At 67.5% G+C, this 56,684-nt stretch carries 57 protein-coding genes (1 of these 57 cut by a window edge); 27 read left to right on the top strand and 30 right to left on the bottom strand.

Going from position 1 to position 56,684, the window contains the following annotated elements:
* The first annotated feature begins 113 nt into the window (after positions 1-113).
* Together ACFWO8_RS30130 and ACFWO8_RS30135 are read left to right on the top strand one after the other, a co-directional pair.
* Positions 114-1,277: a steroid 3-ketoacyl-CoA thiolase gene (locus tag ACFWO8_RS30130; protein WP_378970517.1), complete on the top strand. Its 1,164-nt coding sequence runs from the start codon at positions 114-116 to the stop codon at positions 1,275-1,277.
* 365 nt (positions 1,278-1,642) lie between these two features.
* Positions 1,643-2,059 carry a helix-turn-helix domain-containing protein gene (locus ACFWO8_RS30135; protein ID WP_019044759.1) on the top strand — a complete coding sequence of 139 codons (417 nt, stop codon included), beginning with the start codon at positions 1,643-1,645 and terminating at the stop codon, positions 2,057-2,059.
* Positions 2,060-2,196: 137 nt separating this feature from the next.
* Here ACFWO8_RS30135 and ACFWO8_RS30140 read toward each other — a convergent pair whose 3' ends face one another.
* The 5 genes from ACFWO8_RS30140 to ACFWO8_RS30160 form a co-directional block, all read right to left on the bottom strand.
* Positions 2,197-3,231, bottom strand: a complete 1,035-nt coding sequence (locus ACFWO8_RS30140; RefSeq protein WP_378970524.1) for a hypothetical protein — start codon at positions 3,229-3,231, stop codon at positions 2,197-2,199.
* Positions 3,228-3,743 (bottom strand): ImmA/IrrE family metallo-endopeptidase, encoded by a 516-nt coding sequence (locus ACFWO8_RS30145; RefSeq protein ID WP_378970537.1) that lies wholly within the window; start codon positions 3,741-3,743, stop codon positions 3,228-3,230. Before ACFWO8_RS30145 ends, ACFWO8_RS30140 begins: the two co-directional genes overlap by 4 nt.
* 11 nt (positions 3,744-3,754) lie before the next feature.
* The gene (locus ACFWO8_RS30150) at positions 3,755-4,972 is read right to left on the bottom strand and encodes a hypothetical protein (protein ID WP_378970541.1); all 1,218 of its coding nucleotides are present in this window, start codon (positions 4,970-4,972) and stop codon (positions 3,755-3,757) included.
* 202 nt (positions 4,973-5,174) lie between these two features.
* Entirely contained in the window at positions 5,175-6,086 is a 912-nt protein-coding gene (locus ACFWO8_RS30155; RefSeq protein WP_378970548.1) for an SDR family oxidoreductase, read from the bottom strand.
* 53 nt (positions 6,087-6,139) lie between these two features.
* The gene (locus ACFWO8_RS30160) at positions 6,140-6,919 is read right to left on the bottom strand and encodes an SDR family oxidoreductase (RefSeq protein WP_378970555.1); all 780 of its coding nucleotides are present in this window, start codon (positions 6,917-6,919) and stop codon (positions 6,140-6,142) included.
* A 70-nt stretch (positions 6,920-6,989) separates the two neighbouring features.
* On the opposite strand from ACFWO8_RS30160, the gene ACFWO8_RS30165 reads away from it, so the two are divergent.
* From ACFWO8_RS30165 to ACFWO8_RS30180, 4 genes are read left to right on the top strand one after another with little or no spacing between them, the layout of a single operon-like run.
* Positions 6,990-7,754: an enoyl-CoA hydratase family protein gene (locus ACFWO8_RS30165; RefSeq protein WP_378913807.1), complete on the top strand. Its 765-nt coding sequence runs from the start codon at positions 6,990-6,992 to the stop codon at positions 7,752-7,754.
* The gene (locus ACFWO8_RS30170; RefSeq protein ID WP_378970966.1) at positions 7,751-8,641 is read left to right on the top strand and encodes a CoA transferase subunit A; all 891 of its coding nucleotides are present in this window, start codon (positions 7,751-7,753) and stop codon (positions 8,639-8,641) included. The genes ACFWO8_RS30165 and ACFWO8_RS30170 overlap by 4 nt, the downstream gene beginning before the upstream one ends.
* Positions 8,638-9,405, top strand: coding sequence for a CoA-transferase subunit beta (locus tag ACFWO8_RS30175; RefSeq protein ID WP_378970572.1), 768 nt, complete (start codon positions 8,638-8,640; stop codon positions 9,403-9,405). The genes ACFWO8_RS30170 and ACFWO8_RS30175 overlap by 4 nt, the downstream gene beginning before the upstream one ends.
* Positions 9,402-10,487 carry an NAD(P)H-dependent flavin oxidoreductase gene (locus ACFWO8_RS30180; RefSeq protein ID WP_378970581.1) on the top strand — a complete coding sequence of 362 codons (1,086 nt, stop codon included), beginning with the start codon at positions 9,402-9,404 and terminating at the stop codon, positions 10,485-10,487. The genes ACFWO8_RS30175 and ACFWO8_RS30180 overlap by 4 nt, the downstream gene beginning before the upstream one ends.
* Positions 10,488-10,616: 129 nt before the next feature.
* Here ACFWO8_RS30180 and ACFWO8_RS30185 read toward each other — a convergent pair whose 3' ends face one another.
* From ACFWO8_RS30185 to ACFWO8_RS30210, 6 genes are all read right to left on the bottom strand, one after another.
* A complete protein-coding gene (locus tag ACFWO8_RS30185) occupies positions 10,617-12,578 on the bottom strand; it encodes a molybdopterin-dependent oxidoreductase (RefSeq protein ID WP_378970586.1) in 1,962 nt (653 codons plus the stop codon).
* A gap of 48 nt (positions 12,579-12,626) precedes the next feature.
* The gene (locus ACFWO8_RS30190) at positions 12,627-13,211 is read right to left on the bottom strand and encodes a hypothetical protein (protein ID WP_378970591.1); all 585 of its coding nucleotides are present in this window, start codon (positions 13,209-13,211) and stop codon (positions 12,627-12,629) included.
* A 287-nt stretch (positions 13,212-13,498) separates the two neighbouring features.
* A complete protein-coding gene (locus ACFWO8_RS30195) occupies positions 13,499-14,659 on the bottom strand; it encodes an acetyl-CoA C-acetyltransferase (protein WP_378970971.1) in 1,161 nt (386 codons plus the stop codon).
* Between the two features lie 45 nt (positions 14,660-14,704).
* Entirely contained in the window at positions 14,705-15,325 is a 621-nt protein-coding gene (locus ACFWO8_RS30200) for a TetR/AcrR family transcriptional regulator (protein WP_378970595.1), read from the bottom strand.
* A 46-nt stretch (positions 15,326-15,371) separates the two neighbouring features.
* Complete coding sequence (locus ACFWO8_RS30205; protein ID WP_378970602.1) at positions 15,372-16,193, bottom strand: SDR family oxidoreductase; 822 nt, start codon at positions 16,191-16,193, stop codon at positions 15,372-15,374.
* Positions 16,190-17,377, bottom strand: coding sequence for an acyl-CoA dehydrogenase family protein (locus ACFWO8_RS30210; RefSeq protein ID WP_378970613.1), 1,188 nt, complete (start codon positions 17,375-17,377; stop codon positions 16,190-16,192). Before ACFWO8_RS30210 ends, ACFWO8_RS30205 begins: the two co-directional genes overlap by 4 nt.
* A 79-nt stretch (positions 17,378-17,456) precedes the next feature.
* On the opposite strand from ACFWO8_RS30210, the gene ACFWO8_RS30215 reads away from it, so the two are divergent.
* The 8 genes from ACFWO8_RS30215 to ACFWO8_RS30250 all read left to right on the top strand — a co-directional run bounded on the left by ACFWO8_RS30215 (position 17,457) and on the right by ACFWO8_RS30250 (position 25,880).
* A complete protein-coding gene (locus tag ACFWO8_RS30215) occupies positions 17,457-19,010 on the top strand; it encodes a FadD3 family acyl-CoA ligase (RefSeq protein ID WP_378970621.1) in 1,554 nt (517 codons plus the stop codon).
* Positions 19,007-19,882, top strand: a complete 876-nt coding sequence (locus ACFWO8_RS30220) for an enoyl-CoA hydratase (protein WP_378970627.1) — start codon at positions 19,007-19,009, stop codon at positions 19,880-19,882. The genes ACFWO8_RS30215 and ACFWO8_RS30220 overlap by 4 nt, the downstream gene beginning before the upstream one ends.
* Positions 19,883-21,025, top strand: a complete 1,143-nt coding sequence (locus ACFWO8_RS30225) for an acyl-CoA dehydrogenase family protein (RefSeq protein WP_378970637.1) — start codon at positions 19,883-19,885, stop codon at positions 21,023-21,025.
* Between the two features lie 28 nt (positions 21,026-21,053).
* Entirely contained in the window at positions 21,054-22,058 is a 1,005-nt protein-coding gene (locus tag ACFWO8_RS30230) for an acyl-CoA dehydrogenase family protein (protein ID WP_378970654.1), read from the top strand.
* A 10-nt stretch (positions 22,059-22,068) separates the two neighbouring features.
* On the top strand, positions 22,069-23,118 hold the full coding sequence (locus ACFWO8_RS30235) for an acyl-CoA dehydrogenase family protein (RefSeq protein ID WP_378970667.1): 1,050 nt from the start codon (positions 22,069-22,071) through the stop codon (positions 23,116-23,118).
* 130 nt (positions 23,119-23,248) lie between these two features.
* Complete coding sequence (locus ACFWO8_RS30240; protein ID WP_378970675.1) at positions 23,249-23,701, top strand: MarR family winged helix-turn-helix transcriptional regulator; 453 nt, start codon at positions 23,249-23,251, stop codon at positions 23,699-23,701.
* 17 nt (positions 23,702-23,718) lie between these two features.
* The gene (locus ACFWO8_RS30245) at positions 23,719-24,939 is read left to right on the top strand and encodes an MFS transporter (RefSeq protein WP_378970679.1); all 1,221 of its coding nucleotides are present in this window, start codon (positions 23,719-23,721) and stop codon (positions 24,937-24,939) included.
* Positions 24,940-25,130: 191 nt separating this feature from the next.
* Positions 25,131-25,880, top strand: coding sequence for a DUF427 domain-containing protein (locus ACFWO8_RS30250; protein ID WP_378970686.1), 750 nt, complete (start codon positions 25,131-25,133; stop codon positions 25,878-25,880).
* On the opposite strand, the gene ACFWO8_RS30255 is transcribed toward ACFWO8_RS30250, so the two are convergent.
* The gene (locus ACFWO8_RS30255; protein ID WP_378970692.1) at positions 25,881-26,303 is read right to left on the bottom strand and encodes a hypothetical protein; all 423 of its coding nucleotides are present in this window, start codon (positions 26,301-26,303) and stop codon (positions 25,881-25,883) included.
* A 1-nt stretch (position 26,304) separates the two neighbouring features.
* Positions 26,305-27,480, bottom strand: coding sequence for a Rieske 2Fe-2S domain-containing protein (locus tag ACFWO8_RS30260; RefSeq protein WP_378970702.1), 1,176 nt, complete (start codon positions 27,478-27,480; stop codon positions 26,305-26,307).
* A gap of 195 nt (positions 27,481-27,675) precedes the next feature.
* Between ACFWO8_RS30260 and hsaA the strand changes: the two genes are divergently transcribed.
* The 5 genes from hsaA to ACFWO8_RS30285 all read left to right on the top strand — a co-directional run bounded on the left by hsaA (position 27,676) and on the right by ACFWO8_RS30285 (position 31,727).
* Positions 27,676-28,839: a 3-hydroxy-9,10-secoandrosta-1,3,5(10)-triene-9,17-dione monooxygenase oxygenase subunit gene (gene hsaA, locus ACFWO8_RS30265; protein WP_378970708.1), complete on the top strand. Its 1,164-nt coding sequence runs from the start codon at positions 27,676-27,678 to the stop codon at positions 28,837-28,839.
* A gap of 3 nt (positions 28,840-28,842) precedes the next feature.
* A complete protein-coding gene (gene hsaD / locus ACFWO8_RS30270) occupies positions 28,843-29,712 on the top strand; it encodes a 4,5:9,10-diseco-3-hydroxy-5,9,17-trioxoandrosta-1(10),2-diene-4-oate hydrolase (RefSeq protein ID WP_378970732.1) in 870 nt (289 codons plus the stop codon).
* Complete coding sequence (gene hsaC, locus ACFWO8_RS30275; RefSeq protein WP_378970740.1) at positions 29,709-30,614, top strand: iron-dependent extradiol dioxygenase HsaC; 906 nt, start codon at positions 29,709-29,711, stop codon at positions 30,612-30,614. The genes hsaD and hsaC overlap by 4 nt, the downstream gene beginning before the upstream one ends.
* Positions 30,615-30,630: 16 nt before the next feature.
* On the top strand, positions 30,631-31,206 hold the full coding sequence (gene hsaB / locus ACFWO8_RS30280) for a 3-hydroxy-9,10-secoandrosta-1,3,5(10)-triene-9,17-dione monooxygenase reductase subunit (protein ID WP_378970748.1): 576 nt from the start codon (positions 30,631-30,633) through the stop codon (positions 31,204-31,206).
* 98 nt (positions 31,207-31,304) lie between these two features.
* Entirely contained in the window at positions 31,305-31,727 is a 423-nt protein-coding gene (locus ACFWO8_RS30285; RefSeq protein ID WP_378970751.1) for a YdeI family protein, read from the top strand.
* Between the two features lie 24 nt (positions 31,728-31,751).
* On the opposite strand, the gene ACFWO8_RS30290 is transcribed toward ACFWO8_RS30285, so the two are convergent.
* On the bottom strand, positions 31,752-32,612 hold the full coding sequence (locus tag ACFWO8_RS30290) for a MaoC/PaaZ C-terminal domain-containing protein (protein WP_378970758.1): 861 nt from the start codon (positions 32,610-32,612) through the stop codon (positions 31,752-31,754).
* Positions 32,613-32,765: 153 nt separating this feature from the next.
* Positions 32,766-34,460: a 3-oxosteroid 1-dehydrogenase gene (gene kstD / locus ACFWO8_RS30295; RefSeq protein WP_378970770.1), complete on the bottom strand. Its 1,695-nt coding sequence runs from the start codon at positions 34,458-34,460 to the stop codon at positions 32,766-32,768.
* A gap of 224 nt (positions 34,461-34,684) precedes the next feature.
* Between kstD and ACFWO8_RS30300 the strand changes: the two genes are divergently transcribed.
* Genes ACFWO8_RS30300 through dmpG form a run of 3 tightly spaced genes read left to right on the top strand, consistent with a single transcriptional unit; the run spans position 34,685 to position 37,468 of the window.
* Positions 34,685-35,470, top strand: coding sequence for a 2-keto-4-pentenoate hydratase (locus tag ACFWO8_RS30300; RefSeq protein WP_378970776.1), 786 nt, complete (start codon positions 34,685-34,687; stop codon positions 35,468-35,470).
* 24 nt (positions 35,471-35,494) lie between these two features.
* Positions 35,495-36,400, top strand: a complete 906-nt coding sequence (locus ACFWO8_RS30305; protein WP_378970781.1) for an acetaldehyde dehydrogenase (acetylating) — start codon at positions 35,495-35,497, stop codon at positions 36,398-36,400.
* 12 nt (positions 36,401-36,412) lie between these two features.
* The gene (dmpG, locus tag ACFWO8_RS30310) at positions 36,413-37,468 is read left to right on the top strand and encodes a 4-hydroxy-2-oxovalerate aldolase (protein ID WP_378970792.1); all 1,056 of its coding nucleotides are present in this window, start codon (positions 36,413-36,415) and stop codon (positions 37,466-37,468) included.
* 67 nt (positions 37,469-37,535) lie between these two features.
* Here dmpG and ACFWO8_RS30315 read toward each other — a convergent pair whose 3' ends face one another.
* Complete coding sequence (locus tag ACFWO8_RS30315) at positions 37,536-38,294, bottom strand: SDR family oxidoreductase (protein ID WP_378970796.1); 759 nt, start codon at positions 38,292-38,294, stop codon at positions 37,536-37,538.
* Between the two features lie 71 nt (positions 38,295-38,365).
* Between ACFWO8_RS30315 and ACFWO8_RS30320 the strand changes: the two genes are divergently transcribed.
* Positions 38,366-38,713: a winged helix-turn-helix transcriptional regulator gene (locus ACFWO8_RS30320; RefSeq protein ID WP_378970801.1), complete on the top strand. Its 348-nt coding sequence runs from the start codon at positions 38,366-38,368 to the stop codon at positions 38,711-38,713.
* On the opposite strand, the gene ACFWO8_RS30325 is transcribed toward ACFWO8_RS30320, so the two are convergent.
* Positions 38,714-39,379, bottom strand: a complete 666-nt coding sequence (locus ACFWO8_RS30325) for a TetR family transcriptional regulator (protein WP_378970806.1) — start codon at positions 39,377-39,379, stop codon at positions 38,714-38,716. It abuts the gene before it with no gap.
* Positions 39,380-39,482: 103 nt separating this feature from the next.
* Between ACFWO8_RS30325 and ACFWO8_RS30330 the strand changes: the two genes are divergently transcribed.
* The gene (locus ACFWO8_RS30330; RefSeq protein WP_378970811.1) at positions 39,483-40,400 is read left to right on the top strand and encodes an SDR family NAD(P)-dependent oxidoreductase; all 918 of its coding nucleotides are present in this window, start codon (positions 39,483-39,485) and stop codon (positions 40,398-40,400) included.
* Positions 40,401-40,402: 2 nt separating this feature from the next.
* On the opposite strand, the gene ACFWO8_RS30335 is transcribed toward ACFWO8_RS30330, so the two are convergent.
* The 6 genes from ACFWO8_RS30335 to zapE all read right to left on the bottom strand — a co-directional run bounded on the left by ACFWO8_RS30335 (position 40,403) and on the right by zapE (position 45,928).
* Positions 40,403-40,852: a hypothetical protein gene (locus tag ACFWO8_RS30335; RefSeq protein WP_378970814.1), complete on the bottom strand. Its 450-nt coding sequence runs from the start codon at positions 40,850-40,852 to the stop codon at positions 40,403-40,405.
* Positions 40,849-42,123, bottom strand: coding sequence for a DUF58 domain-containing protein (locus tag ACFWO8_RS30340; protein WP_378970819.1), 1,275 nt, complete (start codon positions 42,121-42,123; stop codon positions 40,849-40,851). Before ACFWO8_RS30340 ends, ACFWO8_RS30335 begins: the two co-directional genes overlap by 4 nt.
* Positions 42,120-43,082, bottom strand: a complete 963-nt coding sequence (locus tag ACFWO8_RS30345) for an AAA family ATPase (RefSeq protein WP_378970823.1) — start codon at positions 43,080-43,082, stop codon at positions 42,120-42,122. The genes ACFWO8_RS30340 and ACFWO8_RS30345 overlap by 4 nt, the downstream gene beginning before the upstream one ends.
* A 17-nt stretch (positions 43,083-43,099) precedes the next feature.
* A complete protein-coding gene (locus ACFWO8_RS30350; RefSeq protein ID WP_378970830.1) occupies positions 43,100-43,594 on the bottom strand; it encodes a hypothetical protein in 495 nt (164 codons plus the stop codon).
* 70 nt (positions 43,595-43,664) lie between these two features.
* The gene (locus ACFWO8_RS30355) at positions 43,665-44,603 is read right to left on the bottom strand and encodes a DUF4129 domain-containing protein (protein ID WP_378970833.1); all 939 of its coding nucleotides are present in this window, start codon (positions 44,601-44,603) and stop codon (positions 43,665-43,667) included.
* Between the two features lie 146 nt (positions 44,604-44,749).
* On the bottom strand, positions 44,750-45,928 hold the full coding sequence (gene zapE, locus ACFWO8_RS30360) for a cell division protein ZapE (RefSeq protein WP_378970842.1): 1,179 nt from the start codon (positions 45,926-45,928) through the stop codon (positions 44,750-44,752).
* 65 nt (positions 45,929-45,993) lie between these two features.
* On the opposite strand from zapE, the gene ACFWO8_RS30365 reads away from it, so the two are divergent.
* Positions 45,994-46,599 carry a TetR/AcrR family transcriptional regulator gene (locus ACFWO8_RS30365; protein ID WP_378970847.1) on the top strand — a complete coding sequence of 202 codons (606 nt, stop codon included), beginning with the start codon at positions 45,994-45,996 and terminating at the stop codon, positions 46,597-46,599.
* On the opposite strand, the gene ACFWO8_RS30370 is transcribed toward ACFWO8_RS30365, so the two are convergent.
* The 7 genes from ACFWO8_RS30370 to ACFWO8_RS30400 form a co-directional block, all read right to left on the bottom strand.
* Positions 46,572-47,009, bottom strand: coding sequence for an NUDIX domain-containing protein (locus tag ACFWO8_RS30370; RefSeq protein ID WP_378970852.1), 438 nt, complete (start codon positions 47,007-47,009; stop codon positions 46,572-46,574). The genes ACFWO8_RS30365 and ACFWO8_RS30370 overlap by 28 nt on opposite strands.
* A 42-nt stretch (positions 47,010-47,051) precedes the next feature.
* The gene (locus tag ACFWO8_RS30375) at positions 47,052-48,233 is read right to left on the bottom strand and encodes a lipid-transfer protein (RefSeq protein WP_378970862.1); all 1,182 of its coding nucleotides are present in this window, start codon (positions 48,231-48,233) and stop codon (positions 47,052-47,054) included.
* A complete protein-coding gene (locus ACFWO8_RS30380) occupies positions 48,230-48,652 on the bottom strand; it encodes a MaoC family dehydratase (RefSeq protein ID WP_378970866.1) in 423 nt (140 codons plus the stop codon). Before ACFWO8_RS30380 ends, ACFWO8_RS30375 begins: the two co-directional genes overlap by 4 nt.
* Before the next feature lie 88 nt (positions 48,653-48,740).
* Complete coding sequence (locus tag ACFWO8_RS30385; RefSeq protein WP_378970882.1) at positions 48,741-49,694, bottom strand: bifunctional MaoC family dehydratase N-terminal/OB-fold nucleic acid binding domain-containing protein; 954 nt, start codon at positions 49,692-49,694, stop codon at positions 48,741-48,743.
* A 14-nt stretch (positions 49,695-49,708) separates the two neighbouring features.
* Positions 49,709-50,872 (bottom strand): acyl-CoA dehydrogenase family protein, encoded by a 1,164-nt coding sequence (locus ACFWO8_RS30390; RefSeq protein ID WP_378970891.1) that lies wholly within the window; start codon positions 50,870-50,872, stop codon positions 49,709-49,711.
* Positions 50,857-51,936: an acyl-CoA dehydrogenase family protein gene (locus ACFWO8_RS30395; RefSeq protein ID WP_378970898.1), complete on the bottom strand. Its 1,080-nt coding sequence runs from the start codon at positions 51,934-51,936 to the stop codon at positions 50,857-50,859. Before ACFWO8_RS30395 ends, ACFWO8_RS30390 begins: the two co-directional genes overlap by 16 nt.
* A 4-nt stretch (positions 51,937-51,940) precedes the next feature.
* Entirely contained in the window at positions 51,941-54,067 is a 2,127-nt protein-coding gene (locus ACFWO8_RS30400; protein ID WP_378970910.1) for an acyl-CoA dehydrogenase family protein, read from the bottom strand.
* 147 nt (positions 54,068-54,214) lie between these two features.
* Between ACFWO8_RS30400 and kstR the strand changes: the two genes are divergently transcribed.
* Positions 54,215-54,829 (top strand): cholesterol catabolism transcriptional regulator KstR, encoded by a 615-nt coding sequence (gene kstR / locus ACFWO8_RS30405; RefSeq protein WP_378970926.1) that lies wholly within the window; start codon positions 54,215-54,217, stop codon positions 54,827-54,829.
* 343 nt (positions 54,830-55,172) lie between these two features.
* Positions 55,173-56,684, top strand: the 5' portion of a protein-coding gene (gene otsB / locus ACFWO8_RS30410; protein ID WP_378970937.1) for a trehalose-phosphatase. The gene runs 1,059 nt beyond the window's last position; the window shows 1,512 of its 2,571 coding nt (coding positions 1-1,512); it begins with the start codon at positions 55,173-55,175; the stop codon falls past the right edge of the window.

Genomic DNA, 56,684 nt, shown 5'->3' on the forward strand with positions numbered 1-56,684 from the left:
ACTGAAACACGTTCTACAATCATTCAAGCATAGGGGTTGCCGCGACGGAAGAACCACGCGGTTTTACCCTGAACTCAAGATCAGAACCTGTTGCAGTTATGAGGGAGATTCAGATGGGCACACCCGTGATCGTCGAAGCCGTGCGTACCCCGATCGGCAAGCGCCGAGGGCAGCTTGCGGGCTTGCACGCCGCCGAACTGCTCGGCCTGGCCCAGCGCGGACTACTCGACCGGGCGGGACTCGACCCGGCCGAGGTCGAGCAGGTGATCGGCGGCTGCGTCACCCAGGCGGGCGAGCAGTCCAACAACGTCACCCGCGTCGCCTGGCTGCACGCGGGTCTGCCATGGCAGACCGGCGCGACCACGATCGACGCCCAGTGCGGTTCGGCCCAGCAGGCCAACCACCTCATCGCGGGCCTCATCGCCACCGGCGCGATCGACGTCGGCGTCGCGTGCGGCGTCGAGGCGATGAGCCGGGTGCCGCTCGGTGCCAATGTCGGCACCGAGGCGGGCACCCGACGGCCCGCGTCGTGGTCGATCGACCTGCCCGATCAGTTCGGTGCCGCCGAGCGCATCGCCCGCAGGCGCGGGATCACCCGGTCCGATATCGACGAATTCGGCTTGCGCTCACAGCAATTGGCCGCCAAGGCGTGGGCCGAGGGCCGCTACGACCGCGAGGTGCTTCCGGTCTCGGCGCCGGTACTCGACAGCGAGGGCGCGGTCACCGGGGAGAAGCTGGAGGTCCGCCGCGACCAGGGTCTGCGCGCGACCACCATCGAAGGACTGGCCGCGCTGAAACCGGTCGTCGCCGACGGCATCCACACCGCGGGCACCTCGTCGCAGATCTCCGACGGCGCCGCCGCGGTGCTGCTGATGGACGAAACCGTCGCGCGCCGAAAGGGTTTGCGCCCGCGCGCCCGGATTCACACCCAGGTACTCGTCGGCTCCGAACCGGAGTTCCATCTCGACGGTCCGGTACAGGCGTGCACCCGACTGCTCGAGCGCTCCGGAATGACGATTGGCGATATCGATCTATTCGAGATCAACGAAGCATTCGCGTCGGTCGCACTTTCGTGGGCTGCCGTACATCAACCTGACATGGAACGTGTAAATGTCAACGGCGGTGCGATCGCAATCGGGCATCCCGTCGGTTCTACCGGCTCCCGTTTGATCACAACCGCGCTACACGAACTCGAACGCACAGGTCAGGGCACTGCCATGGTGCTGATGTGCGCCGGCGGCGCACTCGCGACCGGCACCATCATCGAACGCCTGTAGACTGGACCACACCGAAACCGGGCGCCTAGGTTGAAGATTCATCCCAGGGCGCCCGGAACGTGTCGTACGCCACAAAATCACGGGGGGCAGGGGGATGATGAGATGTCAGCTATCTTCGGGCTACCTTAGGGTCTGAGCGGAAGAACCCTGCGACGGGCACGAACCCGGGTACCCTCGCGCTCCACAAGAGTCGTTGGCGTGACCCGCAAACGCGGCCACCGCCGCCCCTGCACGCAGGTGAGCGTCGGAAATCGTAGAGAAATCCCCAATCAGGCGTAGGTTTTCAGTTACTGAGCCGCTAATATCAATGATACGTATCCGAGATAACGACTGTTAGTACAGTGAAGGGAATTGGGCGGCTCACAATGGCTGATTTCGCGGCGCGGCTGAACAAGCTGTTCGAAACCGTGCATCCCCCGGGGCGCAAGCCGCACACCAACGCAGAGGTTGCGGCTGCGCTGACTGCCTCCGGGCATCCGATCTCGAAGCCGTATCTCTCGCAGTTGCGGTCGGGACAACGAACGAATCCGTCCGATGAGACGGTGGCCGCCCTGGCGAAGTTCTTCAAGGTCAAGCCTGACTACTTCTTCAACGATATCTACGCGGCCAAGATCGATCACGACCTGGAGCTGCTCGCGCAGCTGCAGGGTTACGGACTTCGTCGACTGTCGAGTAGGGCATTCGACCTGTCCGAAGAATCACAGAATCTACTCACCTCGATGGCGGAGAAGCTGCGGGCCAGCGAAGGCTTGCCCGAAATTCCTCCGGACGGAACGGAATAGGATCCACGCATCGGCCGGCCTGACGCACCTGATGGTGTCCTGGGTACGGCCGTAAAACATCGGATACGCAGACAACGGGCCTGAGACGGTGGAAACCACCAGCTCAGGCCCGTTTTCTGCGTGGTGACCGTCGCCGGTCAGCTCGAGGTAGCGGCGTTCTGCGGTGCCGTCTTCGCGGCCGTCACCGCGTTCTCGTACTGATTCGCGAGCGCGAGCACCCAGCCCCGCGGGCTCAGTCCGGGCGGCGGCGCGATCCAGCGCGCGTCGACGAACAAGTCCCCCAACGGATTTCGCGCCCACTCGGCCACCACCGCGGCCCGCTGCGGCACCGAGTCCGGCGGCTCACCGGCCGCCGGGATGACGATGCCGCTGCCCGAGAGCAGATACAGCGCGTCCATCACCTGAGCCATGTGATCGGAAGCCTTCAGCTGCGCCGAGGTGGCGTTCTGTTCGGGCGCGACCACCTCGGGGAAGCGCCCCACCATCAACTTGTGCAGTGGCTGGATCCGGCGCAGCAGGACCTTGGCCCGCCACCACAGCTCGATCACGATCGACACCGCGCCCAGCGCGATCAGCAGCGCGGCGATCTCCCATGCGACCCATCCCCACAGCGGTTCGTTGGGCGGCGTCGGCGCGGCGTGCTGGAAGGCGCGGCCCACATTGGCCACGGCGAGCACCGCCACCAGCGCGGTGCCCGTGATGTAGATGGCGATGCCGCGACCGAGGATGGTCCAGTCCAGGTTGCGCAGACCGGTGGTCACGATGAACACCGCGCCGAGCGCGACCACGATCCAGCCGAAGGTGAACGACCAAGCCAGGGTGATCGCGATCGCCGCCGCGCCGATGCCGTACACGACCATCGCGACCTGGCGCAGGTTGCGCCGCGAGACCACCGGCCACGCGGCCGAGGCCACCACCGAAGTGGCTGTGGTGAACAGGATCCAGGCGGAGATGACGAGGCCGGTGGACAGCCAGCCGCTGTGCACGCCGCCCTTCATCAGATTGTCGATGGCAACAGCCATCTCGGGAATGGCGACGGTGACCGCGAGTGCCACGGCGGCGACCGCGACGACGATGGCCACGCGGGCGGTCGTCGCGGGCTTCACCAGCACGCGACCCACTCGCGCACCCGCGGCAACCCAGACCAGCAGGGCTGTCAACCAGAGTGTCATCCGAGTGCCTCATCGAATCGAAGGACCGAGACGCCTGCGCCCCGGTTGCTGAATACGCGCAGTCGAGTCATGAGCATGGCCGCGAAGGTCTCGGCCTCCCATTCGGCGAGATCGTCGGAGCCGTCGTCGACGATCTGCGCGTGGGCGCGCTGGCTGAGCATGTAGGCGATCAGGTCGTCGCTGACTTCCAGGGTCGTCTCCACCGCGGGCGCGCCCTCGTGGTCGAAGACGATGTGGCCGAGCTCGTGCGCGAGGGTGTGATCGCGACTCGGTAGGGCGTCGGCGAGCACGATGATGTCGCGTTCGGGGTAGAACCGGCGCTGACCGCAGACGCCGGGGCCGAGATTCGCACTGGTGATCTCGATTTCGCGATTGCGCTCCAGCGAGATGGCGTAGACAACCTCGTCGAGACTGGTGGCGTCGAAGTCGGCGGCCACCGCGCACACCGCGTCGACGGCGGCGGCGACGCGGCGATAGGACCGGGATGTGCTCTGGGTCGTGCTCTTACTCATCGAAGATCCCCTCACGACCTCGGTCCGAAGAACTCGGCACGCGCCGCGTTCACCCGCGCTTGGGCTGCCGCGGCACCTTGGAAACTCACTGCGCCCGAACCGGTTCCGGCCAGCGTCAGCGCGATCAGGCCGCCGATCACCGACAGGAGTTCGGGTTCGGGCAGGCCACTGTTGTCACTGGTCGGCTTGACCTCGTGGTTCGGCTTGGCCGCCGGTGCCGGTGCGGCCGCGGCGGGCGGTGGTGCGGCCGGGGCCTCGACCGCGGGCGGTGCTGCTGCCGGAACAGGAACTGCCACAGCGATATTCGGAAGACCGGGGATCGCGGGCGCGGGCGGGATCGCGATCGACGGCAGGGCCGGTACGGCCGGGGGCGAGGGGATCGGGATCAGGAGCAACAGCAGCGGCGAGGCCGAACCCACTGCCGCCGAACCGACCGCGGCCGAACCCACTGCGGCCGAACCCGCGCCGGCGGAACCTACCGCCGCGGAACCGGTGGCGGCGGAACCGACTGCGGCAGAACCTGTTCCGAGCACCGCCGAGCCCGCGCCGAGCGCGGCCGAACCGGTGCCCGTCGCGGCCGAACCGACCGCTGCCGAGCCGGTACCGAGAACCGCCGCGGCACCCGCCGAACCCGTGCCGAGAACCGCGGCGGCACCCGCCGAACCGGTGCCGAGAACCGCAGCCGCGCCGGCCGAACCGGTGCCGAGGATGGCGGCCGCGCCCGCGGAGCCGGTGCCGAGGACTACGCCCAGACCGGCCGATCCGGTGCCGAGCAGCACGCCGAGGCCGGCCGAGCCCGTACCGAGGACCACGCCGGCGGCTGCCGAGCCCGCGCCTGCCGCGGCAGAGCCGGCGGCGGCTGAACCGGAGAGGGGGCCGGCGACTTCCTTCCTAGCGACGTCATCGCCCGATTGGCCGGGGATGGTGAGCGGGGTCCATTCGCTTTCGTCGGCGACCGCGGCACCCGACTGCGGGTTACCCGGGCCGGTCTCCTGGTTCTGGCTTTGACCATTGCCCTGACCGGGCAGGCTCAGCTCACCCATCTCGGGGGCCGGGGTGCTCTGACCACCACTTCCGTTGCCCTGCCCGCTGCTTCCGCTGCCGGGTGCCTGCGCGGCAGGTGTGGATGGTTTCTCCGGGGCGGCCATAGCGACGGCCGGCCCTAATAGCGCACAGCCGGCCAGCACACTCGCAGCGGCAAACACGCGCAACATGCGACCAATGGCCATGCGCTAGATCATCCCCTTAGTTTTTCAGCGCAGAATTACCCCCGGTCGCGACACATTCCGGGATCGACGAACAGTAGCCCATAGTAAACCCGCCGCGCTGGGCCCGCAGAAGAGCACTAGAGTCGTCCAGCCCCCTGAACGTCTGTGACATGGAAAAAGCGCAGGCCGGGGCGGTTTCCCCAGCCTGCGCCCGGAGAGTTAGCTATGCACCGTAAACCGGCTCCGGCGGGGTGCTCTTCTCGATCAGTTCCTTGACGACCGGACCCAGCTCGGCGGGGTTCCAGCGGGCGCCACGATCGACCGGAGCGCCATGCAGCCAGCCCTGCGCCAGCGCGACCTTTCCGCCCTCTACCTCGAACATCCGACCGGTCACCCCGGCGGATTCGGTGCTGCCGAGCCACACGACCAGCGGCGAGATGTTCTCCGGCGCCATCGCGTCGAAGCCCGCGCCGGGGGCTGCCATCGTGTCGGCGAAGACCGTCTCGGTCATCCGGGTGCGGGCGGCGGGCGCGATGGCGTTCACAGTGACGCCGTAGCGCCCGAACTCGGCCGACGCGGTCAGCGTGAGACCGGCGATACCCGCCTTGGCCGCACCGTAATTGCCCTGGCCGACGCTGCCCTGCAGACCGGCACCGGAGCTGGTGTTGATCACTCGGGCGTCCACCGGGCGGCCCGCCTTCGACTCGGACCGCCAGTACTCGGCCGCGTGCCGCATGGTGGCGAAGTGGCCCTTGAGATGCACGCGGACCACGGCGTCCCACTCGTCCTCGCCGAGGTTGACCAGCATGCGGTCGCGCACGAAACCGGCATTGTTGACCAGCACATCGAGCCCGCCGAAGGTCTCGACGGCCTGCCGGATCAGGCGGCGAGCGCCTTCCCAATCGGCGACATCGTCGTAGTTGGCGACGGCCTCGCCACCGGCCGCGACGATCTCGTCGACAACCTGCTGCGCGGGGGTCTCGGTCGTGGCGGCACCATCGAGCGCCGTGCCGACATCGTTGACCACCACGCGGGCACCCGCGGCGGCGAAGGCGAGCGCGTGCGCGCGGCCGATCCCCCGGCCGGCGCCGGTCACGATCACCGTGCGTCCGGCGCAGATCAACTGGTTGTCCATCTCAAAACTCCTGTGGTTATCGGCAGCTGGCGCCGCGGGGTCGGGCGGGAAGGTCACTGGTTGTTCGCGTTGGCGGCGTCGAGGAAGGCCGGGCGTTCGCCGCCGCCGTGGACGAGCAAGGTCGCGCCGCTGATATGCGCGGCCAGGGGTGAGGACAGGAAGAGAGCGGCGTTACCGACGTCGGATGGGCTGGCGAGGCGGCCGAGCGGGACGGTTTTCGCTACCGCGGCCACTCCGTCGGCGTCGCCGTAGTGCAGGTGGCTGAGTTCGGTTTCCACCGGGCCGACGACGACGGAGTTGAGCCGGACTTTCGGGGCCCATTCGACGGCCAGCGACGACGCGAGGTTGTCCAGGCCCGCCTTGGCCGCGCCGTAGGCGGCGGTGCCCGGCGAGGGCCGGTGCCCGCTCACACTGGTGATCATCACGATCGAGCCGCCCGCGTCCTGCTTCTGCATCAACGCGTTGGCCTGCTGGGAGATCAGCAGGGGCGCGAGCAGATTCAGCTCCACGATCTTGGCGTGGAATTTAGGGCTCGCGGCGTCGGCCATCGCGAACGGCGCGCCACCGGCGTTGTTCACCACATGGTCGATCCGGCCGTGTCTGGAGACGATCTCGGCGAACATCGCCGCCACCGCGTCGACATCGCGCACATCGCAGGTGAGGTGTTCGGTGCTGCGATCGGCCACCGTTATCGGCTCGTCGGCCGGTCTGCGCGCGCAGGTCAGCACGGTCGCGCCCGCGGCGAGGAAGGCCCGGCTGACACCGGCGCCGACGCCGCGCACACCACCTGTCACCAGAACGATCTGCTCGGAAAGGTCGATTTCTACAGCCACCGTGTTAACCTACCAAGCAATTGCTTGCTTTGTCTCGGGTTCGCCGAGGCGTGCACGAGGAGACATCGCGATGGGGATTAACCGTCACACCGAAGCCGACGGGGTAGAGGTCGTCACAGTCGACTACCCGCCGGTCAACGCCCTACCCTCGGACGGCTGGTTCGCACTGGCCGAAGCCGTCAGGGCAGCGGGCCGCAACCAGGAGACCCGGGTGGTCGTGCTGCGCGCGGAAGGCCGCGGGTTCAACGCGGGCGTCGACATCAAGGAGATGAACGCCGACGTCGGCCATACCGCGCTGATCCGCGCCAACCACGGCTGCTTCGAGGCCTTCGCCGCGGTCTACGACTGCGAGGTGCCCGTGGTCACCGCCGTGAACGGCTTCTGCCTCGGCGGCGGCATCGGCCTGGTCGGTAATTCCGACGTCATCGTCGCCTCCGACGACGCCACCTTCGGGCTGCCCGAAGTGGACCGTGGCGCGCTCGGCGCCGCCACGCACCTGGCGCGGCTGGTGCCACAGCACCTGATGCGCACCATGTTCTACACCGCGGGCAAGCTCACCGCCCAGCAGCTGCACCACTTCGGTTCGGTGTACAAGGTGGTGCCGCGCGCCGAACTCGACGCCGCCGCGATGGAGGTCGCGAAGAACATCGCGAACAAGGACGGCCGCGTGATCCGTGCCGCCAAGCGCGCGCTCAACGGCATCGACGTGCAGGACGTGCATCGGTCCTACCGCTACGAACAGGGCTTCACGATGGAGCTCAACCTCGCCGGTGTCGCCGACGAGATCAGAGCGCGCTTCGACGACGATCTCGCCGCGCAGAAGAAGGAGAGCTGAAAGCCATGCGCGACAAGAGAATGACCCTCGACGAGGTGGTCGGTGAGCTGCGCAGCGGCATGACCATCGGGATCGGTGGCTGGGGTTCGCGACGCAAGCCGATGGCGCTGGTGCGCGCGCTGCTGCGCTCCGATGTCACCGATCTGACCGTGGTCACCTACGGCGGTCCGGATCTGGGCCTGCTGTGCTCGGCGGGCAAGGTCCGCAAGGCGTACTACGGTTTCGTGTCGCTGGATTCGGCGCCGTTCTACGACCCGTGGTTCGCGAAGGCGCGCACCGAGGGCGCGATCACCGTGCGCGAGATGGACGAGGGGATGGTGAAGTGCGGGCTGCAAGCGGCCGCGGCGCGGCTGCCGTTCCTGCCGATTCGGGCCGGGCTCGGGTCGGCGGTGCTCGACTTCTGGGAGGGCGAGCTGAAGACCATCCCGTCGCCGTACCCCGCCGCCGACGGCCGCATCGAAACACTGGTCGCGATGCCCGCGCTCAACCTCGACGCGTCGTTCGTGCATCTTGATCTGGCCGACAAGCACGGCAATGCGGCATACACGGGCGTCGATCCGTATTTCGACGATCTGTACTGCCTGGCCGCGGAGCGCCGCTACGTCTCGGTGGATCGCATCGTCGAAACCGAGGAGCTGGTGAAAGCCGTTCCGCAACAGGCGATCATCCTCAACCGCATGCTGGTCGACGGCGTGGTCGAGTCGCCGGGCGGCGCGCACTTCACCTTCGCGGGCGGCTACGGGCGCGACGAGAAGTTTCAGAAGCACTATGTGGCCGCCGCGAAGACGCCGGAGTCGTGGGCCGAGTTCAAGGCTCGCTATCTCGACGTCTCCGAGGACGAATACCAGTCCGCCGTCGCCACTTTCGCCGAGGAGCAGAAGCTATGAACGCCGCAGTGCAGAGCGGAACCGTCACCCGCGCCGAGGTCTGTGTCATCGCGGCGGCGGAGATCTTCCGTGGGGCGGGCGAGATCATGGCGAGCCCCATGTCGACGATCACCACCATCGGCGCGCGGCTGGCCCGGCTCACCTTCGAGCCCGATCTCCTGCTGTCCGACGGTGAGGCGCTGTTCTTCGCCGAGGTACCGGCGATCGGCGCGAAAGCACCTGTGGAGGGCTGGATTCCGTTCTCCCGGGTCTTCGATGTGGTCGCCTCGGGTCGTCGCCACGTGGTGATGGGCGCCAACCAGATCGACCGGTTCGGCAACCAGAACCTGTCGGCCTTCGGCCCGCTCCAGCAGCCGTCGCGGCAGATGTTCGGTGTGCGTGGCGCGCCCGGCAACACCATCAACCACGCGACCAGCTACTTCGTGCCACGGCACAACAACCGGGTGTTCGTCGACAAGGTCGACATCATCTCCGGAATCGGCTACGACCGCATCGATCCCGAGAATCCGGCGTACCGCTTCCACCACCTGCACCGCGTGGTGACCAACCTGGGCGTGTTCGACTTCAACGGCCCCGACCACACCCTGCGCGCGCTGTCGCTGCACCCGGGTGTGAGCGCCGACGAGGTCGCCGAGAACACCTCCTTCGAGATCGCCGAATTGGGCGAAGCGGGCGAGACCAGGCTGCCCACCGACGAAGAGTTGCGGATCATCCGGACCGTGCTCGATCCCAAGGGTTTCCGGGAGAAGGAAGTGGCGGCGTGAGCGCGCGTTTGCGGACTCCGCTGACCGAACTGGTCGGCATCGAGCACCCGGTCGTGCAGACCGGCATGGGCTGGGTCGCCGGTCCTCGGCTGGTCGCGGCCACCGCCAACGCGGGCGGACTCGGCATTCTCGCCTCGGCGACAATGACTTTCGAGGAGCTGGAGGCGGCGGTCGCCAAGACCAAGTCGCTCACCGACAAGCCCTTCGGCGTGAACATCCGCGCCGACGCCACCGATGCCACTGAGCGCATCGACCTGCTCATTCGCGAGCACGTCAAGGTCGCCTCCTTCGCGCTCGCGCCGAAGAAGGACCTCATCGCCAAGCTCAAAGACGCAGGCGTCGTAGTGGTTCCGTCGATCGGCGCGGCCAAGCACGCGGTCAAGGTGGCGTCCTGGGGCGCCGACGCGGTGATCGTGCAGGGCGGCGAGGGCGGTGGGCACACCGGTCCGGTCGCCACCACGCTGCTGCTGCCGTCGGTGCTCGACGCGGTCGACATCCCGGTGATCGCGGCGGGCGGCTTCTTCGACGGTCGAGGCCTGGTCGCCGCACTGTCCTACGGCGCGGCCGGTGTCGCGATGGGCACCCGCTTCCTGCTCACCCAGGAAAGCACCGTCCCCGAGGCCGTGAAGCAGGAGTACTTGGCGCGCGGCCTCGGGGACACCGTCGTGTCGGTGAAGGTCGACGGCATGCCGCACCGGATGCTGAACACCGAATTGGTCGACAAGCTCGAGCACTCCGGCGGCTGGCGCGGACTGTCCGCCGCGGTGGGCAACGCGGCGAAGTTCAAGAGCATGACCGGCATGAAGTGGTCGACGCTGATGCGCGACGGTCTCATCATGCGCAAGACCAACGACATGAGCTGGTCGCAGGTGGTGATGAAGGCCAACTCGGCCATGCTGACCAAGGCCGGTCTCGTCGAGGGTCGCACCGACGCGGGCGTGCTGCCCGCGGGCCAGGTCACCGGCATCATCGACAGCCTGCCGACCGTTGCCGAGCTGATCGACCAGATCGTCACCGACGCGGTCGCCCGGATCGAAGCCATCAGCGCGTTGACCACCGAGCCCGCTGCCGAAGCTCGCTGACACCAACCGGACTCACCCCCGACTCGACGGACTGGAGCACCGTCGAGCTCGCTGGGTGACCGGAGCGCCGGACCAGGTGCGACGCCGACACGTCGCGCCGGGTCCGGCGCTTTTCGTTTTATCCGCAGGTCATCGCGGTGTGACGGTGACCCGGTTGTCATGGAAGACCGCGCCGCCGCCGTAGTCCGAATCTCGCTCGGCGATGGTGGCATTCACGGTGGCACCGCCGGTGAACTTGGCCCAGCGCCCCTTGGTCGTGCCCGCGACGCCGGGGCGCACCCGGTCCGATACCTCGGCGACGGCCTCGAAGGAACCGCGGGCGTTGGACACGACCACCGCGGCGCCGTCGGCGATTCCGCGGGCGGCGGCGTCGTCGGGATGCAGTGTGATGTCGGCTCCGCCGGCCCGGCGCCGCAATTCGGGGTTGGAGCCGAAGCTGGTGTTCAGGAAGTAGTGCGAGGCGGCGGAGATCAACACCAAGCCGTCGCCGGGGTCGGCCGGTGGGGTGTAGGACGGTAGAGGGTCGTGTCCGGCCAGTTCCGCTCTGGCGGAAACGAACTGGAGTTTGCCCGCGGGAACCGGGCCTGCCTGCACCTTCAGGAACCCGTCGGCGCGCAAGCGTTCGAGGTCGTGGCCTTTCAGTAGCTGCCTGGCCAGCTCTTCGTCGGAGTCGTAGAGCGCGGGCTCGGTGAGGCCGAACCGCTGCGAGAGCCGACGGAAAGTCTCGGTGGTGGACAGGCATTCGCCGGGCGGTTCGACGGCCGGTTCGTTCCAGATCAGATAGAGGTGCCCGTAACCGGCGATCACGTCGAGGTGTTCGGGCTGCATCGTGGCGGGCAGCACGATGTCGGCGTAGTCGACGGTGTCGGTCCCGAAGTGCTCGAGGACCACGGTGAACAGGTCTTCGCGGGACAGGCCCTCGATCACGCGACGCTGATCGGGATTCGAACCGACCGGGTTGGCCCCGATCACGAACAGCGCCTTGACCGGCGGATCGTCGGTTTCGAGCAGGGCTTCACCGAGCCTGGTCATCGAGAGGGTGCGGACCGGTCGCGGCAGCAGGTCGTCGCGACGCAGTGCGGCATCGTCGAGACGGAAGTGCCCGCTCGTCGAATAGTGCAGTCCCCCACCGGGTATCGCCCAGTCGCCGGTGACGCCGGGCAGGCAGCCGAGCACTCGCAGCGCCATGCCACCGCCCGCGTGCCGTTGCATACCTTGCGACGCGCGGATGGCAGTCGGCCTGGTGCGAGCGATCCGCTCACCGAGCGCGACGATCTGCTCCTGCCGCAACCCCGTGATCGCGGCGACCCGTTCCGGCGTGAATTCCTCGATACGGTCCCGGAATTCGGGCCAGCCCTCGGTGTGCTCGGCGATGAACTCGGTGTCCTGGGCGCCCAGCGAGACCACCACGTGCAGCAGCCCGAGCGCCAGCGCCGCATCGGTGCCCGGCAGCGGGGTGAGGTGTTCGTCGCAGCGCTCGGCGGTCTTGGTGCGCACGGGGTCGATGGAGACCAGGTAGGCGCCGCTGTCCTGGATGAACTTCCACAGGTGGTGGCCGGAACTGAGCGGATTGGTACCCCACAGCAGGATCAGCTTCGACTTCGCGAAGTCCTCGGGGTCCATGCCGCCGGAGGTGCCGAGGGTGTAGCTCAGGCCGGTGCCGCCGGCGACCGAGCAGATGGTCGGCGCGTGGTGCGACGCGCCGAGCAGGTTGAACATCCTGCGCCCCGGAAAGCCTTCCAGCCCTTGGAGATAGCCGAGACTGCCGGTGCCGTGGAACGGCCAGACCGCCTCACCACCGAATTCGTCGATGATGCCGGTGACCCGCGTGGCGATCTCGTCGAGCGCGGTGTCCCAGCTGATCCGCTCGAACTGCCCCGACCCCTTCGGCCCGACCCGGCGCATCGGATACCTGAGCCGATCCGGCGCACCGACCTGCTCGAGATAGCGGTTCACCTTCACGCACAGCGCACCGCGCGTGACCGGATGTTCCTTGTTGCCCCGCAGCCCGGTGGCGACCCCGTCCTCGACGGTCACCACCCACGAGCACGCGTCGGGGCAGTCGAGGGGGCATGCACCGAGCACCTTCACCTGGCCATCGTAGGCCGGATGGGTCGGCCCGAAGGCCGACCCGCCATCTCACTCCGTCTTGATGACCGGGTTGAGAATTCCGCACACCTTCCAGCCACCGTCTTCGTCGACCAGTTTGTAGGTCGCGGTCGAGGTGGTCTTCTTGCCGAGAATCGTCATGCTCATCGCCGTGGTGAACGTCCCGGAACTGCTACCGGAAGAGACATCAACGCTCTTCAAGGTCGTTGTCGTCTTCGGGAGCCCGGTGTCCGAGGGTGCCCCGGTCGGCGTGGCGGCGTTCTTGTACTTCGCGATCTCGTCCCGATCGGCGGCACACACCAAATCGTCCATGTCACCACCCTTCTGGTCGACCCACGCCTGTGCCGCCGCGCGCGGAGTGTCGTAGCCGCCACCGATGACCGAACCGCCATCACTGAACATAAAGAACGCGCCGACCGCGGCGGCGATCAGCACAGCCGCGCCGCCGACGATGAGTGCGATCTTGCCGCCGTTGCCGCCGGACGGGCGGGGCGGCTGGCCGTAACCACCCTGCGCGCCGTACTGCGGCTGGCCCTGCGGATACGGCATCGGCTGGCCTTGCTGGTACGGCTGACCTGGCATCGGCTGACCCTGCTGGTACGGCTGACCCGGCATCGGCTGACCCTGCGGATACGGCTGGCCTGGCCGACCTTGATACGGGTTGGGTTGGTGTGGGTGACCCATTCGGAATTCCTGTTCCCTGTTTCGCGAGTGACACCCATCCGGCACCACTTCAACACATGGCTTACCCACTGCGCCAACATGTTAGCCAGCACAAGGATTAGCAACCCTGCAGTCTTTATGACAGATCGATTGCTGGCAAGCCCCGGAAACCGCCGTATACACGCGACGGCCCGGTGCTGGACACTCCAGCACCGGGCCGTCAGCTGCTCCGCTTCGCGTTACTCCGCTGCGCCGAGACGCTCGATGATGGTCACGTTCGCGGTGCCACCACCCTCACAGATGGTGAGCAGGCCGTAGCGGCCGTTGATCCGCTCGAGCTCGTTGAGCAGCGTGGCGAACAGCTTGGCGCCGGTCGCGCCCAGCGGATGGCCGAGCGCGATCGCGCCACCGTTGACATTCACCTTCGCCGGATCGGCGCCGATCTCCTTGATCCAGGCCAGCACCACGGGAGCGAAGGCCTCGTTGATCTCGATGACGTCGATGTCGTCGATGGTGAGCCCGGTCTTCTCGAGCGCCCACTGGGTCGCCGGAATCGGCGCGCTGAGCATGAAGATCGGGTCCGCGCCGCGCGCGCTGACGTGGTGGATGCGGGCGCGCGGGGTGAGGCCGTACTCCTTGACCGCCCATTCGGAGGCGAGCAGCGTCGCGCTGGCGCCGTCGGAGATCTGGCTGGCGACAGCGGCGGTGAGCGGGCTGCCCTCGCCGAGCGGTTGCAGGGTCGCCATCTTCTCGAGGCTGGTCTCGCGCGGGCCCTGGTCGACCTTGAAGTCGCCGACCGGCACGATCTCGGACTCGAAACGGCCTTCGGCGATGGCCGCGCGGGCGCGTTCGTGGCTGCGCAGCGCCCACTGCTCCATGTCCTCGCGGGTGATGCCCCACTTCTCGGCGATCAGCTCGGCGCCGCGGAACTGCGAGACCTCGCCGGTGCCGTAGCGCTCGTCCCAGCCGGTGGCGCCGACGAACGGGGAGTCGAAGCCGTATTCCTTGCCCGCGAGCATGGCGGCCGAGATCGGGATGGCGCTCATGTTCTGCACGCCCGCCGCGACGATCACCTCGGCGGTGCCGCTCATGATGGCCTGCGCGCCGAAGTTCACCGCCTGCTGGCTGGAACCACACTGCCGGTCGACGGTGACGCCGGGAACCTCTTCGGGGTATCCCGCGGTGAGCCACATGGTGCGGCCGATATTGCCTGCCTGCGGACCGACATTGTCGACGCAGCCGACGATCACGTCGTCGACGACGGCCGGGTCGATCCCGGTGCGCTCGATGAGCCCGCGCAGGGCGGCGGCACCGAGGTCGGCCGGATGCACGCCGGCCAGCGCGCCATTGCGCTTGCCGACCGCGGTACGCACCGCGTCGATCACATAGGCCTCCCGCAACGGGGTGTAGGGGCGGCGCTCGGCGGGTGCGGTCATCGGGAACTCCTATGGCGTGGTGCTCCCGGGCAGGGTGAGCCCGTCGAGCACGATGGTGAGATATTGCTGGGCAAGGTTTTTCACGGTGATCGGGCCACCGGGGGTGTACCAGCGGACCGCCACCCACACGGTGTCGCGCAGGAAGCGGAACGCGAGTTCCACGTCGAGTTCGGGGCGGAAGCTGCCATCGGCGACGCCGGCGGCGAGCACCCGGTGCCACAGATCGCGGAACTCGATATTGAAGTCACGGATGTAGCCGAAACGTTCTACGTCGCGCAGGTTCTTGGCCTCGGCCTGGTAGATCGCGACTGCGGCGTGGTGCCGGTCGAACGCCTCGTAGGAGGCGATGACCAAGGCCTCCAAGGTGTCTCGTGCGCTCAGGGACGCGCCCGCGATCTCGCGGTAGCGGCCGAACAGGTCGTCGAGGAAGCCGCGCAGGATCTCGTCGACCATCGATTCCTTGGAATCGAAGTGGTGGTAGAGGCTGCCCGAGAGGATGCCCGCGGAGTCGGCGATGTCGCGCACCGTGGTAGCACGCAGTCCACGTTCGGCGAACAGACCGGCGGCCAGGCCGAGGAGTTCGGCGCGGCGGGTGCGTTTGACGGTGTCGGGTGCGGTCACACCCGTCATCGTAGTACCAAGCACTTGCTTGGTTTCGGAGAACCCGCCACGGCGATCATGCGCGCTGACTACTCACCGAGACAACCTCGCCGGTCAGATACGAGGTGTAGTCACTGGCCAGCATGGCGATCGTCGCCGCTACTTCCCATGGCTCGGCGGCGCGACCGAAGGCTTCGCGCTCGCTGAGCGAGTCGAGCAGCTCGGTCGAGCTCACCTTGTCCAGGAACGGATGACGGGCGATGCTCGGCGCGACAGCGTTGATCCGCACGCCGAATTCGGCGGCTTCGACCGCGCTGCACCTGGTCAGCGCCATTACGCCGGCTTTGGCGGCGGCGTAGTGCGCCTGGCCGTGCTGGGCGCGCCAGCCCAGGACAGAGGCATTGTTGACGATCACGCCGCCGTGGCCCGCGCCGCGAAAGTAGCCGAGCGCCGCACGGGTGCAGCGGAAGGTGCCGGTGAGGGTGATGTCGAGCACCTGGTCCCACTGCTCGTCGGTCATGTCGACCACCGGGGTCTCACCGCCGAGGCCCGCGTTGTTGACCATGATGTCGATCCGGCCGAGTTCGGCGGCGGCATCGGCGAGCAGCTGATTCACCTGCGCGGAGTCGCGGACGTCGCACACCACGGCACCGACCCGGCGCTCCGGGAACTCCTTCGCCAGCAGCTCGGCGGTCTCGGTCAAGCGGCGCTCGTGCCAATCCGAGACCACCACGTCGGCGCCCTCTTCGAGGAGCCTGCGCGCGGTGGCCGAGCCGATGCCGGTGCCCGCGGCGGCGGTGATCACGGCCGTCCGGCCTGCGAGCAGGCCGTGTCCGGGGATCGAGGCCGGCGCGATCGACAGCGACTTGTTCGCGCCCGAATAGGTCTGCTCACTCACGGGCGTGCCTCTCGCGGGAGACCGAGCACACGCTCGGCGATGATGTTGCGCTGCACTTCGTTCGAACCTCCATAGATCGTGTCGGCGCGGCTGAACAGGTACAGCCGCTGCCATGCGGTCATGTCGTCGGGGCCCAGGATCAGGCCGGCCGCGCCTTGGACAGCCATTGCCAGCTCGCCGAGGTCGCGATGCCAGTTGGCCCACAACAACTTCGACACCGAGGCGCCGCCCGAATCGTCGTGGTCCTCGCTCATGGTGCGCAGCGCGTGCGCGCGCAGCACCCTGAGTCCGACCCAGGAGCGGTCGAGGCGGTCGGCGATCAGCGGGTCGGCGGCGGCGCCGGTGCGGCGGGCCAGGTCTTCGATGTCGGCGAGTTCGCGAGCGAAGCGGATCTGCTGACCGAGGGTGGAGATTCCGCGTTCGAAGTTCAAGGTGCCCATGGCGATTCGCCAGCCGTCACCGGGCTCGCCGACGACCAGGTTCGCGTCGGTCACGGCGTTGTCGAAGAACACTTCGTTGAATTCGGAAGTGCCGGTGAGCTGTTCGATCGGGCGCACTTCGATGCCGGGCTGATTCATCGGAACCAGCAGGTAGGACAGGCCCTTGTGCCGGGTCGAGCCGCGTTCGGTGCGGGCGATCACGAAGCACCAGTCGGCGACGTGCGCGAGCGAGGTCCAGATCTTCTGGCCGTTGATCACCCACTTGTCGCCGTCGAGGCGGGCCGTGGTGCTGACCGCGGCGAGGTCGGAACCGGCGCCGGGCTCGGAATAGCCCTGGCACCACAGCTCGCCGACCGAGCGGACACCGGGGAGGAAGCGCTTCTTCTGCTCCTCGGTGCCGAAGGCGAGCACCGTCGGGCCGAGCAGTTCCTCACCCACGTGCGAGACCCGCGCCGGGGCGTCGGCCTTCGCGTATTCCTCGTGAAAGATCACCTGCTGGCGCACACTCGCACCCCGGCCGCCGTATTCGACCGGCCAGCCAAGGCAGGTCCAGCCCGCCTTCGCGAGGTGGCGGTCCCACGCCAGTCGCTCTTCGAAGAATTCATGCTCGCGGCCGGGTCCACCGGTTCCGCGCAGGTCAGCGAACTCGCCGGAAAGATTTTCGGCGAGCCAATCGCGTATTTCCGCGCGAAACTCCGCGTCGGAGGTCACGGTATCGGAATCTGAGGTCTGGATCACGCCCACGCCGATAGGATAACCTACCAAGCACTTGCTTTGTTAGCTGCTTCGGAAGAACAGCGAACCGTCCAACGGTGAGGACCCCGTGACACCTCCTGCACAAACCACCCCGCAGGCGCTGCGACACATCGCCGCGGCGCATCCGCACGAGCCTGCCCTGATCGACGGCGCGACCCGCCTGACCTGGGCCGAGCTGCTCGAACAGGTCCGCATCGCCGCGCGTGCCCTGATCGCGCGCGGCATCGCCCCCGGCGACCGGGTCGCGATGTGGGCGCCGAACACCCACCACTGGGTGATCGCCGCGCTGGCCGCGCATTCCGTCGGCGCCGCGCTGGTTCCGTTGAACACCCGCTATGTGGCGGCCGAGGCCGTCGACGTGCTGACCCGCGTTGACGCGAAGGCGTTGTTCGTCGCGGGCCCGTTCCTCGGTCGCGATCGAGCCGCGGAGCTCGCGGCGACGGCACCGGCGCTGGGTATCGGCACCGTCGTCGTCATCCCGGTCGAGGCATCCCCCAGCGCGGCGGCACCGACAACGGTGACATGGGCGGAGTTGCTCGCGCAGGCCGCGACCGTCTCCGAAGCAGCAGGCGACGAGCGGGCCGACCAGGTCTCCCCCGACGACATCGCCGACATCCTGTTCACCTCCGGCACCACCGGCCGCAGCAAGGGCACGCTCGTCGCGCACCGGCAGGCTCTCGATGTGGTGCGCGGGTGGGTGGACTGCTCGACCCTGCGCGCCGGCGACCGCTACCTGGTGATCCCCCCGTTCTTCCACAACTTCGGTTACAAGGCGGGCATTCTCGCGTGCCTGGTCACCGGGGCCACGATCGTGCCGCAGGCCACCTTCGACGTGCCCGCGGCGCTGGCGCTGATCGAGTCCGAGCAGATCACCGTGCTCACCGGCCCGCCGACGATCTACCAGACCATCCTTTCCCATCCCCAGCGCGCCGAGCGTGACCTGACCTCGCTGCGGGTGGCGGTGACCGGCGCGGCGACCGTGCCGGTGGTTCTGATCGAGCGGATGCGCGACGATCTCGCCTTCGAGGTGGTCATTACCGCCTACGGCCTGTCCGAATCATCGGGTTTCGGCACCATGTGCCGCCCCTCCGACGACGCGAAAACCATCGCCAACACCTGCGGCGGGCCGATCGCCGGGTTCGAACTGCGCCTGTCCGAGGCCGGTGAGGTGCTGCTGCGCGGTCCCAACGTGATGATCGGCTACCTCGACGACCCCGAGGCCACCGCCGAGGCCATCGACGCCGACGGCTGGTTGCACACCGGCGATATCGGCATCGTCGACGAGCGCGGCTATCTGAAGATCACCGACCGGCTCAAGGACATGTACATCACCGGCGGGTTCAACGTGTATCCCGCCGAGATCGAACAGACCCTGGCCAGGCTCGACGGCGTCGCCGAGTCGGCGGTGATCGGCGTGCCCGACGAGCGAATGGGCGAGGTCGGCAAGGCCGTTGTCGTCCGCAAGGCCGGATCGGCACTCACCGCCGACGAGGTGATCGCCTTCGCCGCGAGCACATTGGCGAATTTCAAAGTGCCCAGGCTTGTCGAGTTCCGCGACCAGCTGCCCTACAGCGCCGCGGGCAAAGTGCTCAAGCGTGAGCTACGTGAGGAGAAGTCGTGAGTTCCGAAACCGAGACCGAGGTCGTCACCTATGAGGTGCGCGGATCGGTCGCCGTCGTCACCATGAACCGGCCCGATTTCCGCAATGCGCAGAACTCGAAGATGACCTATGCCCTCGACGCCGCCTTCGTGCGCGCGGTCGAGGATCCCGAGGTCAAGGTGATCGTGCTGGCGGGCAACGGAAAACACTTCAGCGCCGGGCACGACATCGGTACACCGGGCCGCGACCACGATGTGCACTACGAGAACAAGGCAGCGCTGTGGTGGGACCACCTCGACCGCCCCGGTGGTGATCAGCGGTTCGCGCGCGAGTCCGAGGTGTATCTCGGCATGTGCAGGCGCTGGCGGGAAATCCCCAAGCCGATGGTGGCGATGGTGCAGGGCGCGTGCATCGCGGGCGGGCTGATGCTGGCCTGGGTGTGCGACCTGATCGTCTGCTCCGAGGACGCGTTCTTCTCCGATCCGGTGGTCCGGATGGGCATTCCGGGTGTGGAGTACTTCGCGCATCCGTGGGTGATGGGTCCGCGCGCGGCCAAGGAGTTCCTGTTCACCGGCGATCGATTCGGGGCGGCGCAGGCCAAGGAGTGGGGCATGGTCAACCGCGTCGTGCCGCGCGAGGAACTCGAAACCGAGGTATTCGGTCTCGCCGAAAAGATTTCCGCCATGCCGCAATTCGGGCTGGCGCTCACCAAGAAGGCCGTCAACCAGGCCGAGGATCTGATGGGCATGCGCAGTGGCATGGACTCGGTCTTCGGGCTGCACCATTTCGCGCACGCGCACAACGCCGAGGTCGGCGCCGATTCGCTCGGCGGGATGAACGCCCGCTCGATGAAGGCCACCGCCACCTCTACCGAACAGAACGGGACGAAGTAAGTGGATCTCGAGATCGACCCGGCTGTCCGGGAATTCCAGCTGGAGGTGCGCGAGTTCCTCGCCGCCAATGTACCGGCCGAGCCGCTGCCCTCGATGGACACCGCGGCGGGTTTCGAAGCGCACCGGGAATGGGAAGCGAAGCTGGCCGAAGCCAGGCTGTCCGCGGTGTCGTGGCCACGCGAGTTCGGCGGGCGGGACGCGTCGATCCTCGAATGGGTGCTCTTCGAGCAGGAGTACTACGCCGCGGGCGCACCGGGCCGGGTCGCGCAGAACGGCATCTTCCTGCTGGCGCCGACCCTGTTCGAGCACGGCACCCCCGAACAGCTGGCGCGGATCCTGCCGCGGATGGCTCGTGGTGACGACATCTGGGCACAAGCCTGGTCGGAGCCTGAGGCGGGCAGCGACCTCGCGAGCCTGCGTTCGACCGCGCGACGCACCGAGGGCGGATGGCTGCTCAACGGCCAGAAGACGTGGAGCTCGCGTGCGTCCTTCGCGGATTGGTCGTTCGGCCTGTTCCGCAGCGACCCCGACGCGCAACGTCACCACGGGCTGACCTACGTGATGTTCCCGCTCACCGCCGAGGGCGTGAGCGTGCGGCCGATCCCCCAGCTCGACGGCGAACCCGGCTTCGCCGAGATCTTCCTCGATGACGTCTTCGTGCCGGACCACGATGTGATCGGCGGGGTGAACGAGGGCTGGCGGGTCGCGATGGCGACCTCGTCGAACGAGCGCGGCCTCTCACTGCGCAGCCCGGGCCGGTTCAGCGCCACCGCGCAACGGCTCATCGACCTGTGGGAGGAGACGGCCGACCCGAGCGACACCGCGGCCAGGAACTCGGTGGTCGACGCCTGGCTCGGTGCCGAGGCCTACCGCCTGCACACCTTCGGCACTGTCACTCGCCTCCAAGACGGCGGGCAACTCGGCGCGGAATCGTCGATCACCAAGGTGTACTGGTCCGAGCTCGACATCGCGATGCACGAGACGGCACTGGAGCTGCTCGGCTCGTCCGCCGAGCAGCGCAGCAACTGGACCGACGGCTACCTGTTCTCGCTCTCCGGCCCGATCTACGCGGGCACCAACGAGATCCAGCGCAACATCATCGCCGAGCGCATCCTCGGCCTGCCCCGCGAGACCAAGCGATGAACGTGTACTTCAACTCAGGAGGTCTGCGATGAGATTCGCGCTCAGTACCGAACAGCTCGACTTCGCCGCCGAGCTGCGCAAGATTCTCGATGCCGGACAGGTACCCGCCGCCGTGCGCGCCTGGTCGGATGGTGAGACCACCAAGGGGCGCGCGCTGCTTCGGCAGATCGCCGACATGGGCGTCTTCGGCCTGATCGTCGACGAGAAGTACGACGGGGCGGACGCGACCACCGTCGATCTCGTTGTCGCGCTGATCGAACTGGGCCGCGGTGCCGCGCCCGGTCCGGTGGCCGAGTCCGCCGCCGTGATTCCGGCACTGCTGCAACGTCTTCCGGATGACGCATCCGCGCGACGGTGGTTGTCCGCGCTCGCGAGCGGCGAGTCGCTCGGCACCATCACCTTCGAGACGCAGCGCGGAATCGCCCTCGACGCCGATATCGCCGAGCCGGTCCTCGTCGCTGCCGACGGTCGACTGACACTCGGCGTTCCGGCGACGGATTCGGTGACCTCGATCGACCCCGCCCGCAAGCTGTTCCGCGTCACGGCCGGCGAACTGATCGCCGAGGGGCCTGAGATCGAAGCGGCCATCGACTACGCCTTCGACGCCGGTGTTCTCGCCTGTGCCGCCCAGCTCCTCGGTGCGGGCCGTTCGATTCTCGAACAGACCACCTCCTATGCGAAGCAGCGCAAGCAGTTCGGTCGCGCGATCGGTGAATTCCAGGCGGTGAAACAGCAACTCGCCGATGTGCTGATCGCCCTCGATCTGGCCGAGCCGCTGCTGTACCGCGCGGCGCTCACACTCGATTCGGCCGACCGGGCCCGCGATGTCTCGGCAGCCCTGGTGACCTGCGGTGACGCTGCCCATCGGGCCGCGCGCGCCGGGCTTCAGGTGCACGGTGCCATCGGCTACACCGCGGAATTCGACCTGTCGCTGTGGCTCACCAAGGTCGCCGCGCTGCGGACCGCTTGGGGCACAGCCGATTTCCACCGTGCCCGCATCGCCGCCGCACTGCGCGACGCCGCAGCGGTCTGAGGAGGAACCCATGTCATCGAATGAACTGCTCGAATTCCGGACTTCCGTGCGCGCCCTGCTCGGCAAACACGCCACACCCGCCGCGCTGCGCGAGGCCATGGACACCGACCTCGGGTACGACCCGAAGTTGTGGCGGATGCTGTGCGAGCAGGTCGGCGTAGCCGCGCTCGCGGTGCCGGAACAGTGGGGCGGCGCGGGCGCGGGCCTGGTCGAATCACTCATGGTCGTCGGCGAATTGGGGCGGACGCTGAGCGGGGTGCCGATGCTCGGGTCGGCGGTGCTCGGGGTGCAGGCGATTCTGCTCGCCGGTGACGAACCCTCCTGCGCGCGGCTGTTGCCCGATCTGGCGGATGGGTCACGCACGGCGGCCCTGTGCTGGGCCGCCGCCGACGGCTGGGATGCGTCCGGAGTCAGCGTGACCGACGGAACGCTCAGTGGCGCTGCCCATTACGTGCTGCACGGCGCGCAGGCAGACCTGCTGTTGGTACTGACCGACGACGGACTGTTCGAGACAACAGCGGGCGCACCCGGCGTCGCCGTCACCGCGACTCCCGCGCTCGACCCCACCCGCACACTCGCCACCATCACCTTCACCAATGCCCCCGCCACCCGGATCGGCACCGGCGACCCGGTGGCGCTGCGGCGACGATTGCGCGAGATCGCTTGGGCGGCACTGGCTGCCGAACAGGTCGGCGCGGCCAGGCGCTGCCTCGAGATGACGGTCGAGTACACCGCGTCGCGCGTGCAGTTCGGGCGCCCGATCGGCAGCTTCCAGGCGCTCAAGCACCGGATGGCCGATATGTACGTGCTGGTCGAGTCGGCTGAATCGGCGGCGCAGGCCGCCGTCCAGGCGGTCGCCGAGGACAGCCCGTCGGCCGCGGAGGACACCTGGGTGGCACGCAAGCACTGCACCGAGACCTTCTCCACAGTGGCGGCCGAGACCATCCAGCTGCACGGCGGCATCGCCATCACCTGGGAACACGACGCCCATCTCTATTTCAAGCGGGCGCACGCCACCGCCGAGCTGTTCGGCACCGGCCGACGCCCGGTCGCGGCCTGACCGAATTCACCGAAAGCCCCTGGTAGCAGCCCCGCTGCCGGGGGCTTTCGGCATGTTGTGCGCCGTTTCACCAGGCTCCTGAGCCGATCCTCCTAGATTTAGATAGTTAGCTTATGTAAGCTAATCTCTCGTGAAGCAGACAGAGCAGCCATCCGCGGACGACATCGTGGTCGACCTGTTGGTCACTGCTGGTCGGCTCACCCGGCTGGCCGGGGCGATCAGCAACGACGATCTGCCCCGCGCGGTCCTGCGGGCCCTTGCCGTGCTCGACGAGCACGGTGGTCTGCGAGTGAGCGATTTCGCCCGGATCGACAGATGTTCCCAACCGGCGGCAACGGCGCTGATCGGCCGACTCGTCACCGACGGATTCGCCACCCGCACCAAGGACCCGCACGATTCCCGGGCAGTGCTCGTCGCGCTCACCCCGGCCGGCCGGTCCCGTCTCACCGAGGCCAGGCGCGCGTTCGCCGCCGCCGTGGCACCCGGACTCGCCGATTTCGATCTCGATCGGCTGATCCGCCTCGATACCGACATGAACGACCTGCTGACAGCACTTCGTGCGGTTGCCCGCGGTCATCAGTGATGCAACCAGGAGCGCCAATGAACGCCGCGGCCACCTCCCCGGCCGGCCAGCCCAAAGCTGTCCTGGCCGTCGCCTTCGCGAGCGTTATCGCGTTCATGGGCATCGGCCTCGTCGATCCCATTCTCAAGCCGATCGGCGAGCAGCTGAACGCGACGCCGTCACAGGTGTCGCTGCTTTTCACCAGCTACATGGCCGTCACCGGCGTCGCCATGCTGGTCACCGGCATGATCTCGAGCCGCTTCGGCGCGAAGAAGACGCTGCTGTCCGGGCTGGCGATCATCATCGTGTTCGCCGCGCTGGCCGGCCTGTCCGGCAGCATCGGCGAGATCATCGGCTTCCGCGCGGGCTGGGGTCTCGGCAACGCGCTGTTCATCGCCACGGCACTGGCCACCATCGTCGGCGCGGCCACCGGCGGGGTCGCCAAGGCGATCATCCTCTACGAGGCCGCGCTCGGTATCGGCATCGCGACCGGTCCGCTGCTGGGCGGCGTGCTCGGCGGAATCAGCTGGCGTGGACCGTTCTTCGGCGTTTCGGTGCTGATGGCCGTGGCCTTCATCGCGATCGTCGTGCTGCTGCCGGAAACACCGAAGGCACCGCATCCGACCTCGATCACCGCGCCGTTCAAAGCATTGCGGCACAGGGGATTGCTCACCGTCAGCATCACCGCGCTGCTCTACAACTTCGGCTTCTTCACCCTGCTCGCGTTCACCCCGTTCCCGCTGGACATGGGCACCTACGCGATCGGCTTCATCTTCTGCGGCTGGGGCATCCTGCTCGCCGTGTCCTCGGTGTTCCTGGCCCCGAAACTGCAGGCGCGCTTCGGTTCGCTGCCGATGATGGCACTGTCGCTGGCCCTGTTCGCGATCGATCTGGCCGTGATGGGGATCTTCACCGAGCACAAGATCGTGCTGATCGTCGGTGTCGTGATCGCGGGTGCGTTCCTCGGCGTGAACAACACGCTGATCACCGAGGCCGTGATGATCTCGGCGCCGGTCGAACGCTCGACCGCGTCGGCGGCGTACAGCTTCGTCCGATTCGGTGGCGGTGCGGCCGCGCCATGGGTGGCGGGCAAGCTCGGCGAGCACAATATGTCGCTGCCGTTCTGGCTCGGCGCGGCCTTCACCGCCGCCGCGGTCGCGGTGCTGTACCTCGGCCGCAACGCACTGGCCCACATCGACGACCACGACCCAGCCCCGCACTCCGTCGAAGAAGCGCAGGCCATCACCGTCGGCGATTGAGCTGTGTTTTTGGAGCGCTGGCGCGCTCGATTCGCGGCCCTGGCGGTCCCGCAGTTGCGGGCTCGAGACTAACGCCTGCGGCGTAGCGCTTTCGAACCCGCAACTGCGGGACGGCCGCGAACCGGCCGCTGCGCGGCCGGCCCCTCCCTAAAGGTCGGGGTTCGGGGTCGGGCTTCGGGTAGCGTCGGTGTATGGCCGAGGACCGACGTGGACTTGTCAAGGTTGAGACCGGGCAGAAGCGAGTGCGGGTCTATCTGCGCGGGAAACTGGTGGCTGATACGTTGCGGCCGCTGCTGGTCTGGGAAATCCCCTACTACCCGACCTACTACGTGCCACTCACCGATGTGCACGCCGATCTCGATCCGAACGGGATCACCGAGCACTCCCCCAGCCGCGGTGAAGCGACGGGCTACGACGTGGCGGTCGATGGCATGCGGGCCGACGGTGCGGCGCTGCGCTATCTCGACTCGCCGCTGCCGGAGCTGAAAGACGCTGTGCGACTCGATATCGCCGCGTTCGACTGGTTCGAGGAAGACGAGCAGGTCTTCGTGCATCCGCGCGATCCGTATTCGCGCGTCGACATTCTCGGCAGCTCCCGGAACGTGCGGGTGGAGATCGACGGGGTCACCGTAGCGGACTCACGTTCGCCGCGGATTCTGTTCGAAACCGGTTTGCCCGCACGGTATTACCTGCCGCTGACCGATGTCAGGATGGATCTGCTGACACCGTCGGACACCCACTCCAGCTGCCCGTACAAGGGCACCGCCGACTACTGGAATGTGCGAGTCGACGACACCGATCACGCCGATATCGTCTGGATCTATCGCACGCCGTTGCCGGAGAGTCAGAAGGTCGCCGGCCTGGCGTGCTTCTACAACGAGAAGGTCGACATCTACCTCGACGGGGTACGGCAGGATCGCCCGCACACACCGTTCAGCTGACTATTCGCCGACTTCGAGCACGCCCTCATCGATGGCCCATTTGATCGACTTCTCGAGTGACGGACACGATTCCGGCCGACCCGGCCGGGCGCCGTGTTCGGCCAGCTGCGCGAAAACCGGGCAGTGCGCGTCAGGTCGTTCGGTCCACTGCACCGAGGTCTGATGCGCGCTCGCCTTGCGGACTAAGACCTGCGCCGAGCACGTCTGGCACCGCAGTGGGGTCAGACCGGTATCGAGATAGTGCTGTTTGTCGACCACGGTTTGCGCCCGCACCGCGGCCTGTCGCACGGGCTGATCCGCGAAATCAGGCGCTTTGGCCCAGGTCGGGCGGGTCGCCGCACGCTGCGGCGACTCACCCGACCCCGGCTCAGCCGAAGCGAGCCGCGACGGATCGCCGGACCTTTGCGGCTCGCTTGGAGTCATGTCAGACGCCCGCTTCCTCGGATTCGGCCTTGCGACGCAGATTCTCCGCCACTTCGGCCTCCCATGCCTGATTCGCCTTGGTCGTGTCGACCTCGAATTCGAAGCGCTGGGTCATCTTCTCGGTGACGTCGGCGACGTCGACGTAGAACTGGTCGTACCAGCGACGCAGCTGGTAGACCGGGCCGTCCTCCTCGCAGAGCAACGGGTTGTCGAGCTTGGACTTGTGCTTCCAGATCTCCACGTCCTGCAGGAAACCGTCGCCGAAGAACTTGGCCATCGTGTCGGCCAGCTTCTTCGCGGCCTCGTCGGGCAGACCCTTGGGCTTCTCGACGGACAGGCCCCACTGCAGCACGAACGAATCCTGGCTGACCGGGTAGTGGCAGTTGATCAGCTGGACCTTGATCTCGTACCCGCTGTAGATGTTCACCAGCGGATTGATCATGTAGGACGGTCCGAAGTAGGACGCCTCTGACTTGAGCAGCGTGTCAGCGCCGTGCTTGGCCGCCATGCCGACGTCGGGACGACCCTTGGTCTCCAGGAACTGCGTCGCCACGTGGCCTTCGAAGACGTTCTTGAAGTACGTCGGGAAGGCGTAGTGGATGTAGAAGAAGTGCGCCATGTCCACGACGTTGTCGATGATCTCGCGGCAGTTGGCGCCTTCGATCAGCAACGTGTCCCAGGTCCAGTCGGTCCAGCCGCTGTTGTGGGTCTCGGTGGGGTTGCCCTGTTCGTCGGTGTACGGGCCCTCGATATACGGGATCGTCACCTCGTCCGACGGCTCGTTGCCCTCGTGGTCATGCCAGAGGTAGAGCTGACCGTTTCGCTCGAGCGTGGTCCACTTCCTGGTGCGGGCCAGCGGCGGAACGCGACGCGCGTACGGAATCGCGGTGCACTTTCCGTTCGCGCCCCAGCGCCAATCGTGGAACGGGCAGGCGATGTCGTCGCCCTTCACCGTTCCCATGGTCAGATCGCCGCCCATATGCCTGCAGTAGGCGTCGAGCACACGGATCTCGTCGTCGGTATCGGTCCACACGACGAGCTTGGTACCGAAGACCTCGACCGCGTGCGGCTTGCCGTCGCGGAACGTCGCCGCAAGACCGACACAGTGCCAGCCGCGTGCGAACCTCGTCGGCGGTGCACCGACGTCGAGTTCCCTCACCTTGGGGTTGATCGCCATCCCGAACCCTCCTCGTTCACTAGAACACGTTACAAAACCGAGCCACTTAACGCCAGCTGTCCAGCGAACTTCTCTGTTGACTCCTGTTATATCCGAGATGGGGCGGTCTTCTCGACAGAAACGAGAACCTGTTCTAATCTCAGAGACGAAAAGAACCGGTTTGTCGATCCGACAAGGGCAGGAGCGGGCTCCGAAATGACGCAAGAAGTGACCGAACGGGTCGAGGCACTGCTGCCGACACTGCGTGAGCGCGCGCAGGAGGCCGAAGACCTGCGCCGCATTCCCGAAGAATCCATGAAGGCGCTGCAGGAGACCGGTTTCTTCCGGCTGCTCCAGCCCAAGCAGTGGGGCGGCCATGCCGCCGACCCGGTGGTCTTCTACGACACCGTGCGCAAGATCGCCAGCGCGTGCGGCTCCACCGGCTGGGTCGCCGGCATCATCGGGGTGCACAACTGGCACCTCGCGCTGTACGACCAGCAGGCCCAGCAGGACGTCTGGGGCGAGGACACCGATGTGCGCATCTCGTCCTCGTACGCGCCGATGGGTGCGGGACAGGCCGTCGACGGCGGCTACATCGTGCGCGGCTCGTGGGCTTGGTCCTCGGGTTCCGATCACGCCACCTGGGCGGTTCTCGGCGGTCCGGTGATCAAGAACGGCAAGCCGGTCGACTTCGGCAGCTTCTTGATCCCGCGCTCGGACTACCGCATCGATGACGTCTGGAATGTCGTCGGCCTGCGTGGCACCGGCTCCAACACCGTCGTCGTCGAGGACGTCTTCGTCCCGTCGCACCGGTTCCTGAGCTTCCGCGCGATGGGCGAGGGCCGCGCGCCGGGCCTCGAGCAGAACACCGACCCGGTGTACAAGATGCCGTGGGGCACCATTCACCCCACCACCATCTCCGCGCCGATCGTCGGCATGGGCTACGGCGCCTACGAGGCGCACGTCGAGCACCAGGGCAAGCGCGTACGCGCGGCCTTCGCCGGCGAGAACGCCAAGGACGATCCGTTCGCCAAGGTCCGCGTGGCCGAGGCGGCCAGCGATATCGACGCCGCGTGGCGTCAGCTCTCGGGCAATGTCGCCGAGGAGTACGCGTTGCTGCTGGCAGGCGAGGAGGTGCCGTTCGATCTGCGCGTGCGCGCTCGTCGTGACCAGGTGCGCTCGACCGGTCGCGTGATCGCCTCGATCGACAAGCTGTTCGAGTCCTCCGGCGCGACCGCGCTCGCCAACGGCACTCCGCTGCAGCGCTTCTGGCGTGACGCGCATGCCGGGCGGGTGCACGCGGCCAACGATCCCGAGCGCGCCTACGTCATGTATGGCACGCACGAGTTCGGGCTGCCCGTCACCGACGCCATGGTGTAGCCGATGACCCAGACCGCTGAACTCACCTACGAATCGACCTCACGCTTCGCGCAGGTCACCCCCGATCTGAAGCTGCACTACCACGAGGCCGGTGTGGGCAACGGGACAACGATCGTGCTGCTGCACGGTGGTGGACCCGGCGCCTCGGCGTGGTCGAACTTCGCCCGCAACATCCCGGTACTGGCCGAGCACTATCACGTGATCGCGCCCGATCAGCCGGGGTACGGCAAGTCCGACAAGCCGATCGACCACCCGCAGTACTTCGTGCACAGCTCGAACGCGCTGCTCGCGTTGCTCGATCACCTGGAGATCACGGACAGGGTGCACCTGCTCGGCAACTCCCTCGGCGGCGGCGCCTCGGTGCGATTCGCGCTGGACAACCCCACCCGCGCGGGCAAACTCGTGCTGATGGGACCGGGCGGGCTGAGCACCAATCTGTTCGCGCCCGACCCCACCGAGGGTGTGAAGCTGCTCTCGAAGTTCACCTACGAACCGACCAGGGACAACCTGGAGAAGTTCCTGCGGATCATGGTCTTCGATCAGTCGCTGGTGACCGACGAGCTGATCGACGAACGGTTCGCGCTGGCCAATACCCCTGAGTCGTTGGCCGCGATGAAGGCGATGGGCAAGTCCTTCGCGAGTGCCGATTTCGAGAAGGGCATGCTCTGGCGTGACGCGTACAAGCTGCGTCAGCCGGTGCTGCTGATCTGGGGTCGCGAGGATCGGGTGAACCCGCTCGACGGCGCGCTCGTCGCCACCAAGGTGATCCCGCGCGTCCAGCTGCATGTGTTCGGCGGCTGTGGGCACTGGGCGCAGCTGGAGAAGTTCGACGAGTTCAACCGGCTCACCGTCGATTTCCTCGGGGAGAAGTGATGAGTATTCGCGCCCTCGGCTACATGCGCATCGAGGCCACCGATATGGCGGCCTGGCGCGAGTACGGCCTCAAGGTGCTCGGCATGATGGAGGGCACCGGGCTCAACCCCGACGCGCTCTACCTGCGTATGGACGATTTCGCCGCGCGTCTGGTGATCGTCCCCGGCGAGCAGGACCGACTGCTGGTCTCGGGCTGGGAGGTCACCGACGCCCCCGGCCTACAGCAGCTGCGGGAGACCCTGGACAAGGCCGGAGTCGCCTTCACTGAAGGCACCAAGGAAGAGCTCGGTGAGCGCCGGGTCGAGGGCATGATCCGGTTCCAGGATCCGTCCGGCAACACCCTCGAGGCGTTCTACGGCGCGCAGTACCTGGGCCGCCGCTTCGTGAGCCCCTACGGCCACAAGTTCGTCACCGCCGAGCAGGGTCTTGGCCACGTGGTTCTCACCTGCACCGACGATGCCGCGGCACAGGCGTTCTACCAGGACGTGCTCGGCTTCCGGCTCCGGGACTCCATGCGGCTACCGCCGCAGATGGTGGGTCGTCCCGCCGACGGCGACCCGGCCTGGCTGCGCTTCTACGGCTGCAACCCGCGCCACCACGCGCTGGCGTTCCTGCCGCTGCCGAATCCGACCGGCATCGTGCATCTCATGCTCGAGGTGGAGAACTCCGACGATGTCGGCCTCTGCCTGGACCGCGCCAACCGCAAGAAGGTCAAGATGTCGGCCTCTCTCGGTCGGCACATCAACGACAAGATGCTGTCCTTCTACATGAAGACTCCCGGCGGATTCGACATCGAATTCGGCTGTGAAGGACTGGAAGTCGACGACCACGACTGGGTCGCCCGCGAATCGACCGCGGTCAGCCTGTGGGGTCACGACTTCACCATCGGATTCAAGCAGTAGAGCAGGGGCGAAGGACATGACAGAGCAAGCACCGGCGATCGATGGCCGGCAGTTCCGCACCGTGCTCGGGCAGTTCTGCACGGGCATCACCGTGATCACGGCACTCGACCCAGACGGCGCGCCGATCGGCTTCGCCTGTCAGTCCTTCGCCGCACTCTCCCTCGATCCACCCCTGGTCCTGTTCTGCCCCACCAAGGGCTCGCGCTCGTGGGCGGCGATCGAGGCGGCGGGCAAGTTCTGCGTGAACGTCCTCTCCGAGGAACAGCAGCCGGTCTGCGCGCGCTTCGGTTCGCGGGAGACCGACAAGTTCGCCGGCGTCGGCTGGCGGACATCCGAACTCGGTGTGCCGGTGCTCGACGATTCACTCGCCACGATCGAGTGCACCGTCGACTCCGTCGTCGACGGCGGCGACCATTACATCGTGATCGGCCGGGTCCACGCCCTCGCCGAATCGGTCGCCACCGGCGGCCGACCGCTGCTGTTCTACCGCGGCCAGTACACCGGCATCGAGCCGGACAAGACCACCCCCGCCCCCTGGCGCGCGGACCTGGACCACTTCCTCACCACCACCAGCCTCGACACCTGGCTCTGAGCTAATCGGGCGCGGCCGCACACACAATGTGCGGCCGCGCCCGTTTTTTGTTTTTAAGTGCTCATTCGTTGAGCACTTTGACGCGGACGATGGTTCACATGACCATCGACTACCTCATCTGCACTGACGCGAACGCTTGGGAATCGTGGCTGTCCACCCACCACTCGTCCGCTGGTGAGGTCTGGGTGCGGATCGCGAAGAAGGGCGCACCCGAGCCATCGGTGACGATCACCGAAACCCTGGACGGCGCGCTCTGTTACGGCTGGATCGACAGCGTTCGACGCAGCCTCGACACCCACCACTACCTGCAGCGGTACTCGCCACGTCGAGCGCGCAGCCCCTGGTCCCAGATCAACATCGCCAAGGCCGAAGCCCTGATCACCGCGGGGCGCATGCGGCCCGCCGGGTACGTGGCCATCGAATCGGCCGTCGCCGACGGCCGCATCACCCACGCGATCACCGCGCTGGAATCAAGAGCACCAGGCCACCACGTATTTCGCTCTCGGGCGATAGTGACGTGATGGCCTGGTGATCAGTGGTCCGGATCAGGCAATACGCAAGGCGACGTCGCTGAGGACCGGTGCGTCGTCTCGTTCGACCACGGTGACGACCGCGATCAGCTCGTCGCCCTCGCGCCATACCTTGGTGCGCAGGGTCTCGCCCGGGTAGAGGACGCCGGCGAACTTGGCCCGGAAACCGCCGACTCGGGTCGCGTCGCTGTCCAGGAGAGCGTCCGTGATGGCCTTGCAGACCATGCCGTAGGTGCACAGTCCGTGCAGGATCGGGGCGGGAAAGCCTGCGCCACGGGCGAATTCGGGATCCGAGTGCAGCGGGTTGAGGTCGCCGGACAGGCGGTACAGGAGGGCCTGCTGCGGCAACGTCGGGGTGAGCAGCTCGGCGTCGGGCGCGCGATCCGGCAGTTCGGCTCGGGTGCTCGGGCCGCGCTCGCCGCCGAAGCCGCCTTCGCCCTTGGCGAAGATGGAGGACCGCACCGTCCACAGCGGTTCACCGTCGGACCCGGTGACGGTGTGCTCCTGCACGATCACCGCATTGGCGCCCTTGTCCCAGATCTCGGCGATCCGGCCGCCCCACATCGCCTTGCCCGCGGCCGGAATCGGCTTGTGCACCACGACTTCCTGGTGCCCGTGCACCACCTTGGCCAGGTCGATCTCGATGCCGGGGAAGCTCACCCTCGGCGGCTCGGTCGCGCCGAGGGTCGGTGCCACCGCCGCGAACGTCGGCAGCACCTGGGGTTCGCGATCGTCGAGGTAGGCCAGCTCGGCCGGATCGGTCGGACGCGCGCCGGCGCCGAGGCCCAGGTGATAGAGCTGCACGTCGGTGGTCGTCCAACTGAACTCGCGCGCAGGCAGAGTCGCGCCGAGCGCGGTCGCTAGATCAATGGGCATTGGTTACTCCTGCGTGTCTGCTGAACAGTATGGATGGCTCGTTCGGTGGGCACGAGAACGCCACCTCCGATCATGCGTCGACCTCGTCCACCGACGCGGTCGTCGAGACGTTGAGGACCGCCAGGTAGCCGATGGTGATCGTCGGGCTGACGCTCATGCGGTCGCCTTCGCCGAATCGGTCGTCTTCTTGGCGACGATGTCGAGGACCGCCAGGTAGGCGAAGGTGATCGCGGGGCCGATGGTGGCGCCGGGGCCCGCGTAGGTGTGGCCCATCACCGGCGAGCTGGAGTTGCCCGCGGCGTAGAGACCGTCGATCACGGAATCGTCTTCGCGCAGCACCCGTCCGGCCGTATCGGTGACAAGTCCGCCCTTGGTGCCGAGGTCGCCGGGCACCATCTTCGCCGCGTAGAACGGACCCTGCGACAGTTCGGCCAGGCACGGATTCGGCTTCACGGTCGGGTCGCCGTAGTAGCGGTCGTAGTGGCTGTTGCCCCGGCCGAAGTCCTCGTCCTTGCCCGCGGTGGCGAAGCCGTTGAAGCGCTCGATCGTCGAGGTCAGCTTGTCGACGGGCACGCCGATGCGTTCGGCCAGCTCGGCGATCGTGTCGGCCTTGACGATGTAGTCGTTCTCCATCCAGCGCGACGGGAAGCGCTGTCCCGGCTGCAGTCCGGCGAAGATGTAGCGGTTGCGGTAGCGCTGGTCGAACACCAGCCAGGAGGGAATGTTCTCGCCGGGGCCAGGGCCCTGACCGTACTCACCGCCGTACATGGTGTGCACCGCCTCGACGTAGGGCGCCGACTCGTTGCCGAAGCGCTCACCCCGGTCGTTGACCATGATGGTGCCGGGCAGGTTGCGCTCGGCCAGTGCGAACCAGGGCTTGCCGCCCTTGAAGATCGTCGGACCCCACCAGGCGTCCTCCATGAACCCGACCGTCGCACCCGCTGCCATGCCCGCGACGATGCCATCGCCGGTGTTGGCCGCGGCACCGGTTGTCCACTCAGTGGTTATCGGCTGCCGCTGGTACTTGGCGCGCATGTCGGCGTTGTGCTCGAACCCGCCTGCGCCGAGCACCACGCCGTAGCGCGCGGTGAAGACGACCGACTCGCCGTCGACGGTGGCTTTGACGCCGGTGACCTTGCCGTCGGTGACCACCAGGTCGGTGAGCGGGGTGTTGAGCAGCACCGGCACGCCGACGTCGAGCAGGCCCTTACGCATGGCGGCGATGATGGCCTGACCCATACCGAGCAGGTGCTTACCGGTGAACTTGGCCAGATAGGTGCGCGCGCCGACGCGCAGCGCCCGCATCGCGCCCTTGGGATGACGGCGGATCAGGTTGAGGCGCACGAAGTCCGCCTGCGTGACCACGACATTGAGCGGCGCCTTGGCGTAGGGCGGTTCCAGGTTGACGAGCTCAGCCCCGAGCACCTTGGCGTTGAACGGCTTCGGCTCACACGACCGTCCGGAACCGCGTCCACCCGGCGCTTCCGGGTAGTAGTCGGAGTAGCCGGGCACCCAGTTCATCTTCAGCGGGCTGTGATCGAGGACGAAGTCGAACGCCTCGGCGCCGCGATCGAGGTAGGTATCGATCTTCTCGGCGGGCACCACATCGCCGATGATGCTGTGCAGGTAGGTACGCGCGTCCTCGCGGTCGTCGGGCCGGCCGGAGGCGAGCAGCGCCTTGTTGCCCGGAATCCAGACGCCACCGCCGGATCGGGCCGTCGACCCGCCGTAGTGCGCGGCCTTCTCCAGCACCACAACGCTCAGTCCCTTGTGGGCCGCGGCGAGGGCCGCGGTCATCCCGGCGGCGCCGCTCCCGACGACCACGACATCGTATTCCCGATCACTCATATAGAACACGTTATAGAAGCACTTCGAAGTTTGACAGCCGAAAGTAGAACTTGTTCCAGTGCGCCCCGTCGTTTGCCCTAGAAAAAGTGGAACGTGTTATAGAAATCACCTGTAGTCGCGTTGTATGGTCAGGTGAACAGGTCACGTCGCCCGGCGAAACCAGTTACAGTTTTGATGTCTGGAACGTCCTGTCCGACCCATGCCGTGCTGCCAAGGAGGTCCGCGTGCTGCCTGACGCGGTACGAACTCAACTCGCCGACGAACTCGCCCGCGCCGAAGACGACCGGGTCGCCGTGGCGCCGCTCGTCGACCGGTTCCCCGACATCGATGTGGTCGATGCCTACGAGATCCAGCTGCTCAACATCCAGCGCAGGCTGAAGGCGGGCGCCAAGGTCGTCGGCCACAAGGTGGGGCTTTCGTCGAAGGCGATGCAGGAGATGATGGGCGTCGACGAGCCCGACTACGGTCACCTGCTCGCCGAGATGGAAGTCTTCGAGGACATTCCCGTCGACACCTCGAAGTTCCTGCTGCCGCGCGTGGAGGTCGAGGTCGGGTTCGTGCTCGGCGCCGACCTGCCCGGCGAGGACTGCACCGAGGCCGACGTGCTGGCCGCGACCGTCGCGTACGCGCCCTCGATCGAACTCATCGACTCGCGCATCAACGACTGGAAGATCGGCCTGACCGACACCATCGCCGACAACGCCTCCTCGGCCGGGTGGGTGCTCGGCAAGGAGCGCGTCGCCCCCGGCGACATCGACATCAAGGCCATCGACGCCGTGCTCACCCGCAACGGCGAGGTCATCGCCGAGGGCCGCAGCGACGCGGTGCTCGGCGATCCGGTGATCGCCGTCGCGTGGCTGGCGCGCAAGGTCGCGACCTTCGGGGTGCGGTTGAAGAAGGGCGACATCGTGCTGCCCGGTTCCTGCACCCGCGCCATCGACGCTCGCCCCGGTGACGACTTCCTCGCCGAGTTCACCGGACTCGGTTCCGTCCGTTTGCGTTTCAGCTGAACCAGACTTCCCTAGGAGTACACCGTGACCAGCAAAGTCACCGCCGCGATCGTGGGGTCCGGCAACATCAGCACCGATCTGCTGTACAAGCTGCTGCGCTCGGACAAGATCGAGCCGCGCTGGATGGTCGGTATCGACCCGGAGTCCGAGGGCCTCAAGCGCGCTCGCGGCCTCGGCCTCGAAACCTCCCCTGAGGGCGCGGACTGGCTGCTCGCCCTCGACGAGAAGCCGGACCTGCTGTTCGAGGCGACCTCGGCCTACGTGCACCGCGCGTACGCCCCGAAGTACGAGGCCGCGGGCATTCGCGCCGTCGACCTGACCCCGGCCGCCGTCGGCCCCGCCGTCATTCCGCCGGTGAACCTGGACACGCTCCGGGATGCGATGAACGTCAACATGATCACCTGCGGTGGTCAGGCCACGATTCCGATGGTCAACGCGGTCTCGCGGGTGGTCCCGGTGTCCTACGCCGAGATCGTGGCGTCGGTGTCCTCGGTGTCGGCCGGTCCGGGTACTCGCGCGAACATCGACGAGTTCACCAAGACCACCTCCAAGGGTGTGGAGACCATCGGTGGCGCCGAACGCGGTAAGGCCATCATCATCCTGAACCCGGCTGAGCCGCCGATGATCATGCGCGACACCATCTTCTGCGCCATCCCCGAGGATGCCGATCGCGACGCGATCTCCGAGTCGATCTTCCGGATGGAGAAGTCCATTCAGGAGTACGTGCCCGGCTACCGGCTGCTCAACGAACCGCAGTTCGACGACCCGTCGCTGGTATCCGGCGGCTTGGCGAAGGTGTCGATCTTCGTCGAGGTCGAGGGCGCGGGCGACTTCCTGCCGCCGTACGCGGGCAACCTCGACATCATGACGGCCGCGGCCACCAAGGTCGGCGATGTGCTGGCCGATCAAATCCTCTCGGCTCGGGTGTAAGGAGATTCGACCATGAACAACATCCTGCAGCCCTACTCGGGCGAACTCGATGTGCGCGTCACCGATACTTCGCTGCGTGACGGCTCGCACCACAAGCGCCACCAGTTCACCGTGACCGAGGTTCGCGACATCGTCGGCGCGCTCGACGCGTCGGGTGTCCCGGTCATCGAGGTCACCCACGGTGACGGCCTGGCCGGGTCCTCGTTCAACTACGGTTTCTCCAAAACCCCTGAGCAGGAACTGATCAAGGCTGCCGCGGAAACCGCCAAGCAGGCCAAGATCGCCTTCCTCATGCTGCCCGGCGTCGGCGTCAAGGAAGACATCAAGATCTCCCAGGACAACGGCGCGTCCATCTGCCGCATCGCCACCCACTGCACCGAAGCCGACGTCTCCATCCAGCACTTCGGCTACGCCCGCGATCTCGGCCTCGAGACCGTCGGGTTCCTCATGATGGCCCACTCGACCACGCCGGAGAACCTGGCCAAGCAGGCCCGCATCATGGCCGACGCGGGCTGCCAGTGCGTGTACGTCGTCGACTCCGCGGGCGCGCTCGTCCTCGAGCAGGTTTCGGACCGCGTCTCGGCCCTGGTCGCCGAACTCGGCGACGACGCCCAGGTCGGGTTCCACGGCCACGAGAACCTGGGCCTGGCCGTAGCGAACTCGGTCTACGCCGTGCGCGCCGGCGCCACCCAGATCGACGGCTCGGCTCGCCGCTTCGGCGCGGGCGCGGGCAACCTGCCGGTCGAAGCCTTCATCGGCGTCTGCGACAAGCTCGGTATCAAGACCGGCGTCGACTTCTTCGCCGTCACCGACGCCGCCGAGGATGTGGTCCGCCCGGCCATGCCGTCGGAATGCCTGCTCGACCGTCAGGCGCTGATGATGGGCTACGCGGGTGTCTACTCCAGCTTCCTGCGCCATGCCGAACGCCAGGCCGAACGCTACGGTGTCTCCGCCGCCGAAATGCTCGTCCGCGCGGGCAAGCGCAAGCTCGTCGGTGGCCAGGAAGACCAGCTCATCGATATCGCCCTGGAACTCCAGCGCGAAGCTTCGGCCACCGCCTCGGCCTGAGACGGACCCGCCGAACGGCGTGACCCGGAACCCCGGGTCACGCCGTTCGGCGTTCCACATCGTTGGGTCACCGCGTGCGCGCACCGGCGGCGAGGTAGTCGTCTCCACCGACGAAGTACGTGTGGCCGTCGGCGACCGCTTCGGTGCCGGCCGCAACGATCACGCGCGCGAAGTCCTCGACCGTGGGCAACGGGCCTGCCGCACGGCGGGATTCGACACTGCCCGGGTCGCGCCGTTCCAACAGGCGGACGATGATCGTCCCGTCGATCATGTCGCCGGACACCACCGTGAAACCGACTCCACGCTCACGGAATTCGGGAATCAGCGCTCGTAACGCATCCTCGCCGGCCCGCTTGCTCCGCGCTATCGGCGTGTAACCCTGTGGCACGTTGTCGTTTTCGTGGATGAAGTGCGCCTGATGACTGGTAACGAACACGATCCGGCCGTCCCCTGACATCAGCTGCAGCATCGCCGTCGCCAGGTTCACCTGCGCATCCCGATTGAGCCGGAGTGCGTACCCGGGATCGGCATCCCGCTCGAGTCCACCGGACGCGTTGAGCACCAAGGTATCCAGCCGCCCGAACGTCCGGCCGACCTCCTCGACCATCGTCTCGACAGCCGCCGGATCGGAAACATCGGCACCGAGCACCGAGGCACTACCGCCCGCCGCGGTAATCCCGTCCACGACGTCCTGCGCCCGCTTGCGCTTCTCCCGAAAGTTCACGACGACATGCGCCCCCGCCGCCCCGAACTGCGCGGCGGCCTCCGCCCCGATGCCCCGCGAGGCCCCGGTCACCAGCACGATTCGCTGAACTGTCGAATCCATCGTCGATCTCCTCGTCACATCCCCGACCGGTCAAAACGCTTCTGATTCAGAAGCAACTATCGTGCTTCTGAATGAGAAGCGCAACCGGCGACGAGCCCTCGCAAGCGATCCTGGCCGCGATCGACCTACTCGGCCAGCGCTGGATGCTGCGCGTCATCTGGGAACTGGAACCGGGCCCCCTCGGCTTCCTCGACATCCGCCGGCGCATGGGCAACTGCTCGTCGAGCGTGCTCTCGGACCGCCTACAGCAGCTCCAGTCCGCAGCGCTGATCAGCAAGAACGGACCGCGGGGCGCCTATGAGCTCACCACCGAAGGCGCCCTCCTCGCCGAATCCCTCCAGCCCCTGTGGGATTGGTCCGAACAGTGGACCCCCACCGGCGACGGCAACGGTCGAATCCCCTGGCGGCCCGAGCGCTAGTCAGGCGCGCGGCAGCACACCCACGAGCGCCGTAGTGACGGAGTACCGCAGGGCGTCGCGCAGCTCCATGTTGAACACACCGAGGGCGGGCTCGTCCGCGTAGGCGGCGAGGACGCTGGGTGGCGGCGGCACGTATGCCGACAGGGCACCGGCCGAGATCAGGCTCATCAGACAGAACAGCTGTGCGTCGTCGCCGAGCTCCGGCAGGTGACGGCGCATGAGATCGGCCATGGTCGCGAGCCTCGTGAGGGACGAACGCTTGTGCCGCTTGACCACCTCGACCGAGACGTTGTGCTCGAGGACGCCACCCTGCGCGCCGAAGAGGTCGCAGAGCACCACCCGTTCCGCCAGCGACCGGCTGAGGATCTCGGCCAGCTGACCCGCCCGCACGTCCGGCGCCGCCTGCGCCTCGACGCCCGCGGCCAGCTCGTCCGCAAGCTCGGCGAGCCAGCTCCCCAGGAAGACGTCGAGCAGTTCGAGCAGCACCGCCTCGCGCGACTCGAAATACCGCAGGACGTTCGACTTGGCCAGGCCAACCCGTCGGCTGAGCTCGTTGAGGGTCACCTCGGCCACGGGCATCTCGTCGAGCATCGCCGCCGCCGTGTCCAGGATCGCCCGGCGGCGGATCTCCCGCTGCTCCTCGCTACGCGCCCGCTGAAATGTCACTCCTTCACCCTAGCTTAAAGACCGCCGGTCCCTTGACAGGAGACCGGCGGTCTTTTACATTGATGTTCATAACAGACCGATGGTTCTTAATAAGGAGTACGTCATGAGCGGCAACTGGACCGAGCAGCACATCCCCGACCAGCACGGACGGGTGGCGATCGTGACCGGCGCCAACACCGGGCTGGGTTTCGAGACCGCCCGAATGCTCGCCGAACGCGGGGCGACGGTGGTGCTGGCCGTCCGCGACATCGAGAAGGGCAGGCAAGCGGCCGCCCGAATCAACGGCGACGTCACCGTGCAGGCCCTCGACCTGGCCTCGCTCGACTCGATCCGGTCCGCAGCCGCCGACCTGCGGGCCGCCCACCCGCGCATCGACCTCCTCATCAATAACGCGGGTGTTATGTACACCCCGCGGCAGACCACCGCCGACGGCTTCGAGGTGCAGTTCGGCACCAATCACCTCGGCCACTTCGCTTTCACCGGCCTACTGCTGGACCGGCTCCTGCCCGTCCCCGGCTCCCGCGTCGTGACTGTCAGCAGCACCGGCCACCGTATCCGGGCCGCCATCCACTTCGACGACCTGCAGTGGGAGCGCTCGTACGGCCGAATCGGCGCCTACGGCCAGTCCAAACTCGCCAACCTGATGTTCACCTACGAATTGCAGCGCCGGCCCGCATCGCACGGCACCACCGTCGCGGTCGCCGCCCACCCCGGCGTGTCCAACACCGAACTCATCCGCAACACGCCCACCGCACTCCGCCTGCCCGTCACCTGGCTGGCGCCACTGCTCACCCAGCGGGCCGACATGGGCGCCCTGCCCACTCTGCGCGCCGCCACCGACCCTGCCGTCGTCGGCGGGCAGTACTACGGACCGGGCAACCGCGGGGAGATCCGGGGATATCCGAAGCTGGTCACCTCCAGCCCCGACTCCCACGACCAAACGATTCAGCAGCGCCTGTGGACCGTCTCCGAGGAGCTCACCGGCGTGACGTTTCCCGTCAGCCGGGCCGTACACAGCTAGTCCTACTCGGTGCGGATCTCGTCGACGGTCGGGCCCTTGGCCGCGAGGCCGCTCACCAGCAGGGCGTAGATCGCGACGATGAGGATGGGGGCGGCCAACGGGGCCCAGATCAGTTGGACGGGGACCCAGGCCGCGGTGGCGGCGGCGATGGTGAACAGGACCGCACCGCCGACCGAGGGGATGGTGGTGGGAACTACGCCTTCGGGGGCGTGCAGGACGGCGGCGTTCAGCAGATAGGTAGTCGCGACCAAACCTGTTGCCGCTGCGGCTATGACGCCGACATCGGCGAAGGCAAGGGCCGCGATGGCGATCAGGACCGCGCCGACCGAGGCCGGGCGCCACCACCAGCTCGCGATCACCAGCACCAGCGCGGGAACGCCGGCGACGGGGTTGATCAGCGCGACCGCCGCGACCAGGAGCAAGCCTGCCAGCAGGGCAAGGAATCTGGTCATCGGCGTACCCGTATTGCTCGGCGATGTTCGGGGAGCAGGCGCATGGCCTGGTCGAGACGGGTGTCTTCGGGCCAGGCGATGATGTCGACGCCGACGGTGCCCATATCCCGATACATCGATGCGCGTTCGAGCTGCCACATCTTGGCCATGGTCGGGTCGAGGCCGTCCTCGAAAGGCGTGCCACGCAGCACGTCGACCGCGACGACCACGTGGCCGCGTTTGCGCAGGTCGATCAGGGACAGCGCGAACTGGGTGTCGAGCAGGGTGGAGAAGGCGACCACGATCGCGCCGATCGGGACGGCCGCGTGCGGCGCGAGGGTGCCGGTGGTCTCGACGTGTTCGTCACCGACGCCGAGGACGGTGTCGACAATGCGATAGAACTGCCTGCGCCCGATATCGGGGCGCAGCCAGCGGGGCGATTCACCCAGGCACACCACGGCGGTGCGGTCGCCCGATTGCAGGGTCGACTGCACCACCTGGGCCGCGCCGCGCACCGAGAGTTCCAGCGAGGCGCTGGCCGGACCAGGCGCTTGCTGGGAGGTGTCGACCATGACGACCACGTCGGCGGAGCGGTTGGTGAACCGCTGGGTGACGTAGAGCCTGCCGCGCCGCGCACTCACCGGCCAGTTGACGGCGCGCAACTGATCGCCCGGCGTATAGGCGCGGATGTCGGCGTATTCGACGCCGGGACCGTGTCGGAGGGTCAGGTGGGTGCCGATGCGGTCGGGCAGTTCGGTGCGCGGCAGGCGCATTCGCTGCGGATCGGCGATGGGATAAACGTAGAGTTTGGCCGCGGGCAGCTCGGTTGTCGCGACCGCGAGACCGGCCGGACTCAGCGCGGACACCTTGACCTGCACCGGATAACGTCCCCAACGGGTGGCCGAGAGCCCGAGTCGCAGGCCGGCGGGGGCGCCGCCGGAATCGTGGGCTTCCTCCACCTCGACCTCGAGACCGGGCATCGGTAGGGCCGTCATCCGCAGCAGCGCATGCCCACTGTCGACGAAAGCGACAGCGCTGCAATCGATCACCTCGCTCTCGAAACAGCGAACGGTGCCACTGCCGTCGACCTGCACCCTGGTCGGCGCCTGCTGCCACGGCGCGGTGGCCAGCACCCCGAGCATCGGGGCCGCGAACACGACCAGCTGCCACTGCCCGAGCAGCACCGCGACGACCAGTGCCGCTGCCGCGCAACCGGCCAGGATGAACACCAGCGGGGCGGGCCGCCACCGGAGGTCGACCTCGACCGTTCTGGATTCGTCGCGATGCTTCATGTGCTCGTGGCGCGGGGCACCGGTAGCCGGCGGAGCAGTTCGGTGATGACGTCCTCACCGCGAATGCGGCGGACCCACATCTCGGGGCGCAGGGTGATGCGGTGCGACATCGCCGCGACCGCCAGCGCTTTCACGTCTTCGGGGATCACATAGTCGCGACCGAGCAGCAGGGCCCTGGCCCGTGACATCTGCACCAGATCGAGTTCGGCACGCGGGCTGGCACCGACCTCCACCTGTGGATGACTACGGGTAGCCGAGGCCAGCGCGACGACGTAGCTCACCACGTCGGGGTGCACGGTGACGAATTCGACCGACTGCCGCATCTCCATCAGGCCCTGCGCGTCGACGACCTGGCCCACTTGCGGTGCGGTGGAACCACGTTCGAGCCTGCGCCGGATCATCTGGGTCTCGTCGGCCTCGGAGAGGTAGCCCAGGCGCAGCTGGATGGCGAAGCGGTCGAGCTGGGCCTCCGGCAGCGGGTAGGTGCCCTCGTACTCGATCGGGTTGTCGGTGGCCAGCACGACGAAAGGCTGTGGGAGCAGGAAGGTTTCGCCGTCGATGCTCACCTGACCCTCGGCCATGGCCTCCAGCAGGGCGGCCTGGGTCTTGGGTGGCGTGCGGTTGATCTCGTCGGCGAGCAGCACATTGGTGAACACCGGGCCGCGACGGAAATTGAACCGGCCCGACGCCATGTCATAGATCGTGGAACCCAGCAGGTCGGCGGGCAGTAGATCCGGCGTGAACTGCACGCGGGTGAAGTCGAGTCCGAGCGCGGCCGCGAAAGACCGCGCGATCAAGGTCTTTCCGAGGCCCGGCAGGTCCTCGATGAGTACATGCCCTCCGGCCAGCACGGCAATCATGATGAGCTGCAACTCATCTCGCTTGCCGACCACGACACGGCCCAGCTCACGCAGTACGGCATCGGAGCGCTGGACGGTCACGTTCAACGGCATTGTCATCGGTGGCCTCTAACCCCTCACATCGTCTGCAAACGGCGCAGGATCTCATCCAGCGCCTCTCTACCCGGTGCGCGACCGGTGTGATCGCGCAGCGCGGAGTTCGCCGGATCCACCCAGCGCCACAGTTCAGGTCCGAACTGCAGCTGACCGGCGGCCTCGGTGGCCCGGCGATTCTTGGAAATCCTCAGCCCGGTGGACACCTCGAATTCCTTGGCGAGCAACGGCCGCAGGTGGCGGTCCCAGTCGGCACGGGTGCCGTCGGCGCGCGCGGTGAGCATCTCGGCGCGCGCGTGCCAGCGACCGAGCATCTCCGCCGGTCCGTTGTCGATGTACTCGGTGAGCGGTTCCTCACGGATCACGCGGTGGCGCAGCGACCAGACCAGCATCGCGAGCGCCGCGGCCACCGGAACGGTGACAGCGAGCAGCACCGAGTCATGGTTCAGCCGCACCAACACCACTTCGATCACAACGACCGCGAGCACGGCCGTGACAATCACCGAAGTCCGATTCACGCGGTGCCCCCTGGCATGCTCGGGCGCCCTGCGTGGTCACGCTTCGCTACCGCCTCCGGGCGCTGACCGCTCATGCCGTCACCAGCCTGCGCTGCAAGTCGGTGAGCACGATGCGCAGCAGTTGTTCGGCGCGCATGCGCTGCCATTCGAGCATCGAGTGCGGGCTGAACCGCGCCTCCTCGAAGAGCGCGACCAGCTCACGGGCCGAAGCATCGTGCAGCACACCGCTTTCGAAGGCTCGGGCCAGCACTTCCATCGGGGTGTCCGAGGCCAGCGGGCGGGCGGCGAGGTCGCTGGACAGGCCGCGCTCCATCGCCACATAACAGGCGATGATGGCGGTGCGCGGATCCTGACCGGGGGCGTTCATCGCGGCGAGGCCCATTTCGGCAGCGCGCGTGAGGGAATCGACCGCGCTGGCGCTCGGTTCGTCCTCGATGGCCGCGGCGTTGGCCGGTTCGCGGCGCGCGGCCACGGCGACGACGACCAGGCCGACCAGGGCGACCACGATCAGCACGATGGCCAGGATCGCCGCGATCACCAGGGCGGTGCCGGTGAGTTCCGTAGGTCCGGTCGTGGGATCGGCGGCATGGGTGTCGGTCGTCGGCACGGGGCCGGAGCCCTCGGACAGCGTCTCGGCGGCCGGCTGCATCGGGCGGGCACCGGGCAGCAGGAACAGCGCGGTGACACCACCGGCGAAGATCAGCGCGACCCCGGCCACGGCGATCGGGATCAGCAGCGCCATCCTGCGCCACTTGATGCGCGGCATGGCGTCGCGTTCGGCTTCCGGCATCGCCAGCGGCAGCCGATGCTGGCTGGCGATCACGCCCGCGACCAGGATGACGATCGAGACCAGCAGCAGTACCGGCATCACGGCGATGAGCAGCGGCGAAGGGGCGCCGGTCGAGTGCGGCCCGGCGCCGGGCAGGGTGCCCTGCAACGCGATCGTCGCGGCGACGATCAGTGCGATCACGACAATCGCCCGCGTAATGGGCTGATTCACCCCGATCACAGCTGTACCACCAAACCCCAGAGCCTGCACAAATCAGCCACATAGTTACATGGCGAGTGGTCCGCTCGAGAGTGAATCGACACTTTCGGCCACTCTGCCTTTATTGTCCCCCCGAGATCAAGGGCCCGCTATGCAATGCGAGCCTTTCAGCACGCAATTATCGGCAGCTCACCGAGACGGCTGGCGGTGCGCGCCAGATCGGGAATCGCGGGGACGCCCGCGGTCAACTCATGTGGGGGTTCGGCGGCGTGGATGGTGAACGGCAGATCGGCGTCGTAGAGGACATCGACGAGGTTCACCAGGCGCATGGACCAATCGGGCGGGACCTCGCGAAGTGGCGGGACCTCGCGCATGGTCCAGTGGCGGAAGCGCTCGGCGAGGCGGAGGTAGTCGGCGGCGCTCGTGGGGGCGGCACAGATGCCGTGGAAGTCGAGGGTGATGGTGTCGGTGGCGGCGTGCGCGCGAATGGTTCGGCCGTTGCCGAGGGGCACGTCGACGGCGGACCGCTCGATGTCGTGAGAGTAAGCCTGCCCCACAGCGGGCGAACCCGTGCTGTGACGAGCAACGGCAGAGCCTACGCGAGGTGACACCGATCCGACACCCCCTGTGAGCACGTAGCGACCCGCGAGGAAGCCGGCGTCGCGGTGTGGCGTGCGGGTGCGGTAGTCGAGTGGTCCATCGAGGGTGATGGTGTCGAGGTTGGCGAGGATCAACTCGATGGTGGGCAAGAAGGCATCGTGGAACAACGGGTTGGGCAGGAGGTCGCGTGGCCGGTAGTTCGAGGTGACCACGAGGGTGCGGTGGTCGGCGAAGAGGGCTTCGAGCATGCGAGCGACGAGCATGGCGTCGCCGATGTCGTTGACGTGGAATTCGTCGAAGCAGACCAGGTCGGCGGCGCCGAGGAGTTCGTCGATGGCGCGTTCGATCGAGCCGAGGGTGTGGGTGGCGGAGTGCAGGGCCGCGAAGAAGGTGTGGAAGTGGAAGCGGCGCTTGCGGTTTGTGTCGACCGAGGCGAAGAAGCGGTCCATCACCATCGTCTTGCCGCGACCCGGGCGGCCGTGCAGGTAGATACCCGCGCGCAGGTCACCGGGTCGACCTGGATGTCGGTCGCCGCGTGCAGCGGGGCGCCCGCGCGGTATGGCAGATGCGCCCGGCCATCGGTTGCCGCGTTGAGCGGGGCGTCTGCGCGGGATGCCGAAACGACCCGTGCGCCGATCGTCGTGTTCGGCGGGGCGCCCGAGAGGGCGGACCTCGTCGAGCAGTGATTCGAGCGCGTGTAGGGCCGCTTGTTGGGCGGGGTCGAGCACCACGGTGTCGGGTTCCATGCGAGCCTCCTTGATCCTCTACAGTTGTAGAGGACGGGCGTCGCCGACGGCCAGGAGAGGTGACGATGTCCACAGACCGGCGGGCACAGATCGTGGCGGGCGCCATCGAACTCATCGCGACACGGGGAATCCGCGCGCTCACCCACCGCGCGCTGGACACTCAGCTGGCGTTGCCTCCGGGTTCGACCTCGTACTACTTCCGCACGCGACAGGCCTTGATCGAAGCGGTCGCAGCTGGGATCACTGCCCGGTCGCGCGCGGATTTCCTTGCCGCACAAGCGAACTTCCCGAGCGGGCAGCCCCTGGACCCTGCGCAGGTCGCACGCGATATCGCGACTTGGCTCGATCAGCTACTCAACCATCGCCGCCACGACCTGATCGCCCGGCACGCCTTGATCATCGAGGTGCTCTCCGACCCCGAACTACACGCCCGCCTGGCAGGCAGCCTGTTCTCGCTGGAGCGCGCCACCGATCTGTTCGAGGCGCTCGGCGCCGCCGAACCCCGCGAGTCGGCCCACGATTTCCTCGCGCTGCTGGAAGGACTCGTCTTCGATCGGTTCGCGGGACTGCGCGCGGGATCGTCGGGCGACGTCGATCAGCTCGCCCGGCCGCTGGCCGAGTTTCTCCACAAGTGGCCGCAATATCAGCCGGGCCAACCGAATTCGGAATAGGGAGCGGCCGAATTCAGCGCCGCCAATCCGAGAGCGGAATACTCGATCAGGTCGGCGGGTAATTCACCCAGCGAAAACCACTGCAGTGCATAGCATTTATCGGGTTCACGATTGAAAGGTTCACCGCGCCAATCCTCGGCACGAAAGAACAGGCCGAGCCGGGAGTCACGGCCGGGGGCGGTGACATGGGCGACGTGAAACAGACGCAACGCGGTGGGATCGAGGTCGACCCCGACCTCCTCCGCGGCTTCCCGGACCGCGGCCGTCGCCACCGATTCGCCTGCCTCGAGCTTTCCCGACGGCAGGTGCCAGCGGTGATCGAACTCGTCGCCGCTGCGGCGCAGGCTCAACAGGACCTGGTCACCGCGGATCAGCAGGATGTGCACGTCGACCAGGTGGCGGGGAGTCACCTGGTCGAGCGTACGAGAGGCGCGGCCCGAACGGGCACCGTGTTACGACGTCAGCACCAGCCCGGAGGTGGGGACGCCGGTGCCCGCGGTAACCAGGATGCGTTCCAGGGCGTCTACCTGGTTGACCGAGGTACCGCGGATCTGGCGGACCGCTTCGGCGATGCCGTTCATGCCGTGGATATAGGCCTCACCGAGCTGACCGCCGTGCGTATTGAGCGGAAGGCGGCCGCCGATCTCGATGGCGCCGTCGGCGATGAAGTTCTTGGCTTCCCCGCGGGGGCAGAAGCCCAGTTCCTCGAGCTGCATGAGCACGAACGGGGTGAAGTGGTCGTAGAGGATCGCGGCCTGCATATCGGCGGCGGTCAGGCCACTCTGCGCCCACAGCTGGTCGCCGACGAGACCCATTTCCGGCAGGCCGGTCATGGCGTCGCGGTAGTAGCTGGTCATCACGTACTGGTCGACGGCGCTGCCCTGCGCGCCGGCCGCGATGATCGCGGGGCGCTGCGGGAGGTCGCGGGCGCGTTCGGCACTGGTGACCACGATGGCCACGCCACCATCGGACTCCTGGCAGCAGTCGAGCAGGTGCAGCGGTTCGGCGATCCAGCGCGAATCCTGGTGCTGTTCCAGGGTGATCGGCTTGCCGTAGAAGAAGGCATTGGGGTTCACCGCGGCGTGCTTGCGGTCGGCCACCGCGACGGCGCCGAAGTCGGCGCTGGTCGCGCCGGTGACATGCATATAGCGGCGGGCAACCATCGCGACCTGCGCGGCGGGCGTGCCGAGACCCTGCGGGTAGGCCCAGCCCGCGTCGATCCCCGACGACGTCGGCGCGGCCGCCAGCGCGGGCGAGAACTGGCCGAATCGGGCGCCGGAACGTTCGTTGAACGCGCGATAGGCGACCACGACATCGGCCACACCGGTGGCCACGGCCATGGCGGCCTGCTGCACGGTCGCGCACGCGGCACCGCCGCCATAACCGATGTGGCTGAAGAACTTCAGGCTCGGAATGCCGACCGCCCTGGCCACCGCGGCCTGGGTGTTGGTGTCCATGGTGAAGGTGGTCAGACCATCGACATCGGCGGGAGTGAGACCCGCGTCGGCCAGCGCCGCGCTGACCGCCTCCGCGGCCAGCCGCAGTTCACTGCGGCCGGAATCCTTGGAGAAATCGGTGGCGCCGATGCCGACGATGGCGGCGCGCCCGGACAGGCCAGCGGCTGTGGTGCTCATTTCGCCTCCAGTTCGGGAACGCCGATGACGGCGGTGGCGGTGATGTGCTCACCGAGGCTGTCGCGGCCGCGCACGTCGATGGTGACCCGCGCACCCGCGACTTCGGTGACGGTGCCCGAAAGAGTCAGGGTGTCACCGGAATACAGCGGCACGCCCAACCGCAACGCGATGGACTTCACCAGCGCGGTCGGACCCGCCCAGTCGGTGACGAACCGCTGCACCAGACCGGTGTCGGTGAGGATATTGACGAAGATATCGCTGGAGCCACGCTCGACCGCCTTGTCGCGGTCGTGATGCACATCCTGGAAATCCCGGGTGGCCAGCGCGGTGCTGATCACGAAGGTGGGATCGGCGTGGATCACCAGCTCCGGGAGGACAGCGCCCACTGCGATGGCCGCGGGATCGATAGTCGTTGTCACTAGCAGGTCCTTTCCGGACGGACAGAGCGCGTCGGCATGCCATGACCGCCGACGGTGGACCGCGTTGCGCCTGCGTGGGGTGCGCCGGTCATCGCACGGCCTGCCAGTACGGCAGGACGGTTCCGTCGCCGAGTTTCTCGAAGGCCACGCGGACGGGTACGCCGATGGCGACCTCGGCCGGGTCGATGCCGCGCAGCTCACCGAGCATCCGCACACCCTCGTCGAGTTCGACCAGCGCGACAACGAAGGGCAGCTCGCGTCCTGGCACCTTCGGCGCGTGGTGCACGACGAAGCTGAACACCGTGCCGGTACCGGCGGACACCACATAGTCGGTGGTCTCGGCCTTGTCCTGCCAGAGGGCGGGCACCGGCGGATGCTGCAGGGTGCCGTCGGGCCTGCGCTGGATCCGCAGCTCGCCGATTTCGGTTCCGGCCCAGAAGAATTCGGTGTCCTTGGAGATGACCGGTCCGACCCGACCCTCGGGCGCGAGGGCGATATCGCCTGCGGCCACATCGTCTTTCGCGGCGGGCGCGAATTTCAGGATGCGGAACAGCATTTCGGTGACCACCTCGTCGCCGACCGACCAGGTAGTGGCGAAGGTCAGGAACCAGCCGTCACCGAGCCCGGTTCGCTTGGGCCCCTTGAATTCCGAGAGCCTGCTGGTGACAGTCACCTCCTCGCCCGGCTGGAGGTAACGGTGATAGGTCTGCTCGCAGTTGGTGCCGACGACCGAGGTGTAGCCCGCGTCGTCGAGCAACTGCGTCGCCAGGCCGAGCGGATCGTCGGCGGTGCGCACACCGCGCAGACCGTTCATCGTCCACACCTGCGCCATGGCAGGCGGGGCGACGATGCCCGGATGACCGGCAGCCTTGGCGGCGGCCTCGTCGACGTAGATCGGGTTGGTGTCGCCGATCGCCTCGACCCAGTTGTTGATCATCGGCCGGTTCACCGGATCACGTCCGGCCCGTGGCGCCGATTCGCCCGCGGCCGACAGCTTCGCCAGCGCCTCGGGAACATCTTCGGGGGCAATACCTTCCGGCACGCGCGACTCCTTGCTCATCGGGGGACGCGCGGCAGTTCGAGGCCGGCCGTGGCCACCAGTTCGCGCATGATCTCGTTCACGCCGCCGCCGAAGGTGACGACGACGTTCTGTTTGGTGCGCCGGTCCAGCCACCCCATCAACGCCGCCGTATCCGGCTCGGCCAGATCACCGAAGCGGCCGATGATCTCCTCGACCAGCCGACCGGCCTCCTGCAACGACTCGGTGGAGAAGACCTTGGTGGCCGAGGCGTCGGCGATCACCGCGTTCTGCGCGGCGGTGCTGTCGGCGGCGGCGACCTGCCAGTTCAGCAGCTCGTTGAGCCGCACCATGGTGCGTACCCGGCCGAGCGCGCGGCGAACCTCCGGCTCGCCGAGCAAGCCGTGCTCAGCCGACCAGTCGTGCAGGCGATCGTAGAGTTGCTCGATCTTGCCCGACGGACCGAGACTGACCCGCTCGTGGTTGAGCTGGGTGGTGATCAACCGCCAGCCCTTGTTCTCCTCGCCGACCAGCATCTCCGCGGGCACCCGCACGTCGTCGAAGTAGGTGGCGTTGGTGTGGTGGGCGCCGTCGGCGGTGATGATCGGCGTCCACGAGTAGCCGGGATCCTTGGTATCCACGATCAGGATCGTGATCCCCCGGTGGCGCGACTCGACCGAACCGGTCCGGCAGGCCACCCACACATAGTCGGCTTCGTGCGCGCCGGTGGTGAAGGTCTTCTGCCCGTTGATGATCCAGTCGCCGTTGCTGTCGCGCACGGCGGACGTCCGCAGTGAGGCCAGGTCGGTTCCGGCATCCGGTTCGGAGTAACCGATCGCGAAATGGATGTCACCGGAAAGGATTCCGGGCAGGAACTTCTTCTTCTGCAGATCGGTGCCGTACTTCTGCAAAGTCGGGCCGACCGTCAGCAGCGTCACCAGCGGCAGCGGCACATCGGCGCGGACCGCCTCGTTGAAGAAGATCTGCTGTTCCATCGGACCGAAGCCCTGGCCGCCGAACTCCTTTGGCCAGCCGACACCGAGCCAGCCGTCACGGCCCATCCGGCACACCACTTCGCGGTAAGCGTCGCCGTGCCGGTCGGTGGCCATCGCGGCCGCTTCCGCCGGGCTCACCAGATCGGCGAAATAGGAACGCAATTCGTCGCGCAGTCGCTGTTGCTCGGCGGTCAGATCGATGAACATCTTGCCCCCAGAAGGTCGAGGCGCAGACCGGCGCCACCGAGCAGGCGGACGAGGTCTTTGGCCTGTGAGAAGTAGCGGTGCATCGGGTGGGTGATGTCGGCCCCGAGGCCACCGTGCAGGTGATGACATTTCTGCATCGCGCGCGGCACTTCGGCCGCCGCCCAGTAGGCGAGCACGTCGAGGTCCTCGTCGATCCGGCGCTGACGCTCCGGCGACGAATCATCCTGTGCCAGTGCCCAGCACGCCGACTCGGCGGCGACATGCAGGGTGCGCGAGACCACGTACAGATCCGCGATCTGCTGGGCCACCGCCTGGAACTCGGCCAGCGGCCGACCGAACTGGTGGCGGGTGCGCACGTGTTCGGCGGTCAGCTTCAACGCGCCTGCGAGCAGGCCGTCGGCGACCGCGCCGACGCTCGCCAGGGCGTAGCGGTGCAGCGTGGGCAGCGCGTCGGGCAGCAGCTGGGCGGCCGGGATCTCGACGTCGTCGAGCACGAGCGTCGCCTCCGGGATACCCGCCGAGCCGGCGATCGGCAGGATCTCGATCCCCGGTGCCACCGACTCGACAAGGGCCACACCGGAATCGGTGGGGACCAGGATCCAGCGTGCCTGTTCGGCGTAGATCACACCGACCTTGCGGCCGGTGATCCGCACCGTGTCACCCGCGCGCACCGCGGTGGTGCTCGGCGCGGTGGTGAACGGCGCGCCCGGTTCATTGAGCGCCGCGGTGAGCACGGTGCCCTTGCCGACCTCGGCGAGCACCCGCTCGGCGAGCTCGTCGGACAGCTGCGACAGCAGCGGCAGCACGCCGAACCCGAAGGTCGGCAGCGCGGGCACCGCGACAGCATCCGTTGCCAGCTCCATGAGCAGCGCCGATACCTCCAGCAGGCCCATGCCGTCGCCACCGAACCGCTCGGGTACGGCGACCGCGAGCAGACCGGAGTCGATCAGGCTCGGCCACAATTGCATATCGCGGGCCTGCTCACGTTCGAGCAGGCTCACGACCACCTCGGCTACAGCGTCGGCGCTTTCGTCGCGGTTGAAGTCCACGGCGTCCTCTCTCATCGAGCTAACTGTCCGCGTCGCGCGGCAGACCGAGGATCCGCTCGGCGGCCACGGTCAACAGGATCTGCTCGGTACCACCCGCGATGGAGAGGCAGCGTGTGAGCAGGAATTCTTGCAGGGCGATGTTCTCCATGGCACCGTCACGGCCGTTGAGTTCCAGCTCGAACTCGGCCAGGTCCTGCCGGTGCCGGACGCCGACGAGCTTGCGGACGCTGGCCTGCGGGCCCGCGTCCACGCCGGCCATGGTCGCCACCGCGATCCGCTGTTCCAGCAGGGAACCGGCGACCGAGGAGGTGATCAGGGCACCGAAGCGGTCCTCACGCAGTTCAGATCCCCAGCCACCGCCGGCCGGGAAGCTGTCGAGCAGCGCTTCCAGCGCGCCGCCGATACCACCGCCGCCCATGGCGACCCGTTCGGCCGTCAGGGTGGTGCGCGCGATCTTCCAGCCGTTGTTCAGCGCGCCGACCAGGCCTTCGTCGGGCACGAACACGTCGTCGAGGAAAACCTCGCTGAAGCGTTCCTCACCGGTGATCGTGACCAGCGGGCGCACCTGCACGCCCGCGGCGCGCATGTCGACCAGGAAGTAGCTGATCCCGCGGTGCTTGGCGGCGGTGGGATCGGTGCGGGCCAGGCAGATGCCCCAGTTCGCGATAGTTCCCAGCGACGTCCACACCTTCTGGCCGCGCAGCACCCAGCCACCGTCGACCTTCTCGGCGGTGGTCCGCAGGGCGGCGAGGTCCGAGCCGGCGCCCGGTTCGCTGAACAGCTGGCACCAGGTCACCTCGCCGTGCAGCGACGGCCAGACATAGCGCTCGATCTGCTCGGGCGTGCCGAAACGCAGCAGGGTCGGCACCGCCCAGCCCGCGATCGCCAGGTCGGGGGTCTGCAGATCGGCCTGGCGCAGCTGCTCGCCGATCTGCAGGCAAGTCATCGGATCCGCTTCGCGCCCATATGGTTTCGGCCAATGCGGCATCACGAAACCGCCCTCGACCAGGGCGCGCTGCTGCTGTTCGGGCGTGAGCGCGGCGATGGCGGCGATCTCGGCGGTCAGCGCGGAGTCGCCCGTCGCGTCGCCGAGGACCCGCTCGGCACCGGTGGTGCGCCGCTGACCGGCCCTGGTGAGCTCGGTGACCCTGGCCCGCCAGCGTGCCGAGCCACCGAGCAGCTGGCGCAGCGAGCTCGCCCGGCGCAGGTAGAAGTGCGCGTCATGCTCCCAGGTGAAGCCGATACCGCCGAGCACCTGGATGGCGTCCTTGGCGTTGTCGACCGCGGCGTCCAAGGCCACCGACGCGGCGACAGCGGCGGCGATCGGGAGTTCGTCGCCACCTTCATCGATTGCGGCAGCGGCGTCGGCGGCGACCGCGCGGATCAGTTCGGTGCGGCACAGCATCCAGGCACACAGGTGCTTGATCGCTTGGAAGCTGCCGATGGGTTTGCCGAATTGTTCACGGACACGGGCATATTCGACGGCTGTGCGCAAGCACCAGCCGGCCACGCCCGCCAGTTCCGACACCGCGAGTGCCACGAACAGATCGGTGACATCGGCGGTGGGCGCGAAGCCGTGCTCAGCGGGAACCGCCACCTCGGTGGCGCTCACCCGCGCCAGCGGCACGGTGTGGTCGCCCTGCGACAGCAGCGTAATCGTCACCGCCGCAGCCGGAATCAGCAGCCAGCGGGTGCCGTCGACGGTGTCGGCGGGCACCAGGACCTGCGTATCGGCATCGGCGCCGTAGACGACATCCCACGTGCCGGTGACACTCCAGCCGGCATCGGTGGGAGCCGCCTTCGCCGCCTGCTCGTCGCCGGGCACCGCGACCGCGCACGGGGCACCCTCGGCGAGCGCGCCCTTGGTGATCAGTCCGGCCAGCGCGGTCGCCAGTACCGGACCGCCGACCAAGTCGTCGCCGGTCTGCTCGAGCATGACAGCGAGGTCCGCGACCGTGCCGCCGAGCCCGCCATTGTCCTCGGACAGGGCGACTTCGAACAGCCCGAACTCGCCGAGCGCGGGCCAGTAGTCGCGCCAGGCGCCCGAACCGCCTGCCCGCATTGTTTCAATCGGCGCGACCGAACTCGCCCAGCCCCGCAGCGACGCCGCGACGGCTTTGTGCTCGTCAGTGGTGGCGATGGTCACAAGAAGATCCGCCTTTCCGGCGTGGTTACCACTCCTAGAACATGTTCTAATATCTAGGCCGGGCATAAGTCAAGAGCGCTACACTCGCTCCACGTTTTTCGCTCGGCGCGGCCGACGAAATTTCACCGAAGCGAAAGGGTTTCCACGATGGACAGGCCTGCACCAACGCCCACCGTGACAACGCTGTCCGAGGAAGAGCTCAGCTCCGGCGCGCAACGCGACCGGCGCAAGCGCATCCTCGACGCCACCCTCGCGCTGGCCTCCAAGGGCGGCTACGACGCCGTGCAGATGCGCGCAGTCGCCGAACGCGCCGATGTCGCCGTCGGCACCCTGTACCGCTACTTCCCGTCCAAGGTGCACCTGCTCGTCTCGGCGCTGGCCAGGGAATTCGAGACGTTCGAGGGCAAGCGCAGGCCGCTGCCCGGCGATGGCCCCTCCGAGCGGATGCACGGCCTGCTCACCCAGATAACCCGGATGATGCAGCGCGACCCCCTACTCACCGAGGCCATGACGCGCGCGTTCATGTTCGCCGACGCCTCGGCCGCCACGGAGGTCGCCCGGGTCGGCAAGGTGATGGACCGGGTCTTCGCCCGCGCGATGAGCGACGGCGAACCCGACGAACGTCAGCTCGCGATCGCCCGCGTCATCTCCGATGTGTGGCTGTCGAACCTGGTGGCCTGGCTCACCCGGCGAGCCTCCGCGACCGATGTAACGGAACGGCTCGAGCTCACCGTCGACCTGTTGCTGGGCAATCGCGGATAACCCAGCAACCCGGCAATTCGTACTGCCGCATCATCACAAATCACCCATAGCTGTTGACACACGTCGGCTGTGCGTCTTCCAGTAGGAAGATGCATAGCCGACGTCGCATATGCGAAACAGCGCATCTACCGGCCCCGCGCGCCTTGCCGGGCCGCCATACGCCCGGTGAGCTCGACAGATCCGGCGGGCGACGGCAGGCCGCCGGTCCGGAATTTGCCGTAAGGTCGCGAGCAAACGAACGGGGATCGTGCGCACAACCCGCCGCGCCGCTCGCGCGGCAAAATTGACGCAGTATTGTTTTTCGCGCCCCCTGATCAACTCCTCCCATCACTAGGTTGGATGCGTGAGCGCACAGGAACTGCCCTTGGATGTCCGCCGTGCACTGGCGTCGGTTGCGCGCGTGCCACGGCTCTTGGTTGCCTCGGACTACGACGGGACAATCGCCCCGATCGTGTCCGACCCGTCGAAAGCGTTTCCCCAACGGGAATCGGTGAGCGCGTTACGCGCGCTGGCGGGGTTGTCGAACACTACCGCGGCGGTGATTTCCGGCAGAGCGCTACGCGATCTGGCCGCACTGTCGCGCCTGCCGGTCGAGGTGCAGCTGATCGGAAGTCACGGCTCGGAATTCGACGTCGGCTTCGTGCACGCGATCGACAATGACGCCAAACAGCTACTGACGGAGATCAATTCAGCGTTCTCCAAGATCGCCGCCGAGAACCCGGGCGTAACCGTCGAGATGAAGCCGGCCAGCGCCGCGCTGCACGTGCGTAACGCCAGCCCTGAAATCGGCAGGCGCGCACTGACCTCCGTGCGCCAGGGCCCGGCTTGCTGGGTGGGCGTGCAGGTGACCGAGGGCAAGGCGGTGATCGAGCTCGCGGTGATCCCGACCGACAAGGGCACCGCGCTCGACACCATCCGTCATCAGGAAAGCGCTTCCGCCGCAGTGTTCTTCGGCGACGACGTCACCGACGAGAAGGCGTTCCGGGTGCTGTCGGGACCCGATGTGGGCATCAAGGTCGGCGAGGGCGAGACCATCGCCAAGCTGCACGTGGACTCCACCGAAGACGTGGCGCGCGCGCTGGCGTTCCTGGTCGAGGAGCGGCGCACCTGGCTGGCCGGGGCGAGCGCACCGCGGATCGAGCGGCTGAGCATGCTCGCCAGCCCGCGCTCGGTCGCACTGCTCACCCCTGACGCGACGGTCACCTGGTTCTGCCACCCCGAGCCGGATTCGGCGGCGGTGTTCGCGCACCTGCTCGGCGGCGCGGCGGCCGGGCACTTCACAGTGGCACCCGAACGCCAGAGCCTGCCGCTGTCGCAGCGGTACGTAGACGGCACGATGACGGTCGAAACACGGTGGGCCAGTTTGCAAGTGGCCGACTACCTGCCGCACGACGTCGCCCCCGATCGCACCGACCTGACCAGGGTGATCACCGGCACCGCGAAGGCCGTCGTCACCTTCGCGCCGCAGCCGGAGTTCGGTCAGGTGCCGGTGCGAATGGAGGCTGTGCGCAACGGGATTCAGGTCAGCGGCACCAACGATCCGATGGTGCTGCGCTCCCCCGGTGTGGTGTGGGAGATCCGGTCCGACGGCACCAACGAGCAGGCGCGCGCGGTGGTCGATCCGTCGCTCGGGCCAGTCGTGCTCGAATTGCGCTGCGGGACGGCCGATCTCGCACCCTCGATGACGCCGGAGCCGCAACGCCGACAGCTCGCCGAGCAGTACTGGTCACAGTGGGCGGCCGGGTTGCAGTTGCCGCCGCTCAAGCCGGATCTGATGAAGCGGTCGGCGCTGACGCTGCGCGGTCTGGTACATCGCCCGTCCGGGTCGATCCTGGCCGCGGCCACTACCTCGCTG

This window comes from Nocardia sp. NPDC058480, assembly GCF_042720495.1.
Lineage (GTDB): Bacteria > Actinomycetota > Actinomycetes > Mycobacteriales > Mycobacteriaceae > Nocardia.

Coding starts and splice junctions, on each gene's coding strand:
- ACFWO8_RS30130 (WP_378970517.1), top strand. CDS start 114: ATGGGCACACCCGTGATCGTCGAAGCCGTGCGTACCCCGATCGGCAAG.
- ACFWO8_RS30135 (WP_019044759.1), top strand. CDS start 1,643: ATGGCTGATTTCGCGGCGCGGCTGAACAAGCTGTTCGAAACCGTGCAT.
- ACFWO8_RS30140 (WP_378970524.1), bottom strand. CDS start 3,231: ATGACACTCTGGTTGACAGCCCTGCTGGTCTGGGTTGCCGCGGGTGCG.
- ACFWO8_RS30145 (WP_378970537.1), bottom strand. CDS start 3,743: ATGAGTAAGAGCACGACCCAGAGCACATCCCGGTCCTATCGCCGCGTC.
- ACFWO8_RS30150 (WP_378970541.1), bottom strand. CDS start 4,972: ATGGCCATTGGTCGCATGTTGCGCGTGTTTGCCGCTGCGAGTGTGCTG.
- ACFWO8_RS30155 (WP_378970548.1), bottom strand. CDS start 6,086: ATGGACAACCAGTTGATCTGCGCCGGACGCACGGTGATCGTGACCGGC.
- ACFWO8_RS30165 (WP_378913807.1), top strand. CDS start 6,990: ATGGGGATTAACCGTCACACCGAAGCCGACGGGGTAGAGGTCGTCACA.
- ACFWO8_RS30175 (WP_378970572.1), top strand. CDS start 8,638: ATGAACGCCGCAGTGCAGAGCGGAACCGTCACCCGCGCCGAGGTCTGT.
- ACFWO8_RS30190 (WP_378970591.1), bottom strand. CDS start 13,211: ATGCCGGGTCAGCCGTACCAGCAGGGTCAGCCGATGCCAGGTCAGCCG.
- ACFWO8_RS30200 (WP_378970595.1), bottom strand. CDS start 15,325: ATGACGGGTGTGACCGCACCCGACACCGTCAAACGCACCCGCCGCGCC.
- ACFWO8_RS30230 (WP_378970654.1), top strand. CDS start 21,054: ATGAGATTCGCGCTCAGTACCGAACAGCTCGACTTCGCCGCCGAGCTG.
- ACFWO8_RS30235 (WP_378970667.1), top strand. CDS start 22,069: ATGTCATCGAATGAACTGCTCGAATTCCGGACTTCCGTGCGCGCCCTG.
- ACFWO8_RS30245 (WP_378970679.1), top strand. CDS start 23,719: ATGAACGCCGCGGCCACCTCCCCGGCCGGCCAGCCCAAAGCTGTCCTG.
- ACFWO8_RS30250 (WP_378970686.1), top strand. CDS start 25,131: ATGGCCGAGGACCGACGTGGACTTGTCAAGGTTGAGACCGGGCAGAAG.
- ACFWO8_RS30255 (WP_378970692.1), bottom strand. CDS start 26,303: ATGACTCCAAGCGAGCCGCAAAGGTCCGGCGATCCGTCGCGGCTCGCT.
- ACFWO8_RS30260 (WP_378970702.1), bottom strand. CDS start 27,480: ATGGCGATCAACCCCAAGGTGAGGGAACTCGACGTCGGTGCACCGCCG.
- hsaA (WP_378970708.1), top strand. CDS start 27,676: ATGACGCAAGAAGTGACCGAACGGGTCGAGGCACTGCTGCCGACACTG.
- hsaD (WP_378970732.1), top strand. CDS start 28,843: ATGACCCAGACCGCTGAACTCACCTACGAATCGACCTCACGCTTCGCG.
- hsaB (WP_378970748.1), top strand. CDS start 30,631: ATGACAGAGCAAGCACCGGCGATCGATGGCCGGCAGTTCCGCACCGTG.
- ACFWO8_RS30285 (WP_378970751.1), top strand. CDS start 31,305: ATGACCATCGACTACCTCATCTGCACTGACGCGAACGCTTGGGAATCG.
- ACFWO8_RS30290 (WP_378970758.1), bottom strand. CDS start 32,612: ATGCCCATTGATCTAGCGACCGCGCTCGGCGCGACTCTGCCTGCGCGC.
- kstD (WP_378970770.1), bottom strand. CDS start 34,460: ATGAGTGATCGGGAATACGATGTCGTGGTCGTCGGGAGCGGCGCCGCC.
- dmpG (WP_378970792.1), top strand. CDS start 36,413: ATGAACAACATCCTGCAGCCCTACTCGGGCGAACTCGATGTGCGCGTC.
- ACFWO8_RS30315 (WP_378970796.1), bottom strand. CDS start 38,294: ATGGATTCGACAGTTCAGCGAATCGTGCTGGTGACCGGGGCCTCGCGG.
- ACFWO8_RS30320 (WP_378970801.1), top strand. CDS start 38,366: ATGAGAAGCGCAACCGGCGACGAGCCCTCGCAAGCGATCCTGGCCGCG.
- ACFWO8_RS30330 (WP_378970811.1), top strand. CDS start 39,483: ATGAGCGGCAACTGGACCGAGCAGCACATCCCCGACCAGCACGGACGG.
- ACFWO8_RS30335 (WP_378970814.1), bottom strand. CDS start 40,852: ATGACCAGATTCCTTGCCCTGCTGGCAGGCTTGCTCCTGGTCGCGGCG.
- ACFWO8_RS30340 (WP_378970819.1), bottom strand. CDS start 42,123: ATGAAGCATCGCGACGAATCCAGAACGGTCGAGGTCGACCTCCGGTGG.
- ACFWO8_RS30345 (WP_378970823.1), bottom strand. CDS start 43,082: ATGACAATGCCGTTGAACGTGACCGTCCAGCGCTCCGATGCCGTACTG.
- zapE (WP_378970842.1), bottom strand. CDS start 45,928: ATGGAACCCGACACCGTGGTGCTCGACCCCGCCCAACAAGCGGCCCTA.
- ACFWO8_RS30365 (WP_378970847.1), top strand. CDS start 45,994: ATGTCCACAGACCGGCGGGCACAGATCGTGGCGGGCGCCATCGAACTC.
- ACFWO8_RS30375 (WP_378970862.1), bottom strand. CDS start 48,233: ATGAGCACCACAGCCGCTGGCCTGTCCGGGCGCGCCGCCATCGTCGGC.
- ACFWO8_RS30390 (WP_378970891.1), bottom strand. CDS start 50,872: ATGTTCATCGATCTGACCGCCGAGCAACAGCGACTGCGCGACGAATTG.
- ACFWO8_RS30395 (WP_378970898.1), bottom strand. CDS start 51,936: ATGAGAGAGGACGCCGTGGACTTCAACCGCGACGAAAGCGCCGACGCT.
- kstR (WP_378970926.1), top strand. CDS start 54,215: ATGGACAGGCCTGCACCAACGCCCACCGTGACAACGCTGTCCGAGGAA.